Origin of the sequence: Streptococcus huangxiaojuni, assembly GCF_040930515.1 — a bacterium.
In the GTDB taxonomy this organism is placed as follows: domain Bacteria; phylum Bacillota; class Bacilli; order Lactobacillales; family Streptococcaceae; genus Streptococcus; species Streptococcus huangxiaojuni.
In genome coordinates this window covers 1-55263 of the sequence record NZ_JBFQEG010000013.1, presented here as the reverse complement: position 1 = coordinate 55263, position 55263 = coordinate 1, and the positions used below count along the sequence as shown (strand labels likewise).

The window sequence follows — 55263 nt, the reverse complement described above, 5'->3', positions numbered from 1 at the left end:
ACATCTTTTTTATTTACTGTAATTTTACCAGTTCCTGGGACTAAACGAACGCGAGCCACTGCATTTTTACGGCGTCCGGTACCTGTATATTGTGCTTGTGCCATTTATTGATGCTCCTTTCTCTCTTAGATAAGTCCTGTGATATCGAGCACTTCTGGCTGTTGAGCCGCATGGGTGTGCTCTGAGCCGACAAATACTTTCAGCTTCATGCCTTGTGCACGACCAAGAGTATTGTGCGGAAGCATACCCTTAACTGATTTTTCGATCAAGCGCACAGCATTTTTGGAGCGCAATTCTCCTGCAGATATTTGTTTTAGACCGCCAGGGTGCATTGAGTGCGTATAATAAATTTTGTCGCTTGCTTTTTTACCAGTCAATTTTACTTTTTCAGCATTGACAACAATAACAAAATCACCGGTATCAGTGTGGGGGGTATAAGTAGGCTTATTTTTTCCTCGAAGAACACTGGCAACAACAGCTGACAGACGTCCAAGCGGCACATCGGTCGCATCAACAAGGTACCATTTGCGTTCAACTTCACCTGGCTTAGCCATGTATGTTGTTTTATTCATGATTTCTCCTATACAAATCTTTATGTTTACTAGCAGTGGATGTTCCGGTCCACAAGGTATTTGAAGGGTTCCGGGGCCTTTCAAATGGGGTAAACAATACCATTCATAATCATACCAAAAAACTAAGACCAAAGTCAAGACTTTTTTCTTATATTTTCAAAGAGCTGTCCCAAAACCAATAACGATGTCTGACCGGCAGAGTTCTGTCCTCTTCTTCAAGCTTATCTTGATTTTATCGGAATCATGAAGTCAATTGATTTTGTCCTTGGTAAATAGCAATGGTTTGAGCATCATAGGCATATCCCACATCCAAATGCCAGCATCTTTCGGGTCTGCAGCGATGCTGAGGTTATCCGGATATCTCAAATCTGATAAGCCTGCTCCAATCCTTTAAACTTAAATATAGGCTTATCCGGCAAAATACTTTCCACCATCATCACTTACTGCCATCTTATGCCGCTAAATAGACACTCAAATCGGGCTGCTGCTTTTAAACTTCAGAACCATATTTGGCCGTTCAGCTATTCTTTGCTTTTTTAACAAGATAAGAGCCCGAGAACATTTACAGTCTTGCGGTTTCTTCCATCAATTAGCGAAACCCTACAAAATAAAGGTTTTAGAGTTTGTTCTTCCAATTTTTTAACGCATTTTTTCGGAGCTTTTCGTAAATTCTGCCCCTTTTTTGCCCCTTCAAAAAAACTCTAGCAAAAGTAGCTAGAGGAATAATTATGAGTATTCTTCTACAGGACAAAATTTATACTTTTTATAATCTTTTTGATTATATTTTTTAGAACTATATCCTAAATGATGGTAGTCAATTAATAACGGAAAAATTCTATTACTAGAAAAATTACAAATTAATCTTATAGAGCCATTCAAACCAAATTGCCAAAGAGATAATTGTTCAGCATCAATACGATGTAAGTCTTGAATTGCAATCTTATATTTTTGAAATGCTTCATCATTAGTAGGAATTTCGTGACAATGTTGAAATTGGCTATTCTTTTGTGGCGACCATTCTTTAGTTATTGTCGGAATCAGTTTGTTTAAGATTTTCGTTATATACTCAGCGTACATGCTATCATCTTTTAAGTAACTCGTAAAATCCTTACTTTTATTAGAATAAGATTTTATCCAGTTAGAATATGAGAAATCAAAGATAATTTCATTTTCAGGGCTTTTCTGTTGTGGTATTCTATTCGCCTTTGGAGATGAAGAAGGAATTTTACTTTTCTTTCTTTTAGACACAATTATACCAACCTTTCAGCATAAAAACGAAAAATTGTTTTAGTTGAAATGGTCTTATGACTGCTTTCTAATGGTTTTAACCCTTTTCTGGCTTCTTGCCACGGATACTCATTATGAGATAAAGTCTCTAATTGGTTGCCATCAAAATTACCATAAATTTCGATAACTTCATCAATTGAAGAAAGTTCATCCTTGTTCAAGATTTTTTCATAATTAATTTCGAAACCGCTATGGTCAATGTTTGTTCCACGATAATCTTTAAAATATGTATACACTTCTGGAATAACAGGACCATGAACCCAAGCTTCAAAATCAGCTGGGAACATCAAAGAAGAGGTTAACTCATCCTCATTGTCATTTTCAGCTGTTAGTGCTAAGTGCCATGATTGAACGTAGTAAAGCAACTTTTGTAATTTTTTTGGTGTAACATCTGTTACCCGTTTAACATCAATAATATATTTTATAACTGCTTCTAACTTTTTATGCATAGCTAAAACCTCCTTTATCATTTGAGAGGCAAAGTGATATTAGGCTTTAATCTCCCTTTGGCAAATCCACTAATAAAAAATAACACAAGCGCCACATCTGTCACCTGTGCAAATAGTATAGCCTATATCTTACATTATTTTATTATATATTAATTTTACAACATTACATCCGTTTTCTCAATAGAAAAGGGGGATTTTTTATAAAAAAAGTATAAAAAACAAAAAACCGCTCATTTGATGAGCGGTAGTTTTTATTATAATTATTAGAAAAAACTATATTAACACACAAGCAGACTGCGCTTTTTACGTCTAACGCTAAGACGGTAAGGAGATACCTGCTTTCTTTTTTTATATTGTCGCCTGCTTGTGCTTAAGCTTATTTTTGATAAGCTACTCTGATGTAGCAGACCATGTCTGACAAATCCCTGTGCACAATCTGAGCCGGCGTACCGTAGTACAGATTGCTGTAATCACCTATGTTTTGCTCAACAGTCCAGATAGTGCCATCTGGGTCAACCTGCCAAATGTAGCCAGTATGACCGAAGTCATGGCCGGCCTCTGTTTTAACAAAAAGGTCCCCAACCCGTGGACTTTTGTCAGCCGGAACAATCTCATAGCCTAATGACTGTGCTGAAGCTGGTAAGTCAATAGCATTACCATGCAACAGCAAAGACACATCCACAAAATGACCGGACCACATATAGGCGACATCTACGCATTGCATACCGTAAGCGCCATCATAATCAATACCGCTTCCTTCTGCAGCTAAGCGGGTGAAATACTCATTAGTCTCATGCACTGTGAATTTTGCTGTGTGGGCTTTAATAACAGCAGGCGCTGCTATCAAAGCAATTAGGCCTGCTACAAGCAGCAATCTATTTCTTAAGGAGTTTTTCCAGCAATTCATTGGTCTTTGAAATTTTAGCATTAACTGCCTGTGCTTGCAGTACATCGAATGTTTCTGTTGATACTGTGATGTGTTTCACTCCTTGGTCCCAATATTTAACGGGGTCTGTTGCTTTTTGCAATCCAAAAAAGGCACCGCCGTCAACTACGCCAATGCCTCTATCTTTAGCTCCTACTGTATACATATGATTTCCTCCTGTTGTTGCATTTAAAATTTCTTCTGCTGTTTCTGCAGCTGATGCTGCGCTGTCACTGTCAATCAAAACAATATTTTTGTCAAGGCCGCCGGCAATCCCAGTGCTTGTAAACTGCCACCATCGGATACCGTCCATTGATGGAAACACAGACCATACCGGATTTGGTGTTACATTATAATTTGGATAGGCAGCAATCCATAAGCTGTTAGGATACTTAGCTAGGATTTGCTGATAATCCACATATTGCAAAGTATAAGGCCTGTAGCTGTAATAGATAGGCTTATAACCTGCCTGTGCTACTCTGTCCATAAAGGCTAAAATAGCCGTTGTATTTGCTGCTTTCGAAGCACTGGCGCTGTCCTCATAGTCACAAACGAGATAACTAACTTTCTTGCTTGGCAAATAAGTCAGCAGCATGTTTGCTTCTGCCACAGCCTGAGCTGTAGACCCGCCGAAACGTGCAAAGTGGTAATAGCCAACCGGATTACTCGTATTAGCTTGCGTCTGACGATAAGCAGACACATAGTTTGTTCCTTCGGATACTTTGATGATGGTGTTTTGAGTGCCCGCAGCTTGACAAATCGCTGTTAAATCAGCCGGTTGCCAACCGGACACATCAATAAAGTAATCGTTCTTCTTCATCTACTCACCTTCTCCGGCTAAGTATTTTTCAAATTCTGCTACTGCAGCTGCTTGTTCATCATCTGATAAAGTGACAGCACCAATTTCTAAATCATCGTTAAAGATAGTTTCCTGCTCAACTTTGACACCTGGCGTTGAACTGTCTTTAAGTTTATTGACCGCTGCTTCTATCAAATCGTCCAGCTGATTGGCCGATACCTTAAATTTAAGCGGGCTTTCCGCTATGTATTCTGATAGTTTCTGCAGGGCCAGCTTTTTCTTATCACTTCCTGCAAAATTGGCATACTGTTCTAAGGCTTGTACAACGCGCATAGCATAATCTTCCAAAACCTTGATGCGTGCATTTGCAGTTCTCGCTTTGAGCCAGAGCAAGAACTGATAAAAAAGAGGGGACAGCGCCCCTAAAATAACAATAACAAGTGTGATGTTTTCGATAAGTTCTTCAATCATTTTCATGATGTTTATAATCATTCATTTCCTCTTTCTTTAATCATGGCTTTGAGTTCTTTTACGTCTTCTGTCAAGTTTTTGATTTGTTCTGCAAAAGCAACTAAAGCTTGGTTCTGCTTGTCGTGGTCATCAAGTCGTCTTGTATGTGTTTCTAAGTTCTTTTCTAAAAGCTCTACCTTGAGCTCAATAGTATTAATTCTTGTTGCTTGCTCAATGCTTTTAGCTCTTAAGACATTGTAAAAGCTATAAACGGTGATAGCAAAACCTATAAAGGTAATTAGTACTTGATACTCAGGCTTCATCAATTAGCTTTCTCCTTTCCATACCCTAATCCTCTTTAGTAAGCTCTGCTAATAAATCTGCGTCTTCAACCGCTAATTCAAGCTGTGCATATACTTTTGGCTTAAGTGGAGCCGGTACACGCCTGTAAGGCCAACGGCCTGCTAAAATATTAATCACGTAAAGTTTAACCATCATGTCAATCCCTTCTTCCTTAGTTTCCTTAATTTTCTGCGTCGCTGCTTTCAGCTTCGCTATCCAATAGCTCAATGTCGTCATCTGCAATCACTCCTTTTGCATATAGCTGCTCAATAATATCAAGCAGCACCATTTGAGAGGTTTCAGACGTTTCAGCGATTTCCGCCATTTGCATTCTGCTGGCTTCCAGTGCTTGGTCTAGCTCTGCCAGTTTAGCGTTAGCCGTATCAATGATGGTGGACATTTCGTCCACCCGCTGAATAGCTTCTGGCATAGCGTAGTCCACGTACTGCTTTTTAAAGTAATTATCTAAAGCAGCTTGTATCAGCTCTTGTTCCGATGCTTTGGTAAAATCACCTGACAAATCAGCGCTGATGACAATATACGGCTTATCGCTGATGATTGTGACATTAGTCTTAGTTATCTTCCCTTCGCTGTCCAGTGAGGGGTACAGCGTTGAGACCCTGTAGTTAATCTTAGTCATCTGTCACCTCTGTATAGTTTTCGGTTTGCTGTTGAGCATTCAACTGCTCCTGCAACTGCTCAATCTGCGCTTGTAGCGTCGCTTTGTCCAATGTCAGCTGAGCAACTTCGAACGCTAGTTTGCTTTGTATATTTTGATTAATGTCCATGTAACCTCCTTTACGGTAATTTAGATGGGAATGAAACTGAGTAACTGTATTTTGGTTCAGATGCATTAAAAATGGCTGTTACAGTATTAATTAAAGTATTCCACATATCGTTAAAATCGTAGACTGTCCCTCTGCTTTTTAAAATAAAACGGCCATCGTCCCGAAAGTATATTCCGGCTCCGTTATTAACAGTGCTTTCTATTCCAGTGCCCCAGACATTATAAGTTTGTCCTCTGATAAGTCGCAAGCCGTTCGACTCGTTAGTCCCGTAATATGCTGAATAAAGATAATTAGCACGTACTTTGTTCATGTAAACAGACCCATCATCACCGCTAAATTCAAAGCCTCCGCCCTGATAATTACCGAAAGTAAGTGCGTATTTATAGCCTTTTGCAACATTCAACAGTGTCCCTATAGGTTTTTTACTGCTGTTAATATAACCACCCCAAGACACCATACGAGTGCTTCCACCGTAAAAAGATATTCCAGCTGCATCATAAGCTGTCCCCCAACCTTCACCATTATTGTCCATATCAAGACGGCCATTGTTGAGGTTAAAAGTAGTCCGGCCATTGTTTGCTGTTAATATCCCGCCATTAATACGATTGGCGGTCATCGTCCCTGTGGTAATGTTTGAGGCATTTAGATTGATAACATTAACGTTTCCAGCATTTAGCGTTCCGGTGGTTATTTTATCAGCAGACACATTAATCAGCTTTGATGACGCTATAGTTGCGTCGTCAATAACTGTCTTACCAGTAATCCTAACTAATGACCCATCGATTAAAACGGAGCCGTCTTTGTTAAGGTTAATCTGATTGAGCACATCGCCGGATGAGTTGAGATTTCGCACTGCCCAAGAGCCTGCTAGTTGGCTAACCTCGGAAATGCTTGCTGTACTATCTTCTGTGCGTATAAATGTTGTAGGGACAGTTGTACCTTTTACTAGTGTAATCTCTTGTACAGCAATCTGACCATCACCTTTTAGATAGACCCTAAAAGGATAGGTGTCAAAAGTCATATCTTTATCAAGAGTGAAGCTTCCAATCACTACCCGACTTCCCGTTGTTGTAAATATCCACCTGTTTATAGATATAGGACTATCATCAGTTTGCATACCAGTTCCAAGTGCTATTGATATCAAGTCAGTTAGCTTATCAACAACAATGCGTATACGATACGAGTAAGTTCCAGCTTTTAAAACATTTTTAGTTAGTGGTATCTTAAAGCCAACATTGGCTGTGCCATCTGTAACAGCTATTTTTAGTCCTTTATACGATCCCCAGTTAACTTTTGAGATTTTTAAACTATCTTTTGGATTGATTGCTGCGTAATTTGTAAATTCAACTGGATCTGCAATCAAATTGCCAGTCTCACCAAAAGTTAAATCGCCAACACGAGTAACAAATGCGCTATCAGTCATCACTAGCTGGCTAATTTTAGCTCCAATTTCACCTTCAGTTGAGCCGATAGTACGCACGTACGTATCAACAGTTTCTTTCACTGCGTTTAGTTTGCTGTTGTTTTCAGATGCCGTTTTCTTTGCTTCTTCTGCTAAGTTATTTGCCACCTCAGCCTGCGCGTATGCATCGTTTAACTTTTGGTTATGTTCAACAGCATTATTTGCAGCTTCTTCTAGCTTTGGCTGCATTTCGTCAAGGGCTTTTTGAACAGTATCAGTATCCGATGTACGAAGTATTTCAATCCAGTTTTCACCGTCCCAATAATACATAATCCGTTCAGTTTCGTTTTCTGGGTCTAGCCTATACCAGATATCGCCACTTTTTACTTTTTCAGCTGGTGGAGTTCCATCGCTGTACCAATTGGTATTAAGGCCATTTGCGCTGATTAAAGCTGTTACATGATTGTTAGTGCTACGAATAACTGTATCAGATAACTGTCTAGCTAATTGTTGGGCTCTGAGAGCTTCAGAAACGTTTAACCTATCTCCTAATTTAATATCAGATGCTAAATTTGTCAGACGATCTATTGTGACTTCAAAGACTCGTGTTGTATAATCTAAATTTCTATCACGTCTAACCACCCTTACTCTATCTCCAATTCCAGCATTTAGATATGCAGCTGTGGTTTTAAACGTAACTTGTGGGTGCGACTTTTCTAACAAATACTGATAAGTCCTTTGCAATAAGTCTGCTTTATCATCTGTATCAAACTCAACCATTCCGACTTTCGGCATCATGCCTTTAGGTGTTTTAATGCCGTAAATGGCTGTAGCACTAGGTAATTCAACATACTCTTGTCCAAGTGGCTTATCAACCGGATTTTTCGGCTTCGTCCAAACGACATCAGCAAATGTAATTTTACGGCCGTAACCATCTGCTTCATTACCTGTCTCTTCTGCTGAAGATACTTGCTCGCCGCGTCCGCGGCCAATAACAGCAGTCACAAGGTCTGTTTTCTCTGCACGATGGATAATTTTTAAGGCATTATGTCCCCAGACAACACGTTTCCCTGCGTTAGCACCGATTTGTTTTCTGAAGTCAATATACTTAGCGGTAATCTCGTTGCCTGATATTTCAACGAAAAACTGCATTTCTAATGACCAGACTTCACAAACTTTTTGCAGCGCCTCAAAAATTGACAAATAATAAAATGTCGTAGAAGCTCTAATGCTTTCAAACACATTTCTTGCCTGCCAGTTGGTGCCTGTCAATAACCTATCAATGACGGGCCGTGGGAAGCTGTTGTTTGGCCTGATATCTTTAATCGTAGTTTTTCTTAATTCCTCTATCCCAACCTGAGTTCCTTCAAGTGTTGTTACTCCGGCGTCTGTTTCGTGCGCTGCCAAAAAGTAAAAATGATATTGATTTTTACTATTCTGCGTAGGTATCGCAATATACTCAGCTTCTTCAAGCAAGTTATCTGGCAACACCTTAACTTCTGCTGTCATTCTATCTGATACATATTTAGTATCAGTCAAAGTTTGAGTTTGAGACAGAGACTTAATAGCTGTACGGCGTATAAGCTTGATAAGCCGTTCTTGGTTGTCAAAAAGATAAATCATAGCCTTTTGTCCCTCCACTCAACTGTTTGAATTGTTAAATTTGTCCCCCTGATTAAGTCTTTATCCCTGATATAAAAATCTTCTGGTATAGATAAATTTGTCATTTCGTACAAAATGTTTTTACCATCAAAAGTAGCTGTAACCTCATCTGATTTCCAGATAATCTCTAACTCTCTCCCTAGCAAATACTGACCTTTAAAAGCTATTGTTGTTCTGCCATTAGTCACAGAAATAGTTGTGGTGTTACTTTCCGCATAAGCCACTATTCTTTCTGGTAAAACTTCATAAGCTTCCGTTAGCGCTATATTGCCAGAAGACATTTGCTTGTCTTTTTGCCTTTTATAAGGGTCAGGAACTAGCAGAGTGAAACTTGATTTTAGTGATAAGGACTGTTCCGGTATACTCTCGACTTCTTTTAAATAAGCAGTCGTGTCATACTCTATCTCATCAGCAAATGAGATGGTCAGGGCAGGGCTGCCTGCACCTGATACAGCGCCCCGCAAAATTTTATTAAGTAATGTAAATTTATTGCGCAATTCCGATGATGTTTTAGCAGTCAATTGATAATAGATTTTTATTTCAATCTCTTCCGTTCGTGTTTCGTCAACCCAAACGCCTGCTCGGCGCGGAATGGTTACCGTATTGATTTCTTGTCCAACTAATCCACGACCACTTACATATAATTGTCTATAGCCATCGACTAAATCACTAACGTATCTACTATTAATCATCAAGTCATCAGAGGGACGAGCATTATCTTTTCCTGTAGCGCTCTTATGCATTGTTTGATAATCGTACATTTTACCCCTCCTTAATAATTAGCCCTCAATCGTGCATTTGTCTCTTGCTTGTCTGTGATATCATCTACGAACAAGCTGTAATCTCTGCCGCCTAACGTCAGATTGAGCAGCAAAGGTTGCTGCTTACGTCCTATTTGCATATCCAAATTACTTGATAAACTTTGATTAACTGTGTTTGATAAATCTGTTTCAAATCCATCAGCAAAGTCGAAAGCGTTAATAATATGTTTAGTAACATCAGCAACTGTGCTTTTAACATCTTTGAATTTGCTAATCAAACTTTGATTAAAACCACTCATAATCGCTTTACCGGCTGGAATTAACAGTTTGCGGTCCTGCTGGATAGGTCCTTTATGTTCTGCAATCCAGCTTGCGATGCCGCTAACAAAACTTTTAACACCTTCAAATGCTGATTTTAAGCCGTTTAAAAAACTGTTAATTATTGCTCGACCTGCAGCAGCAAGGTCAATATTTGCTAGTCCGCGCAGAACACTGCCAATGTTGCTAACAATATTTGAAACACTGTTTTTCAAACTGTTGAAAACATTAACCGCAGCATTAACCATTCCTTGGATAATGCTAGTTACAGCAGAACGAATAGAGTTCCAAACACTGCTCATCATTGAACTGATTGCATTCATTACAGATGTGAGTGTGTTTTTAAGGACATTAATTGTTGTTGTCACAACGCTTTTAATTTGATTCCATATTGTTGTCGCAATATTCTTGATAGCATCCCAAACACCTTGCCAATCACCTTTAATAGCTGCTGTCACTGCTTTTATGATATTAGAAACAATGTTAATACTATCGCTAACAAAAGTTGTGATAACATTCCAGACAGTCTGAACAACACTGCCTATTGCATTCCAAACAGCGTCCCACGCTGCGGAAATGATAGACATTCCAGTTTGAATTATGTTTGAGATAAAATCCATAGCTGCACTAATTAAAGCTTTTATCCCTTCCCAAATTACACTGATATAAGGTTGCAAAACTTGCCACTGTGTCTGTATCGCTTCTATAATAGGAGCAAAGATTTCTGTTAAACCTTGCCAAATCATCTGAGCAGTCTCAACTATGCCAGTCCATAATGTGGAAAAGAACTCGCTTAAAGCTCCCCAAAGATTTTGGATAGCCTCAACGATAGGTGTTATCCCTTCTACAAAGCTATTCCAAACACCCGTCGCAGTTTCTACAATTCCAGACCACAAACCACCGAAGAATTCACTTAAAGCCCCCCAAATGGTTTTCACAGTTTCAACAATAGCTGTCCAGACAGCAACTACTCCGTCCCAAAGTGCCATTGCGGGTTCTTTAATAGCCTCCCAAATACCTTTAAAAAAATCAGCTGCAACACCCCAGGCAGCTTTAATAGCTTCCCATGCAATAATAAAACTAGTTTTGATGGCTTCCCATATTGCCTTAACAGCGTTTCTGAAATCTTCGTTTGTATTCCAGAGATATATAATCAAAGCGACTAAAGCCGTTAATGCAACGATGACTAGCCCGATAGGACTTGTTAAAAAACTAATAACACCGCCTAATTTGTTAAAAACGCTTATCAGAGTATCTATACTGCTGACTATTTTCTCTATTATTATCAAAAAAGGTCCAACAACTGCCACAATAGCTGCAAACAAAACAATGCCATCTTGTACTGACGGCGGTAAATCATTAAACTTTTTAACCAAATTTGAAATAAATTTGGCCAGTTTTTCAACATACGGCGCCAAACGCTCACCTATCACCGTTCTGGCCTCAAAAAGTGCGTTTTTTAGCTTTTTCATTTTACTGGCAAAAGAGCTTGCGGCACTATCAGCTTCTTTTTGCAATGCTGTGCCCTTTTCCCAAGCGTCATTAGCTAATCCAAATGCTTCAGATACTAAATCACCAGCACCTGCTAAACGTGCCATTGTGTCAATTTCTTGTATTGAATTAATACCTAATTCTTTTAATGTGGCCGTAACATCTCCGCCACTATCTTTTACCTTTCCTAAGCCTTTAATAAAGCTTGTGATGGCCTCTTGCGGATTTGTTTTCCATGTTTGTGCAAATTGTTCTGCGCTTTGACCAGCTACTTTTGCAAAGTTATTTAACTTCTTACCGCCTTGAGCGACAGCAGTATTCATTTTTTGCATAACCCGGCTAAAACTAGAACCACCCGCCTCAGCATTAATACCGACCGAACTCATAGCAGCTGCAAGTCCCATAATTTGCGCTTCTGTCAAACCAATCTGAGAGCCTGTACCTGCTAAACGAAGCCCCATTTCAGTAATCTCGGACTCTGTCGTTGCCATATTATTTCCAAGTGCAACGATAGTCGAACCTAATTTGGCAAAGTTTTTTTGTGGCATCTGCGTAATATTAGCAATTCGAGCCATGGCATTTGCTGCTTGTTCTGAACTCATATTAGTTGCAGTACCCATTTGCGCAGCTATTTTTGCAAAGTTTAGTAATCCCTGTCCGCTCTTTCCGGCTTTTATACCGAGCTGGCCAGCTACTTCTGCCAGGTTTGCAATTTCAGTCGCGCTGTTTGGCATTGTCCGACTCATTTTTAGTATGTCACCGCCGAACTCTTTTAATGCAGCACCGGAAAGTCCTGTCGTCTTCTTTACTCCAACTAATGCCGTATCAAAATCAGAAAAAGCCTTGACACTTGCAGCACCTACAGCTGCTAAAGGAACAGTCAACCCTGCAGTCATTGCGCGACCTACACTTCCTATAGTGCTTCCAATCGCTTGCATTTTATCCCCGGTACTCTGTTTGAGCTGATCTAATCCAGTTTTTGCACTCGCTATCCCCGCTTTAAATCCTGTTGTATCAGCCTTTAAAACAGCGGTCAAGCTAAAATCTGCCATTTATTCCTCCTTTCCGTTGTTTGTTTAAAAGTCTGTTCTTATCCGCTAAACTTAAACGCTTCGATGTTTGTTCTTTGTCAAAAATTGCAGCGAATTTAGTCTTTTCATCATAAAAATCGCTGAATTTCTGATAAGCCGGCCTAACGTTCTTACCGTTACCTTTCGTGGCTTGAACCGTTTGGCTAAACCACGCTGACAAAGCACATCTAAACTCATCTTCTTGTCTTTCAATCTTAAAGGCCTTTGAGTAGATAGCAAATTGTGCTGGTGTTACTCTTGATGCTTCTTGCAATGTCAAATTGTGTCTAGCCATGCACAAAGCAATTAAGTCATCATAATCATTGATTATGCCTTGCTCACTTTCGCCACTACCTGATTGCCGGCTGCTGCTTGCATCAAGACCGGTTGCTTTTTTATTTCACTATAAATTTCATCGTAAACAGGTAAAAATTTATCATCAACAATAAGCTGTTCGATATACGCTTCAATGTCACGATCACTTGGTTTATTACTATCGGTTTCTGTCGCACCTTTAATAATATCTTTTAACATTTCTGGGTCCCTCATCTCAGCGCCTGCTGTCAATGCAAGCATTCCTCCTGTACCAATCGAAACGCCTTCGCTCGTCAGACCGCGTTTGCTATTGATATATTTCAAAAAAGCCCAGCCAAAGTGCAACGGATATTTTGCGTCGTTAATTTTAATTTCCATTTTTTCCTCAATTCCAAAAGAAAAGCACAAGAGATATAGGGTTATCTCTTGTGCCCTAAAAATTATTCACCAGTTTTAGCCATCTTAGCATACTCATATTGAACTGCAGCAACAGCTTGTTTTTGTTCATCGGTCAAAACATCAGTGCCTTCGGCACCGTTGCCGTTTATAGCAAATTCAAACGATAATTCTACTTTGTCATCAGCTGGCGCTGAAAGTTCGAATGAACTGAAATAACCTTGATAGTATTCCGCATCGTATTGATCGCCAGTCGCACTGGCCGTATCAATCTGCCATACCTCAACTAAAGCTTTTTGCTTAAAATATTTTCGAAGCTCACGCCATGTTTCAATCGTTTCCGTATCATCAATATAAGCTAGAGATGTAATGGAAATTGTGTTTTCTCCATCGGAAATAGTATTAATATTCCCATCTTTGGTAATCGTTCCTTCGGTCTCATTTTCCAGTGAAATAGAGTGTTCGGTTTGAAAGCGCAATTTCGATGCGTCTTCTGTCGCTCTATTATCATATTTCCGGAAAAACAAAATTAAATTTTTGCCAGAAATAACTTCTGCCATTATTCTTCCTCCTTTGTGAATGTATAAGTTAGGTCAATAACACAGTGCAGCAACGGCTGCACATCGCTATTATCTACAATAAGATTTTCGGTATATCCAGTTAAGTCAAGATGATACCCATACCCCTTACGAAGTTTCAGTGCTTCATTGTGTATTTTCGATACAAGTTCATCTAACTGACTGCGTTGCGTCCTTTTGGCATACACGTGTATAGTCTGCCTAGCCGATCCATAGAAATCAAGAACAGGGGTAAGGGTGTTTGATGAAGAGCCTAAAAAAATGAATGGGTATTTTGTTTGAGCGTCAGGTAAATAATCAAACACACTGGCAAGTCCTGAAAGAACCAAAAATAAGCTCCTAAAAATAGCGTTATTTGGTGTCATTTAAAAGCTCCTTTCATTGCTTTCAGTAAGTCACTTTTGTACTCCTCCACTGCTTCTTCTAGAGCCGGTTTCATGAACGGCTGATCCGACATATATCTAGTCCCATACTCAACAAAACCTGAATAGCCAGCTTCAGACCGGACTTCACCCGTTTTTTGTGCAGGGTAAGATGTCTTAATATGAGCTTTCATAAATCCTGTGTCAACAGGTGCTTTTTCTTTAGCGTTTGCTTTTGTCTTTTCTGTCGCATTTTTTACAACATTGTGTACGGATTTGTCAGTCATTGTTTGAGCAGTAGCAAGCTTGGTTAAAGCTTCAGACATGCCCCGCCAAGTCACAGAAGCACTCATACAATTCCTCCTGTCCATTTGAGACGAACAGACTTTTTAGGGGTATCAATCGTTTCTACTGGCACATACTCTTCGCCCGCATAAATAGCTTTTTGAAAGGGGGCCTGTCTGTTATTAAACCTGCAAATCATAACTTTATCAGTTCTGTTACCGTATTCCTCAAAGTTTTTTGCTTGATTGATAAAATTAACAAGACAAGGCACAGTTTTTTTCAAGCCTATTACCTCATCATAGTCACCTGTTTTAGGGTTGTACACAGCTTCTTGATAACTCTCTAACAAAGTTATGCGATGTGGAGTTTTAATAAAGCACCACCACCTTTCCTGCTTTTCGCCCTGAGCTGTCTTCACCTCCAAAATCTCGATCTAAGATGGGTTTGTACGGCTCAAAAAAATCGGCCCAGCCTGTGTAAGTCACAGAGTAGCCGTCAACTGTTTCTTTTTCAACCGCTTCACTGCCTTTTCGCTGATACATTTTATAAACAACATTATCAATGATATATGCATATTTATCAGCAACACTTTCGGCACCGGTCAAACCTTTGAAATGCGCCTCGGCGTCATCAATCAAATCAGTAATTAGCAGGTCTTCTGTTTTGTCGTCTGGCTCTATACCTAAACGACGTTTAATTTTCTCCAATCGTCTAGTATCAGCCATTTATTTAACCTTCTTTCTTTTTATGTTTGTCTTCAGTGATAAACCCTTTTGACACTAAAAAGTCAATGCGTTCCTGTGTAGGATTGAATCCCTTGCGTGGGTAAACTGCTTTTATTTTGTAGAGATGGAGTTCATCTTCACCATCTCTAAAAGCCTTAGCTACTTTAAAACTCATAAGAGCCTCCAACTAGACGATAGGAGCACCGTCAGCGGACAGCTTAGCAAATGCAGTGTCTTTTGTCACCATCACAGCAATATCCATAGTCGCACGCAAAGCAATCATTTCTTGTTCGAAGAGATTGACAGGTGTGCCATCTTCATTCGTCACTGTCGAAATCTGACCTTCCTCTGAAATTTTGTAGCTGATATTGTATGGCACACCGTAAATAAGATGGTCAAAGTCGCCAGCAAACAGAGTACCTTTAGGCAGCTTAGCTGATTTGATATCCACAACCTGAATTCCATCAACAGTATTTGCTGAGCGGTCGTAAATAGAAATTTTATTTCCATCACGCGCTTCGCGTAATGCTGAACGATTTTGAACTTTAGAGATAATACCATTAGCTTCCACATCTGCATCGTAAAGCTTATCTTGAAGCGCTAATACATTATCAAAGTTAACAGCCCCAGTAATAACATTAGATGTGGCATTAACTGCTTTTTCAACTGAATTAGCAAATGGATTGTTTACTCCTAAAATCCCTGCTTCATCAATCTTAGTTCGGAATGCTTCAACAATTTGCGGTTTCATATCTTCGAAAAATTGTGCCCAAGTGTACTGCAGAGCTTCACGAGAAGCAAGTAAAATAACACCCAGTTTGTGTGCACGCAGCTTAACAGGCACAACTTCAGGCTTGTTAGTACGGATTTTCTCAGTTTCATTTACCCAATAAGCAGAAATCCCATCTGTTTGAATAGATGTAGTAACTTCCTGCTTACCACTCATTTCAACGTATTTACCTAGCTGCATGACTGCTGATGTTTCAGCAACTTCTTTTAAAATTAAGTTAGTATAAGGCGTGATTAGTGTCCCATCTTTTTGCTGAGAAACTAAAACATGCTCTGGATTAAATGTTTGTACAGTCATTGTTTAAACTCCTTTTTTAATGTTTATTTCTGATATTAGCCTTGCGGAAAATATCACCTCTATTTTCAGTAGGCGCAGATGCAGAGTTACTTGTTTTTGGTGGCTCAGTCTGTGCAAACTGGCTTTTAACGTCTGATATAATAGCTTCTAAATCATCAATAGCCTGCAATGTTTCATCTGCAGTTTCCTTTACAACAAAACCTAAGATTTTTTCATTTACCGGCAGTGAGCGTGTCCCTAAAGTTTTAATAGCTTCATCGGTCAGCTCTTTATGCGTCTTATCTTTTTCTAGGCTTTCAATTTTTGCTAGTAGCTCTTGTTTCTCACGCTCAGCTTCTTTTTTGCGGTACTCTTCAAGCTCTTTACCACTCAATTCTGCTTCCGCTTTATACTTTTCCAAAGCTTCAGCAATCCGCTTATCAGTCTCGCTATTTACGCTTTCCAATTCCTTCTGATACTGCTTTTCCACCTTCGCAATTCTGCGCTGCATTTCTGCTACAGTAACCTGTTTTTCCTGAGTGCTAGCTCCTTCAGTTTGGGTTTCTGCATCAATAGTGATGTTCTCTTCTGCCATTTTTAGGCTCCTTTCTTTACGCTTTTTACGGGCAACCTCCCCGAACTCATGCAAGGTTTTATGCCACTAGCACGGTTTGGGCAAAATAAAAAACCTTGATTTCAAGGCATATTTTTTTAATTTGCGGATACAAAAAAGCACTTAGATTTCTCTAGGTGCTTGATTAATTTAGATCGTTTCAAGTTTTAGCTTCTGGAAAATCGTTAGAGTCCCAAACACCATTGACTGCCTCACGGTCTAATGAGCTTCCGCCTGATTTGTAATCCATTTTGATATGACCGTAAGCGCTGCATACACAGTTTGGGTGCATGGGGTACATATTAACACCAGGACTAACATCTTCAATAGGGATTGCTTTTGCGTCTAAGGGTGCGCAAATTCTACATGCTCCGGACTCAGCGACGTAAATCATATGAGTAAATCCATTATCTTTTAGCATCTTGAGTTCTGTATCCGCCCGGATACGTGACATCTCTGTCTTTAACAATCTCTGCGCATTAGATAGACTAACATTGTAACGTTGCGATAAGTACGCTCGTTCTTTCTTGTAACCTGCCATGTCAGTATATATCCTGTTTAGAGACCCGAATAAATCACGTTGTAAATTACTATATACACCTTGAGGCCCCCAAACACGCTCTGAGAATTTTGCCCCATAAAAATCTGCATTAAGAATTGCTTTAATGTTATTCGGTACGCTAGTTTTAGATATACCAAGCACTCCTGCTTGTCGTTTAAATTCTCTGATGAGAGTATCTTGCCTAGCCTTGTCAAACAAACTATTTGCATCTGCAGTTAAGCTCCTAGCCTCCAAATCAATTTCAGCTTTTAGCAATTCTAATCTGCTGGTTTTAAGTTTTAAGTTATATAAGCGCAAAAAGCTATTAGTATCTTTGCTAAAATCTTTTGTTCTAACAGCTTCACGCGCTCTATCATTGAATTTAGTGACATCCATTTCGCTAGCAAGTTTGCGGGCTTCAGCTACGCTTAAACCGTTATTGCTCGCATACTTAAAATAAAAATTGTCTATCTGTTGCTGCACCCGCTTACGTGACTCTTCATACAGCGATTTCAAAACCTCATCTTGCTCTAAGTTTCGCTTGGCTATCTCAGATTGATATTTTCGCTCTGCGTTATAACGCTTATTATCAATTGTCTTCACCATCATCGCCACCAATTAAACTATTTACTTCTAAATCACTTGCACCGTTTTCCTTTGCTATTCTTTTGACTTCTTCGGTGTAATCTGTAAAAGTTGCATTATCTAGTAAGGTCTGCTGCGAGATGTACCCGCCCGCCTCGATAACCGCCTTAATTTCAGCCCAAACATCTTGAGGAATGTTAGCGTGAAAAGTAAATATTAGGTCTTGCGCATTCAGCCTTGGCTGATTAACCTGTTTGCGTAAGTTATCTATTAGTTCATATCGACGGCGTAAAGCGCGAGTAAAGAAAGATACTTTGAATGCTCTGTTCTGCTCCAACCCTATCATTTTGTACATTAATGCAATGCCTGATGATGTCGTGTTAAAACTATCATCTGTCAAATTCGGCACTTTAGCTAATTTGTAAATATCATTCAGCAAGCGCTCTTTATAAGCCTCAGTTCCTGTTACATCGTATTGCTTATAAATATAATCCGCTGAAACGTCTGTCTGCTTACCATCAATTTCACCGGATTGAAGAAGTAGAATATTGGCATCTTCCATCTTGACAATCGCTTCACCATTTAATCCTGCGCCTTCTAAATCTCCTCTTAAAACAAGTGTCGCGTCATTAAGGTCACTCATATAGTTAGCTGTATCAGACTGTGCCGCATCATATGCGTCTATTAATGGCAAAACTGCTTCAAAATCTCCTTGACGGAAACGATTGTTCCACCACTCTACAACTGGCACGTCTTTATATAGATGTGGTACCCTTTTTTCTTCAACCAGCCTAATTGAATTGTTAGAAAACGGCTTGTAAGTTATGCAATCATCTTTTGTATACACAGACATTCTGATTTTCCCATCAATGACTGGTAGATGCACTGCTGCAATAATATTACGCTCAACAGTGTCATCGCGTATGACAAAAATTTCAAGAGGACTAATAATTACCGCTCTATCAATATTTGAACTATCTCTAAACAATAGTTCGAAGGCTCGGCCAAATCGGCTGGCATCATAGCCTAATTCATAATTGAGTGTAACAATGTCATTTTCCCAGTCTATCACTTCAATCTCATCTGTTGTATCAGTTTGATTTTTGATGCTGATAGATACAGGCTGACTAATCGCATATGAAGTTACAAAATCTGAAATGTAACCCGCCAAATTGTGCCGTACTCGATAATCAGACTTACGTTCATCTACCCTGCGGGCCCCCGATAAGATGGTTTCGTTGTTACCTCGCGAATACGCGTCTAAAGTCTCTAAGCGCGGTTTTTGATATGTCAAAAAAACCTCAATCATATCACGCAAACTTTTACGCCCTTTATTACTCTTTAATAGTTCGTCTATATCATGATAAACAAAATGTTGATTTGCTTTGTCATCAAATATCAAATTATCCCTTCTTGCTGAAGCCGGCGTATCAAATCCTTGTTCAAACTCATTAACTTTTAACATTTTTACTCCCATTTAAAAAAGACCTTTAACATTTGCCAAGGTCTTGTCTATATCTATTTTCTTGTTTTGGATATGGTACTTTTCAAGCGCATATCTTATCGCGTCTATGATGTGGTTGTTTGCATCTACCGGTTCATTTAGCCACTCCCCATCTTCATTTCGCTTGTACACATAAGTATCAAATTCTTCAATAGTCTTTGTACAAGATGGGTGTATAATTATTTTAAATTGTTTCATAAAATCAATACCAGCATTAATACTTCCCCGTCCTTTAATAGAAGCAGTTATGCCTCTAACGCCTTTAGCTCTTAGTTCTGATATCAAGCGTTGTTCAGCGCTATCGGCTGAAATATAAGACTTAAGCATATTTTCACGTTCAACCATATCAAAAATATCTTGCGTAGTCATAGCATGCTCATAGTGTTCGGCGTAAATCCATAATTCTTTATTTTCTAAATCCACAGCTAGTCTTGGAAAAGTTGTTGGGTCATTGGTAAATCCAAAATCTAACCCCGCCGTTGTCTCACCAACACGTTTTATTGTTTCTGTAATATTAAAGTCACGCACTTCATAGTTATCAAAAACCAATCCTTCAGCAACACCCCAGTCACCATTAGCGACAATCGCAGCACGCCTAGGATTAGTCCGCCATAAATCTTCGTAACGCTCGATATCCTGTTCGTCCAGCCACTCATTAGTTTTATAGGTGGTTGTTAACGCAAAAACATCTTTCTTACGTGTTTCTTTGTCAAAAAATGCCGATTTTAGCCAATGTCTTTCCGACCAAGGGTTAAATGTGATGGTGACTTGTTTGTAAAACGTTGGATCATCTACACTGCCGCGTATAGACTCAATCAGTGTTTCAAACTTTTCTTGCGTTTCAATCTGATACGCTTCTTCTACCCAAAGCCAAGAAAGAATACCTACATCAACAGTGATTGAAGTTATTTTCAGTGGATCATCAAGTCCTCTGAAAAGTATCTTTTGTCCTGTTGCTTTAACAGTGATTTCTGGTAGACTTTCGTTAAATTGAAACAAATCACTAACGCCTAACTGATTAGTAGCCCACTTTAAATCTGTGTAAGTTGACTGTTTATTTGTATTTGAGTACCTGCGTACCACCAGCAAATTAGCCCATTTGAATTTTAAGATATCATGGATATGACAAAGTGCTGCTGTCTTTGATTTTTTTGAGGCACGTCCGCCTTTAACCACCCTATAAAAATTACGACAATGAAAAAAGCGGTTATAGCCGCTCCCTAAAACTTTAGTCATCGAAACACGTTTAACAAGTTGTTCAGTCATTTTCGGGTACGTCCTCTATAAATGCAATAGCACCAGAAAGCTCAGCTTTAAGATTGATATTTTGTTCTCCAATCGTAAAATTAAGCCTATCCAATAAATCCTTTGTCGCGCTAAAACGCACCATCTCAGACCTAGCTGCTAATGCCAGCTTAAACTGATTTTTTAGAAGCGGTGAAATCATTGTTGTCTGCGCATAGTTCATACTTTTTTCTCTGAGTGCCTCGACAAACTCAGGCTTCTTTTTCCAGGATACAAGCGTTTGAGGTGTCACTTTAACTTCAGCTGCTACTTCATAGTCTTTGAGCTTTCCTTCAAACAGCAAATCAATAGCCTTTCGCTGTTTGTTCGTTATCATTATCACCGCCTCCTTTATTAAAGAATATTAAGCTTAAATCAAACCTTATTTCTATTTTTATTCAGTAAAAAAGCCGCATTAAGCGACTTCATCTAGCATATTCTGAAAGCACGCGCAAAACAAGAGCTATTAGAGATCCCCCCCGAAGGGCGTCAGGCCTTCGGGGGGTTATGCTTTCCGCCCTATTTACTATTGCTATTTTTTAGCAAAAATAGTAAAATGAGAACAAGGATTAGTTGTTCCACGGAATCACCTCCTTTCACTCAGCTAAACCACGCTTGCGTGGTATGCTGTAAGTAAAGGAGTGATTGCTGGAACGTCACAAATCAATGTGGCGGAAAGCGTAAGAATTTTTACTTACGCTTTTTTGTTTTTAAGTTTAGAAAAAATGCGCGTGATATAAAAGAGGGGAGGACTAAGTGCTCCCCTTTTGTTTTTCCTGATAATACTATAATACCTCATTACTCAGTATTTTTGAGTATCATTTAGTATCAAATCAGTATCAATTAGTATCATTTAGTATCAATTAGTATCATTTAGTATCAAAAATGGACTTTTTGAGCAGGTTATCTAAGCTTTTTGTCGCTTTTCGCTTCAGCATGAAATACTTATTGCGGTTGTTTATTTCCAGCTTATCCATAGCTTCTTCATAGCTGTTACAAGAGACATAAGTTGTTAGCAGCACATGCCTATAAACCATGTCTGGCATTTGCATAATAATTTTGATTATTTCTTCTTTTCGATTAACTAGTTTTTTTAGTTCTGCTGAGTTATAATCTGATAGGTCGATAATCGCAATATTTTTGTCTTCTTGCGTCTTTTTAACGCCGCCTAGTACTTTCATATCAGACCACTGCGGAGAAGTTAAGACGGCGCTTCTGGTGGCTTCTAGGTCTTGCTTTAGTACAGTGATCATTTTAGGTATCAGTCTCAGCTCATTAAGCATTTTCTCCGCCGGTGTTAATTCCTTAGCCATACTCCCTCCGAAATTATGATATAATAATCTTAGAGATATTTAGAGGAGTCGGCTAATAGCCGGCTTTTTATTTTACTTTTTAGAAAGTACTATTAACTAAATAAGCAATAAGAAAGTTATTTTAATCATATCTGTCATTATAAATCCTCCGTCTTGATAAATACACCATCAACCATCTCGCCTGTCCGAGCGACTATGACACTGTAAGCAGCGCCTAAGCAACTGTTTAGATTAAGTCTGTTATTTGTTGCAACAATATAGAGTCTATCTAAAATTTTTTGAATGCGCCTATCAAAATCTTTAAACATGCCACCTAGACGCCCAAGCTCCTCTGCTAACCCCATCATAGCTGCTGTGTCATCGATTGGTCTGTAATCAACTTTAAGAGGTAAGCTTGACCCGTTTTGCATTGCGAAAACAATCAAAGTCACAAACAGATCTCCGATACTGTCCTCAATGACTTCAGGTTGCTTTTTGTTCAATCCAGAGCAGAGTTCCCCGAATTCTTCCATGATTTTTAAATATTGCTTCCGGCGGATTGTTCTATCATCTAGCCCTTTGTCAACTGCCCACTGTTTAACCAATCCAATATATTTTGTGTTTAAATGCATTTTTATTTTCCTTCCTTAATTTCGTTTTCTATGTCATCCGCTGTTTGCCTCAATAGCTCCACTAGTTTTTCCGGGGTAATAACTCCTCTTAAAATCATAAACGCCATCTGATACAGTTTATTTTGATGGTCTCCCATTAAATCCAGTTGTATGGTTCTAGTGATTTTAAAAAACTTTTTAAGCTCTTGTTTTGTATATGGTTTTATTGCTTCCATTTCGCCTCTCCTTCTAATTTCTCAATCAGCCAGTCCAAATTTTGGCGGGCTTTTTTTAGGTCTTCAACTCCATTTTTCGAGTGATACCGCAGCATATACTTGATTGCATTTCCCCAATAAAAGCCTTCTTCAAATTCTGGAGAAGCTCCAAAATTCTTGATGACGTCTACTGCCTCTAAACCATAGCGGCCTTGATAGTGTTTTGGCCTGTGGATAATGTCATTTGGTTTTTCTGAGCCTAGATTTCCTGTGTACATAAAAATTATATTTTCCTTTCAATTTTCAATTCAATTCGCGGTTTAATGCTATAAAATTTCGATGCATAAAGCTCTGCGATTTGCCCGTCATCTTGGTATAGTATCCCGTTTGCACTATCAAAGAGAGCTTTAATATAATTATCTAAATCCGGTTTTTTCCCTACCGGGATAGTCTCATCCATAAGTGCCTGCTGGTTTTTCTTTGGTTTTGAGATGTATTGAGGGGGCTTGATATAAAATTTCACCCCCGCCTTCAGCGCTCCCTCAAGGACATGTTGGCCCATGTAGAGATTTGCAATGAGCAGCCTACATTGATTACGCCAGATCTTCATATCCTTATCTTCATAGGTTGTGGTAAAATTCCCACGCCTAGCAAACCTTGGCCGTGATTGTGGCTTCGGTTCGATATTCAAGATTAATTTCATTCAAGCGCCCCCTTAAAAATAGATTTTCATCAGCACCTCCTAGAACGGCAAATCATCATCAGAAATATTTAAGGGGGATGAATTTCCGAAAGACTCCTGATCATTGTCTTGTGGTGAACCATTGGCAAACTCATTCTGGGGTGAACCTCCTGGATAGAAATAGCCGCCCTGTGAGCTGTTCTGAGCATTATTTGGTTGCCCTTGCTGATTGCTACGGCTTTCCAATATTTGAAAGTTATCAGCAACAACTTCCGTCACATAAACACGCTGACCCTGCTGATTTTCATAATTACGGGTCTGAATACGGCCTGTAATTCCAAGCAAAGTCCCCTTTTTAGCCCAATTAGCTAAATTTTCTGCGGCCTGCCGCCAAATAACAATGTTAATGAAATCAGCTTCACGTTCTCCGGCCTGATTTTTAAAATTGCGATTGACTGCCAAAGTAAAAGTTGCTACAGCCTGATTGCTTGGAGTATAGCGCAATTCTGCATCGCGCACCATGCGGCCAACTAACGTTGTACTATTAATCATGTTCTGCCTCTTTCTTTTGATTTTATCATTCCTTATCTCCTAAAATGGTAATAGCTCAACACAAATCCAATCATTAGTAACTTTCCGGACCTTGTCAACATAGGCATCAAGTAAATCATTTTTTGAATGATAGTTAGTTCTATTTCTAACATCGTCATTCCAGCCAATAAAATCAAAGTTTTTAGCTTCAGACTGCTTAGGCATGTGAAAGAGTGCTATACACTCGTCCTTGTTTTGATGTATAGCTACTGTTATTCCGTGATTGAGCGGGTCCAGCTCATCAAATATTTGTCTTACTTGTTTACTCTTACTCATAACTACCACCCACATTGTTCATTTAGTTCAGTCTGAGTTAATGGCTCTATACGCTGATAACCGCTGACCTTGTAATTTTTCTTATGCTCAAAGCCTGCTTGTTCAAGAGTGGCTTTAAAAAGGTCTTTTTGGGCTGTATCTGTAAAATACACTTCTAGGGTCATTTTTTGCGTGTATCGTTTTTGCCCTCTCTCGTCCTCTGTAAGCTCGTTTTCGTTATTTTGGATTTCCCCACCTTCCAGAATTTCGCCCGTTTCTGGGTTAATTTGGGGCGTTTCTGACGATTTCTGAGCCTGTTCTTGTTCCTTGGTTTGCTTGGCTGCTAAAAGTCGTTCTCGTGCTTCCTCAACTTTTCGCATTTTTTGCTTTTCTTTTTCGAAGAGATAGTCAGACTTAATCTGCTCCAGCACCTCAACAAGTGTCAAATCTTTCAGCATACGTATATAAGGCTGGTCCGTCATGCCATACTCTGCACATTGTCCTGAAATGGCTGCTTTTGCCTTTTCGTGCTCTTGTTGCTTTTGGTATTCGAAAGTTACTAGATCTTCAAGAGATTTCATAGTGACTTTCTTGAGGGTTACGCCGTCCGCCATGAAATCAGATGCTTTGATATATTCAAGAGCCTTTTCATCAAAGAGCCTAGGGTCTAGCATATATTCAGATGCTTTATTAGCCAGGTAACTTTTAACTGTGTCCAGTTTAAGAGCTTTCTGATGTTCCTCAAATTCTTTTACGTCTTTTGCGATTTTAAAAATGATGGCATTCATTGGCTCACTAGTATCTTTGATGTACTTATCAAACTCATCAGCAGACTGTGATAGCTCACGCTTAATCTTGATACGCTCATCAGAAATCTGTTTCTTGAGTTTGCGTAGATCAGCAAGCACCTTTTTATCTTCTTTGATGGTTGAGGCCGTGACCGTATAATTTTCGTACTTGACTACAACCTCATTAATACCTTGCTCAAACTTCTCGCGGTCAATAATTTCAACTTGAGCCTGTGTTACTTTAGCTTGTAATTCCTGCATATTATTCTCGCTTTCTTTTTGTTTCTTTCGCAAAGCTTAGCTTACTTTTAGTACTCTAGTTCTTTATCAAACAACTCTCCCTGTTCCTCGACATAGTCAGGGACTTCATCAGCTGGTTGACTAGGGCTAGTGTCTGCTTGCCCAGTTTGTTTCTGAGCTTGCTCTTGTTTCATCTGTTCGATCTGTGCCATCTTACGTGCTATGACTTCTTCACGGCTCTCTTGCGGTGTTACATCACGGATACGGTCAAAAGTTTCACCGCCATCATCTTCTGTGTACATGTTGCCCAAGTCTTCGGGGAAAGCCTCACGGAGTGCATTTACTAGAGCTGTTTTCCTAATCATTGTAGCTGGCATGGCGTTCCATGTGCTCTGTTTCTTATCATATTCTTCACGGCTGACAAAAATTTCCACTGGAACCTTAAAATTTTTACGATAAACTCTAGCCCAGCCCCCAACTAATGTGTCTCCAGGCAACAAGAGAGCTCCCTTGCGTTCGTGCATTACACCTTCATCATCAACCGCTACTACACCCGCCTCAAATCCCTCATAATTTGGACTTTGTGCTGCACGTCTGAGAAAAGCCTCTTTTGAAACAATCAGGCTGAACTCTGTGCCTCCTGATTTCTTCTTGTAGGCTACAATGTAGACCTCATTGGCTAGAGGGTTCAGGTTCCGACCTTTGATGAGAGATAAGGCTTGTCCTACTTGTTTATCAGATAATAAATTTTGCGGGTCAAAAAATCGCTTAATGTCCTGTGGTGTCCAAACGCTAGTATCAACAGCGATATCACGTTTAGCCTGTGTAGTTAATTGATTGTTAGTCATTTTATTTTTCCTTTCGTTTTCTTTAAGTTCCAGTTCTCACGCTTAAGGCGTTTATTTTCTTGCTGCAGGCTCACTACTTTATTCATTAGCTCCTCATTTGCTTCTGCAAAATCATAGACTAACCTTAAATAACGTTCCCGCCAGTAAGCATTGTCGTCATACCGTTCTCTTTCCATAGGCTAATCTCCTACATAGATCCATTGCCCGCCTCGAAACACCCATTCCTCAGGGTCATGTTCTTCTGTCATCTCATCAGGCCGCAAGTAATCACGGTCATAGTCAAAAGTACCAAATAGTCCTCTATCCATGATTTAACCTCTGTCCTTTAATTCTTCAAGTCGTTGGATTTCAGCATCTGGTTCATCTATCCACATTTTTGCAGCATAGATTAACATTTGAATAAACTCGTTAGAGACCTCAACAGTTTTAGTGCTCTGAATTTTCTCAGCTTCTGCTGCTTTCAGCTGTTGCACTGTTGTGATGCCCCTTGATTTCATCCTTATCAAAATCCCAGCGATATAGTTTGTAAAGTATTTTCCATTTCTAATAGCAATCCTGAGAGCTTCATTGATGAGTTCGATAGTGTAGCCATCTTCGGTTACCCATTTCTGGATATCCTCTATCTCAAAAGGTGACAGCATTCTGCCATAGTTGCTCTCAAAATTATCTATAAGCTCTTTTAAGTCCATGACTGCTCCTATTATCTATATATAATAACTATATAAATATAATATACGCGCGCGCGTTATTTATTCTTCACCACCACCACTTTATTACACTGTTAGTTATTATTATTAAGTTAGTACTTGTTATATAGTTAGTATTTATTAGAGGGCAATTTTTAACATGGCAATTTTTAACATGGCAATTTTTAACATGGCAAAATTTTCCAAGTGTAAAATCATTCCTCTAAAATACCTGTGGATAACTCTTCAATTAACTTATTTTTCAAAGAAATTTTGTAACTATCTGTCATGGGAGTGTCAGAAAAGAACCTTTTAAACTCTGTTCCATTACCTCTACCGTGACTAATTCTTACTGAAAATAAATAGCCACTTCTCTCAAGTATTCTGAAATGTCTATCTACTGTGCGCCTGCTGATGTTCAAGCGTTTTGCAATTTCCTCAGGATACACAACCCAATCAGGCTTGTTAGTCAAGATTACTGCTAAAATACCGATTGTGGCAGGTTCGAGCCTATCGTCTTGAGTAAACGCATTATTCAAAGATGTGTAATTTTTATGGGTGTTCCTGATTATATACTGCATACCTCATGTACTTGCTCCTTTCAGATACTCAATTTGGAAGATATTCCTGATTGAGAAATTTGTTGATGAAATACTGCTGACCTTTGCCAGTTACTAGTGGTGTCTTACTTACCGTGATATGGCCGTCAGAGTGGGTGATGCTTGTTTCCTTGACCCTAATTAGTCCAAGCTCTACGCTCTTTTGAGTAGGCATGTTCCAATCGCGGCCGTTACGCTTGATAAGATAACCGTGAGACCTTAACCAACTGAACAAGCGTGTAGCTCCAATTTCTACCCCGTTTTGCTTGAGTAGCTTAGCCAGCTCCCCAACCAAGATAGATGACTGACTAGCACTCACAGCATCAGCAAACAGCACCTTAGGACGATCGGCCTCAATCTGTGCTTCTAACAACTTTTTAGCCTCACGTTCTTCCTTGAGCCGTTGCAAGGTCGCAATGGCAAAGTCAGGGTTATCTAGCAGCTCATCAGTTGCAAACATTCCATTTCTTCGGATAGTTGGTAAAACCTCTGATGTGACCCACCGTTTAAACTCTTTGGCTTGTGGTAGCTTGCTAGATAGAATAAGAGAGTAAAGGCCGCTTTCGTTGATGATAGTTGTATCTTGCTTTCTTCCTAGCTCGTCTGTGACGCCCCATTTTAGGGCGTCGTCTGAGTCAACGTGAGTAGCTATAGCATTTCTTGCTTTTGCATACCCAAGCACATCAGCTACATCTTTACCGACAAAATAAGGTTCATTGTCAATGGTTACGGTTCGGACTTCCTGACCGTGAAAATTAAAGATTTCATTCATATCTTCTTCCGCCTCCTAATCAATAAAGACTTCTCTTCTAGTCACCGGGTCAACCTCTACATAGCGGCCTGTATCAAAGTCAATAAAGCCTTTGGGATATTCTTTTTTAGGCCGTGAAACTTCTTTCTTGCTGCTAAAAATCCAATTAAAAATTGTCATGTTATACTCCTCTTCATTTTCTTGATTTTTTCCATTTCTTTCTTCCAAGCAGGTGTACCTCTATACTTCAAATAAGCATCAAAACCTTTGATAGTTACCAAAGCACCACCATCACGTAAGACATCACTTTGGCTTGGAAGCTTATTCATTTCTCTGCGCCTGTCACTTGCTTGACGTTCTGTGCATCCAAAGATACGAGATAGTTCTTCATCATTAGCAGCGATTTTTTCGATAATCACATCATGGATCCTTACAACTTCCATTGTTTGCATGACTTGCTCCTTTCGTGTTATAATTTAACTAAATGATTTTGTTGAGCGGGTGATTTTATCACTCGCTTTTTTTTGCTGTTTCTCAAAGTACTGTTTTTCCTAAGTCGGGGTCTTTCTCTTCTGACCCTTGGATAATCGCCGATTTTTTCGGTATGACCTTAAAAGTCAAGTTCTTGATTAGTTCTTTTTCTTCTTCTGTCAACTTCATTTTGGTTCCTTTCTGGATTTGATATAATTTAATAAACTAATTAATTAAGAGGTAAAAAAATGTCTCGATATACTGACCATGAACAAGCTTCTAATGTGCTAAAAGAAATTGAAAGAAGACCTGATAAATATCTCATCATTCACTATTCTTGCGAAAGTTTTTATAATCTCAATGGTAAAAGTCCAAGAATTGCATCTATCTCTGTCCGAAAATACAACGATGGTCAAACTATTAATTTTTCAATGCATCAATATCTTGAAAAAAGACAACACTCAACAACTGACGAAAGTTCTCAGACAATAGAAAAAGAATTACTTGAAGACTTCTTCTCTTACGTCAGTAAAAATGGTGATAAATTCTGGATCCACTGGAATATGAGAGACACAGTATTTGGCTTTCACGCACTTGAACATCGCTTCAAAGTTCTTGGAGGAGATCCGACAGTTATAGATGATGATAAAAAAATAGATTTAGCTCATCTACTAAAGCTGTATTTCGGCGGAGGCTATATCTCTAATCCACATATCGAAAAATTAGCATTAAAGAATGGCCTCAAACCTTATCGTTTTTTAACTGGTGAGAAAGAAGCTGAAGCTTTTAATAATCAAGAGTATAACGAACTTAGCATGTCCACTTCTAGTAAAACAAATCTTTTTTCAACATTTGTAACCATGTTGATAGATGGTACTTTAAAGACGGACATCCCAAAATGGAAAATTCGAGGCGTGAAACTATCGGGCTTACTAGCAACATTTCAAGAAACAACATATGGTAAACTAATATTTTGGATACTCAACCTCGTTATCGGTGGAATAATTGGTGCAATAATCGCAAAATACGTCTAATAGAAGACTTTTGATAAAGTAGTTCAAGTTTCTTTTGAGCGTACTCTACTTCTGCTTTTGCATCTGCTTCTGAAATAAAAACCGGATGATCAAACCAGTCGCTTTCTAGATAAAGACTTTTGCCCTCTATCGCTAAACAATTTGCTATCCATTGGAAATGCTCTATGCGCTTTTTTTGTTCAGCGATAAGTTTTTTTCTTTCTTCCATACCGCTCCTTTCTAAGTTTTTTTATTTGCTATAATTAACTTATCCTGTTAGAAAGGAGGATAAGTTATGAGTGAGTTCGAAAATTTCAAACAGGCTAGTTACAAACTAATCGCTGAGTTCATTGAGGAGAACCCGGCTGATGTTGCAACTACTGCTGTTATTGATGCCATTGAAAAATTGCTAGCTGCTAAAGATTTGCAAATAGATAGACTTGCTACCGAAAAAGCAGCCAAAACACTCAATGACATTGCGAACAAAGCCTCTGAATAACTTCCCTTAACGCTTGTTCATCTTTTAATTGCTGTTTTTGATTATTGTCAACAAAATCTGAATAAGCATTTCCCCAAGCCTCGACTGTTTCAGCGGTTGAGGCTTTAACTTTTCCGCTGTACGGGTAATGTTTTGGTCTCATTCAGTCTCCTTTCAAGCTCCTTCTTTGGTTTAACTCGTTAAACTATTTCTTTTAAAAAAAATCACTTAAAGCGATATTCAATACAACTGCTAATCGTTGTAATGTACGCAGTTTAACAGTCGTCTCTTTGCCGTTTTCTAAAAGAGAGATTGTTGTTCTTGAGACTTGCGACCTCTCGGCAAGTTCTTCTTGTGACAGGCCGCTCTTCTCTCGAGCCTCTTTTAATTTAATTTTCTGCACACTCCCACCCCCTTTCTAAATTCAAAACAATACAACTAAAACTATCTAAATTCATCTAGACTGACATCTAATGCATCAGCAATCTTTACCATGTTATCAAAATAGACACGCTTAGAGCGTCCTGCTTTCAAGTCAATCAACACATTCTGATTAATTCCTGCCTTTTTGCTGACTGCATACATTGTAGTCTTTTTTTCTTGCAATATTTTATTAATTTTCTCCCACATTTCACACTCCTTGGTTTTCGAATAAACACTATATGTTGTGTTCATTTGTTTTTACAGACACAACATATTGACAAAACAATATAATTAAGCTATTATATATTTATGGTTTACAAATTAGAAATAAAATAAAAATGATTGGAGAAGTTCATGAATGATTTGGTCCCTACAATATTAACCTCTTTCGCTACAACTATGGCTACTAAAGGGGCCGAAGGTCCGGCGCAAACTTTTAATAATTTGTGGAAGTATGTCTTTGGGCCTGTTGATACTTTTTTTGTAAATCGTATTGAAAAGCGAAATCAAAACAATACTGCTTATGCTAAATCTATAACAGATAAAGTATCTACAATTCCCAAAGAAGATTTGCAAGAACCACAGATTAGTATATTGGGTCCTGGACTAGAGGCATCTAAATTTTATATAGACGAAGCAATCTTACGTGAAATGTTTTCAAAACTTTTAGCGTCTTCTTTTGATAGACAGCAGAATGATTTTGTTCATCACTCTTTCATTGAAATCATTAAACAACTCAGCCCTATAGATGCCGAAAATTTTAAAATTATATCTGAGTATGAAACTTCATTTCCAATAGTAAATTATTCTATCCGTTTTGAAAATGGAAAGGTTGCGCCTTACAAGGAGTTTATTTTCCTTGGCAATCCTAATGGATTGAATGTAGACTCTCAAGGTGCTTCCATCGTAAATTTACAGCGTTTAGGACTAATTACAGTAGACTTTTCAAAATCACTGTCGGATAAGACTCACTATGCCTTCCTGGAAAATAATAACCTAGTTGATGAACTAAAAGAACAATTAGAGCCATCTAGCGGTAAAACCTTAAAAATAGAACAAGGAATTATAGAAATAACTCCTTTTGGGACTAATTTTCGTCGAGTCTGCCTATAATTTCATCCGTAAACTTTTTTAGATTTGATTCTTCCATATCGAAATATTGTGAATAAATCTTCTCAATATTATTGATATGCCATTTCATTAGAATAAATGAAACACTAAATGATACCAAAACACTAATAATGATTTCCATTCTTTCTCCTCTTAAAACACCAAGCTCCAAAACCAAACCAACAAGGCTGCTGTTCCAGCCACCACTAACAAACCAGGTAATAACCCGCCTTTTAAGCTAAAGCTTACTTCTTTAGACCCGTCAGCCGCCTTATGGCTATAGTTGATGTTACCAAATAACAACTTCTTTAACTTCATAATCGCTCCTTTCTTGTGGCTTTGCAGGAAGTCAGCAAATATGCTATACTTAAACATATCCCCCTCTTAAGGGGAGGGGGCTGCTAACCCCCCTACTCAATCAAGTTACCACTTGATTAAGTATTTGATTTTAAGCTTAAACCAGAGAACCTTTATTTCAAGTTCGAGCTCTCTGTGTTTAGGCTTTTTTGTTTTAGCCATCTGCTGACCTCCTTTTCATTGATTTGTAAGGTCTAACTCAACCTTACGTATATAGTTTAACACGTTAAACATATATTGTCAAGCAGATTAAACAAAAAATTTACATTTTTTTATTTTTATTGTATAATAAATTAAACAATAAAAGTAGAAAGCGAGGTAACATATGCTTTTAGGTGATTTTATAAAACAATACAGAAACGAGCATAGCTTATCTATGGATAAATTTGCGACGCTTTCTGGGTTAACAAAAGGTTATATTTCAATGCTAGAAAAAAACGAGCATCCGAAATCCAAAAAGCCTATCATACCAACTTTTGATACTATAGAAAAAGTTGCTAAAGGAATGAATATATCAGTGGACGAATTGGTAAAAAATTTGGATGACGACCAAAATATACAAATCAACGTTAAGCCAGAACACTGGCTTACATCAGAATACTCCGACATCCAATCAATATACAACGAGCTTCACCCACCGCGACAAGAAAGAGTGCTGAATTACGCTAATAAAGAGCTTAAAGAACAGAAAGCTGAAAGTGTAGTTGAAGAACCCGTTGAATTGTATGAGGTGCTAACCACTACTAAGTTAGCGGCTGGCTTAGGTTATGCATTTAATGATTACGATACCGAAACGGTATACGTTGATAACAAGCCGCCAAAACATGATTTGGCATCGTTTGTCTATGGAGACAGTATGGAGCCGAAATACCACAGCGGGGACATCGTTTATTTGATTGATAAGGGCTTATCTAGTTATTCCGGGGAGGTCTGTGCAGTGACTGTAGGTGATAAGACCTATCTTAAGAAAGTATATACGGAAAAAGGACAGCTAAGATTAGTGTCCATCAATCCGAAATATAAAGATATCATTATTGATTTTCCGCCCGCTGGAGATACGCACATACGCATCTTTAGTGTGGTTGGAACAGACTCAACAGTAGAGATTTAATTTTTGGTATACGTAGGTTCAGCCTATCTATATATTACGTGCAACCGGAACCACGTTAAAAGCTGAGGAAGGAAATATAAAATGAAAAAGATTAGTCTTTGGGGTGTTACTCTTTTGTCTGCAGCAGTGCTTGTCGCTTGCTCAACAGATACGAACTCAAGCACCGCTTCATCAGGTCAAGAGCAAAGCGCTTCCGCTCAATCTCAAAAAACTTATGCCGTAGGTGATACGATTAAGTTTGACGATGAAGCAGAAATCACCATCACATCAGCAGAATACACCGAAGAACGCAATGAGTTCGCGGACGAAGAGCCAGAAAAGGTTCTCACCGTCAAATTTAATGTTAACAATCTGTCAGACGAAGACTATATAATAGGCAATGAAATAGAGTTGTACGTTGGAAGCAATAAGATGGACACTTATCCGCTTGACATGACCCTTGAAACCATCTCACCCGGCCGGTCATACGAAAACGCCACAATTTCATTCGGCGTTAATGGTACCGGGGATAAAGAATTGGAAATCTCACCTAGTTTAAGCTTTACATCATCAAAAGAGATTGTGAAGCTTGATTTAGATTAATCGGATAAGACAAACTGTGGAGTTTTGAGGAGATAAAAAGTGCAAAATCTATTCACCGTTTTAATTTTAGCTAGCGGTTTTGGTGCGTGGTATTTTATCAAAAAACAGCCGAACAAAAAATATCGCAATTACTCAATTGGCTTATTGATTATATCGTTTGTCGCTTTTGGATTAATATCAGATCGCAATAAAGCGCAGCAAGAAACAGCTGTTGAAACCATAGTGCAACAAACGACGGTTGCCAAAACAACAGAAGTTACTCAAACAACAGAGGCGACAACAGAAGCTACTACGACAGAATCAAACGAGAAAAAATATACAGAAGAGGCAAATGCAGAGTTTGCAAATTATTTAGCTCAAAATTTTAGTGAGCAACTAGCAGATACAAATATATCAGGACATGTAGAATATGCTGAAGATCTCTTGATTTATATTTATGTTCCACAAGATTTCAAATATGCCAGCAATGCTATGATACAAAAAACAGCAGATAATGTATTGTCAGTTAAAAATAATCTGTTTAGCCGATGGGCGCAAGAAAACGGGTATAAAGAAAGTGATAATCCTATTTTATATCTTAGATCCGAAGATGGTACTGACTTAGCAGAAGAAAGCGTTTGGAACGGTACAATGAAGCGTAAAATCGATAACTAATAAAAGATGTAATGCTGTGACCCAAAAAATAGTTTAGAGGGTGAAATAATGTTTAATAAAACAAAACAAACAAAAGTTCAAAAATACATAGAAAGTCGTGGAATAACAGAGCTACCAGAAAAAAGCTATGTGCAGGTTGAACGTATTATCAACGACTTAGCTGGGAATGGGCTTTTTAAGGCTGGCATGGCTCTTAGCTTTGCAAAAGCTGAAGAACAGGCAAAAGTAACCTATTTATCAGCGATAGTAGAGCAAAACTGGATTTTGATAAGACAAAACGAAGAAATATTAAACGAACTTAAGAGGGTCAACAAAATAAGGGAATAGAGGTTAGCCGAAATCATGAAAGATTGGGTAGACGAATTGAAGTAATTTTTATTGACTAAAAAATGGTATTTTTTTACTCTTTTGGGTTGACTTTTGCTAAACTATGGTTTAGTATATAGGTATATCACAAGTGAACACAACTCCTGAGAGTAGACGGCCCATCATAAGGGAAGCGCCTAAATCAGGAGTTTTTTTGTATTTTGTTAGGAGAAAAAAATGAAAATAGCGATATTGATTGATGGAGGCTATTACAGGAAGAGATCGGCGAAAGTATTTGGCCATTCGAACGCTAAAGAGGCCGCCGATAATTTATATAGTTATTGCAATAGACATTCAAAAGATAAAGTATTCGGAAAAGAAGTACGACATGATGTCTATAGAATTTTCTACTACGATTGTCCACCTATAGAGAAACAGGTTTTCCATCCAGGGACGCAAAAAACGGTTGACTTCGGAAAAAGTGATACTAAATCGTGGACGGAAGATTTTTTTAAAGAATTAAGCCATAAAAGAAAAGTCGCTTTACGTTTAGGAGAGTTAAGTGAAGGATCTGTCCATTACAACTTAAAAGAAAAAGTCACAAAGAAATTAATGAATAAGACTATTACAATTGATGATATCCAAGAGAGCGATTTTACTTTAAATTTACAACAAAAAGGCGTCGATATGCGCATCGGTTTAGATATTGCTTCTTTGGCTTATAAAAAACAAGTTGATAAAATAGTTCTCATTGCTGGAGATAGCGATTTTGTTCCAGCTGCAAAATTAGCGCGACGAGAAGGATTGGATTTTGTTTTAGACGCTTTAGGCGGGAGTATAAAAGACAGTCTAAGTTTACATATTGACGGATTAAGAACGTGCGATAGCGCTTATTATATTAAGTAAACAAAAAAAGCCCCACACTCCCTGCCGGCAAGCTTGAGTGTAGGACTTCATTCCGTATAGTAATAAAACCTGCTTTGCAGTAGGCCTTTTTACTATACCCATTTTAACAAGAAATGAGGTAGAAAGCAAATGTGGTCAGAAAGAAATAAGAACGGGACACTAAGATTTGTGGAAAGATACAAAGATCCATACACAGGCAAAACAAAGCGTGTCTATGAGGTTGTGGATAAAGACACACCGCAAGTCAGAAATAAAGTAGCTAGAATACTGCAGGAAAAAATCAATGCTAAGCTTCAAAAACAACCAAACGTTACGAATATCACTTTTGGAGAGCTGCTTACCGAATTCATGGACAGCTGGTCTCAAGGTGTTAGAGAGTCAACTGTTTATACTGCAAAAAATATAAATAAGATTATCCAAACAAAAATACCTGAAGATTATCTTGTTCAAAACATTGACCGTCGATTTTTGCAAAGTATCATAAACGACCTTATCAAACAAGGACGGTCTCATAATTTTACTAGCAAAGTAAAAGTTAAACTTAATCAGATTATGAAATACGCTCTCCGTATGGGCTATATTGAAACAAATGAAATGCTTTACGTTGAAATGCCTAGGAAAATCATTACAAAAAGAGATTTAGAGAAGAATAAAACCAAGTATCTTGACCAAACAGAATTCAAGCTGTTAATACAAAATCTAAAAGAAGAAGCTCTGTGTGACCATAGAATAGAAAAATACATCAAAATCGCAAAAGTGTTATTTTTAACCGGAATGAGATATGGCGAATTGGCCGGACTAAATTATAAAGAAGACATTGATTTTACTAATCAAACAATACATATAAAGCATACTTATAATTTCCATCAAAAAGCAAGAACTGAACCAAAAACAGTGAAATCTGACAGAATTATTTCTGTCTCAGAAAGTGTGTTACTCTTAATCCAAGAACAAATAGCTATTAATATCAGAAATGGTTTTGATAATGACTATATTTTTATTAATACCATCGGAAAACCAATCACTCCGGATAGAGTTATAAAAATCCTAAAAAAGTATGGTGAAAAAGCGGGTATTGAGAAAAATATAACCACTCACATTTTTAGACATTCCCACATTTCTTTACTTGTTGAAATAGGAACCCCGCTACCTGTTATTATGGACAGAGTAGGACACTCAGACTCAAAGACCACTCTTGAAATATATTCTCATGTCACTGAACAAATGACCAATGATGTTATTCATAAACTCAACAAAATAACTTTTTAATTTTTCTGCCCCTTTTCTGCCCCTTTTGGGGATTATAAACACAAACGCCCCCTTTAAAACGTTGATTTCAAAGGGGGTTGTTGTATATAGACAATAAGAGCCCGAGACTGTCGTCCCAGACTCTATGTTTTTTTCAGAAGGTCTTAATCGATTGAAATACGATTAGGATTATCGAGCTTTTCAGTAGGTTCTTTCTTAGGAATTGTGAGGGTAAGTACCCCATCCTCAAACTTCCCGTGAACATCATCTGCTGTTACATTATCACCTACATAGAAGCTCCTTGACATCGTGCCGTAATAGCGTTCTTGACGGATAATGTTGTCTTCCTTATCCTTTTCTTCTCGATCATGACTTTTTGAGGCTGTGATGTTTAGATAGCCATTCTGGAGTTCAATGGTTATATTTTCCTTTTTAACCCCCGGCAAGTCAATTTCCACGTCATAATGGTCTTTTTTATCTTTGACATCCATCAACATTTCACGACCGGCATTTTTGCTGATATTACGCCGGATATTCGTAAATTCTTTTGATACATCGTCAAACCAGTTATCTAATAGGCCATCTGAAAATAATTTAGGTGTCAGCATTTTACTTACCTCCTTCACCTACTATTCCTCTCTTTTTAGAGAGATGGTTATCCCTACAAGATAATTATACTGCTCAAATCCTCTATTTTCAAACATTTAGCGAGCCTTTTCTGTTTTCTTAAGTGATAAATCGTTATTTTATCTTTATAAGTCAATTTCATACAAAAAGCACCCCAATCGTTAGATTTTGTGTCTAACTTTTGGGCTGCACTTCAAAACTCATTTGCTGCTTTTTTGCATATTTAGAAAGGAGCATCAGCGATCTCTGTTACAACGACTTTTCCTTCTTTATCCAGCAAAGGGGTTAAACCGCCGGCATTGCCGTTAGAGTGAAAGAAATAGTTGACACCAGTTTCTTGATCTACAAAGATTTCACTGACAGTTATGCCACCTTCAGTATAAACTCTTTTAAAACGTTTATTTTTCATTTTTATTCTCCTGTATAAACATGAAACAGTTTTTGGTTATTTCTGACCTTATTTATCATGCAGAATCCACTGCCTCAAAATACCTTCAAACGCCCAGTCTCTTTACTTCCTTCTATCTTTAACAGATAATTAGAACCTTCAGTCAGCCGGGCTTTTATTCATCTCGCATTTTTAGCAATTGTAAATACGGCTAAGGTATTCGGGCCAACATGTGTTGAAATCACCGGACCCAAGGGCAGAATGATAACCTGCTTGATATCTTCATATTCCAGAAGCTGTTCTTTTAAGCTTTGAGCGGCTTTATCATCATTTGCATAGGCCACTACTGCTGTATCATGACCGAGATCCGCCGTTGCCCGTTTGACCATTTCCCTCATACCTTTTTTGCGACCGCGCAGTTTTGCCAAAGGTACGAGACGGCCGCTGGCATCCAGCCACAGCAAAGGTTTAATGTTAGCTAAACTTCCGACAAGTGCGGAGGTCTTAGACAGCCGACCGCCGCGCATCAGGTGATAGAGGTCGTCCACCAAGAAGAAGGTCCGCAGTCGCGGAGCCACATCAGCAATTAAGGCTTTGATGTCTTGAAGAGACTGCCCCTCTGCTCTGGCTTTGGCCGCCAGCATGACCAAGTAGCCTTCTCCGCCGGCTGCTGCTAAGGTATCAATAATATCAATAACAGCCTCCGGATACTCTTCTCGAACGATATCACGCGCTATCAGAGATGATTGATAAGTACCGGACAAAACGGATGAAAAAGCGATATAAAGAACATCTTCCCCGTTTTCAGCCGCCTGACGAAAGACCGTCTCAAACTGTCCGGCATTGACTTGGCTTGTAGTCGGCTTCCCACCGGCTGCCATTTTTTCCAATAAAAGGTCACTTGTCAGCCGATCAGGTCCGACCGTCTCATAAGTCACATTATCCAGCTGGACAGTCAGCCCCATTATCTGAACATCATTTTCCAAAGCCCAGCTTTCCGGTAAATCAGCAGTGGAATCCGTTATGATTTTTAATCCCATATTAGTCTCTTTTAACTCACCTTTCTTATCAAATCATCTTTGGCTATCTATTTATTTAGCAGATATTATAAAGTATTCTTTCTATTTCAGCTATGTCAAGCGCTGTCTCACAACCTCATACATTAAAATTGCTGCCGCAACACTGGCATTGAGACTCTGCACATGACCGTTCATTGGAACAGTCACCATTTCATCCACCTGTTTTTTAACATTGGGAGAGATGCCTTTTCCTTCACTGCCAATAACCAATGCCAGTTTCCCCGATGTGTTCCACTTATAAAACGGGGTGCCCGTCATATCCGTTCCAAAAATCCAAAAGCCCTGTTCTTTGAGCATAACAAGAGTTTGGCTGATGTTCGTTACACGAGCAATGGGGACATATTCTGCTGCACCTGTTGATGTCTTTGCTACTGTTGGGGTGACCCCGACTGCACGGTGTTTGGGGATAATAATCCCAGATACACCGGCCGCATCAGCTGTTCGCAAAATGGAACCAAGATTATGGGGGTCTGTCAAACCGTCTAAAACAAGTATAAGAGGGTTATCATCCCGCATTGCGGCCTTAAGTAAGCTCTTTAGTTCTGTGTAAGCAAATTCAGTTACCTGCAGGACAAACCCCTGATGGACAGACTGACCGCTCATTTCAGATAGGGCTGTCTTAGGCAGAAAAGAAACAGGAACATTTTTTTCATCTGCTAAATTTTTGATTTTATCTCGGTTTCTTCCCCATAAATCATTCTGAATATAGAGCTTTCGGCCACTGTCAGCCTGCAGGCTTTCGATGACCGTATGGACTCCGTAAACAATAGAGGAAGGGCTTTTAGATTGTTTGTTTTTCATATAAGAAATTATAGCAAGTCCCTCTAGTATTTTCAACTGCCGCCTGAGGGATTACACGCATCTTTGAAGCTAGTCTGAGTGCATTGTCTTCTGCTGTAAAACTAACGGTTTAGATACTGTCTTTTTTCTGCTCTTACAGATAGATGGCAGCTGTCAAGATCGGGGCTTATTTTCTACAGCAGCTATGCACCAAGCAATCAGCTCTTCCAAACGGCTGTGCTGTTCAGTCATATGCAGATAGCCCATAACAGCCTCAAATCCTGTAGACATATGATAAGTGATAATGTCTGTATTTTTAGCTTTTGTGTAACTTTTAGCGTTGCGGCCGCGTCGGTAAATAGACTCTTCTTTATCTGTCAGCCGGCCTTCTTCCAAGAGTTTGCTGACCAGCATCGCCTGAGCTTTGGCTGATACATAGTGAGTGGCCAGACGGTGCAGCTGACTGGCCTTAGTCAGTCCCTGAAAAATCAAATGACGGCGGATGTACATCGAATAAACCGCATCACCTTCAAAAGCCAGAGCAATCCCATTGATAAGCTCAGCATTAAAATGCTCAGTCACGGCTCCACCTCACTCCGTCTTTGGTATCAAGGAGCTTAATGCCTTGTGCCGCCAAGCGGTCACGAATAGCATCTGCTGTCGCAAAATCACGGTCAGCACGAGCCTGCTGGCGTTTTTCAATTAACTGTTCAATATCACTGTCAAGCACTTCTTCCTCAAAAACAATACCAAAGACAGACAGCATTTTCGCAAAAGTCTCTTTGACAGTTTGGTCATAATGACCCGAATTAATCCACTTAGCCAAATCAAAAAGGACAGTTATCCCGTTTGCTGCATTGAAATCATCATCCATAGCAGCCTTAAAATCAGCAGTAAAACGCTCAATTTCTTCCGTATCAGCTTCTTTTGTCAAGGGCTGCTGATAGGTGTTTTTAAGATATTTCAGATTGACAGCAGCATCGTGGACCGCTTTTTCTGTAAAGTTAACCGGTCTGCGATAGTGCTGTGTAGCCAAGAAAAAGCGCAGCACCTGACCATCAACAGTCTTTAGCATCTCATGAACGGTTACGAAATTGCCGAGAGACTTAGACATTTTTTCATTATCAACATTGACAAATCCGTTATGCATCCAGTAATTGGCGAAAGTCTGACCCGTTTTGGCTTCTGACTGGGCGATTTCATTGGTGTGATGAGGAAACTCTAAGTCGGTGCCGCCACCGTGGATATCGATGGTGTCTCCTAAAATAGTTGTAGCCATAACGGAGCATTCAATGTGCCAGCCGGGACGTCCTGCTCCCCAAGGACTCTGCCAAGAAACTTCTCCCGGTTTAGCCGCCTTCCAGAGTGCAAAATCAAGCGGATTTTCCTTGTCATCGCCTTCACCTTCTACTCGGCCGCTGGCTCCGACCTCAAGGTCTGCCAGCGTTTTATTAGCTAATTTAGCATAATTTTCAGACCTTGCCACACGAAAGTAAACATCGCCATTTGTCTCATAGGCATAGCCTTTAGCCACTAAAACCTCTACAAAATCAATAATTTGATCCATGTAGTCAATAACACGCGGATGCTTTGTCGCAGGCTTGACCCCGAGACGCTTAACATCATCCATAAAAGCAGCAATGAATTTGTCGGAAAATGCTTTGGTATCCATACCGGCCTCAGCTGCCCCTTTGATAATCTTATCATCCACATCAGTAAAATTAGAGATATAATTAACCGTATAGCCGCGGTATTCAAAATAACGGCGAATGGTGTCAAAGGCAACAACACTGCGGGCATTACCGATATGGATATAATTGTATACAGTCGGTCCGCAAACATACATATTGACGGTTTTATCGGTAATTGGTATAAAATCACGCAGACTGCGGGTCATTGTGTCATAAATCTTAATCATAGGCACCTACCTTCCCTCAAATTTCTTGCAGGCTTTTTAATATATATATGTCAGTTTACAAGCTCCGGTCACTCTTAGGACAGGACTTTATTTCTTTGTTCGCTGCCATCACTTCCTATTTTTATCTGCCCAGTAAAGGTATAAAATCAAAACAGGAATAAAAATCAGAATCGGATACACAGAGCTGTAATGCCCTGACTGGATTTGCCCTATAACATAGCCAAAACTGCCGATCAGATAAATTGATAGCCATTTATTATTCTTCCAAAATCGCTTCATTTTCAGCCTCTTTCGCAATAGCTAAAGCCAGATCAAATAAAGGCAGCCAAGCAGGCAAACTTTTGCGCCTTGCTTCCCAAGCACCAGCAAGTCGGTTGACGTAATCAGCCGGATAGAAAAACTGACAGACTTCCGCCTGACGAAATCTTGCCCAAGCCATGATAGCCGCCGCTTCCATATCTACGACTGCGGCACCAGAGGACATGCGGCGCTTAACCTTTTCCGGCGTTTCACGGTAAAAGGCATCTGTAGTCCAAGTCTTTGTTTTGATATAGCTGATACTATGTCTGTCAAAAACCTTTTCCATAATAGCCAACGACGCCTCATCATATCTGATTTCCTCGCTGGCAGGAGCATAATGGTAACTTGTCCCCTCATCACGCAGAGCAGAAACCGGCAAAATAATGGTTTGATTTGTTATAGTTTTATCCAGAATACCGCAGGACCCCATAATGATAAACCTGCGGAAGCCCTTAGCTTTTAGTTCTTCTAAAACACCAACTATCGCTGGTGCACCAACAGGAGCCAGACAGACCGCGACCTTTTGGCTGCTTCTTTGGTAGATAAACCAAGACTGCTTGCCATTGAGGTTTTGCAAATAACCGCCAAAATGAACTTGTGGAAGCCCAGCCAGTTCTTCCACCATGTCACCGGCAAAAGAAAGAATAATGGTTTCACAGACCTCTCCGCCGCCTCGAACAGCTTTGTCTGTCGGTTCGATAATAGCAGGACTGTCATCAAATTCATTCAACAGCATACTGCCTCCTATAACTTGCTGCCTCCACTATCAAAGCTTAGAAGAGTGTAAGCTTGCATAACGCGCTTCTTCCAGTTTCGATGTGTAGTATTTTGATTCCCGTTCTTCTTCAAGCTGACTGATAGCAGCCTCATCTTTCTTACCATGGACACGGACGACCTTAGCCGGAACACCTACTACGGTGACATCAGGCGGAACATCCGCAACAACAACCGCAGCAGCACCAACCTTGGCATTCTCTCCAATTTCAATAGGGCCGATGACCTGAGAATGGGCCGAAACAAGAGCACCCTTACGGACAGTGGGGTGACGCTTGCCCACATCCTTTCCGGTTCCCCCTAAGGTTACGCCGTGATAGAGCATAGCCCCTTTTTCTACAACAGCCGTCTCTCCAATCACCAAACCTGAACCATGGTCAATAAAGACCCCTTCAGCAATTTGAGCACCCGGGTGAATTTCAATCTGCGTCCAAAATCGCCAAAACTGGCTATGCATCCTCGCTAACAAGCGAAAACCATGCACCCATAAAAAATGAGACAGCCGATGTGCAGCCAAAGCCTTTATCCCCGGATAAGTCAACAATACTTCAAGTGACGTACGGGCGGCCGGATCATTTTCTTTTACAATAGCAATACTTTCTTTCCACCAGCCCATAACAACTCCTTCCAATAAGATACAAAGGCCGTTAAAAGAGCAAAGCAAAAATAGGAGACTGACCGCTGAGTCACTACAGACTCAAGGGAAGTCTATCTTTTTTGCACAGCTCTTAGGCCGTGTTCAATTCACAAGATACAAAGCCCGTTAAAAACGCAAAAGGAAAATAGGGGACTGACTGACGAATCGCAAGATTCTAAGTCAGGACATCTTTTTCCCGCAGCGTTTAGGGCGTGTTCAGTTCAAATAAGATACAAAGCCCGTTAAAAACGCAAAAGGAAAATAGGGGACTGACTGACGAATCGCCAGATTCTAAGTCAGGACATCTTTTTCCCGCAGCGTTTAGGGCGTGTTCAGTTCAAACAAGATACAAAGCCCGTTAAAAACGCAAAAGGAAAATAGGGGACTGACTGACGAATCGCAAGATTCTAAGTCAGGACATCTTTTTCCCGCAGCGTTTAGGGCGTGTTCAGTTCAAACAAGATACAAAGCCCGTTAAAAGAGCAAAGCAAAAATGACGGTAAGTCCGAAATCTTTGATTTCGCAGACGCAGCTCTGCCAGAACGACTAGAAGGGTGCGGGCGGCCGCTAGGACGACAAAGCCTTCAGACATCTACGGCGGTCAGGATAAACAGTGAAGCAGAATCGCAAATTAGAGGTCTCCCTCACTCTCTAATTTTCAAGTTCGGGCTGAAATCATCTGCTGGATCAATTCACTCCCTCGCATTTAGCCTTATTTTAAACATCAATATCCGACCAATTAATTAAAATTTGCTCTTCATCAAATGGGTTAACAGCGAGACCAAAGGTCTCTTCTGTTTCTGCCTGACCCTCCCTTGGTTTATAAATATCTTCAATTTTCCAAGTCAGAACAAGGCCCTGCGCTTGTCGGAAGGCACCTCCGAATTCTTCCTTATTGTACCATTTGGCAAAACTGACCAGGTTAGAGAAAATGGGGACATAGCGTTCCCCTTCCGGGGTAGCCATAATTGGAAAAAGACGTTCAAAATGATTATCTTCCTGCGGATGAATGTAGACAGGCACCAGATAATATTTATCCATGGTATCGGCCTGTAGATTTTTTTCATTCAGCAAGTGATCCAAAATAGAACTGTAAGTCGCCAAAAACTGGATCATATCCTTGCTTGAAAAAATAGTTGAATTTCCAAAATCTCCTGTTTTTTTCAAGTTGAAAGCCAAACCGGCAGAGCCTTTGGCAATCCCCTCTTCCAGGACAGTCAAAGCAGATCGCTTGGTCCAGTGCTGATTTCTGGCACTGATTTCCTCTTTTTTAAAATTATCTAAATCGGTAAAATCGGTAAAGACTGGAGTCACTTGCTGGCCGCTGATTTCAAGAATATAGGGCTGATCACTGGCCAAAACAGGATAGCTGTGCAGGGCATTGACTAAGGCAATGCTGTCTAAAAAATGGTCAGGGTCTGCAATAAACTTTCGCAGACTGACATCAAGTTCTTCTATTTTGCTCATGTCCTCTATTTTTCTTTTCTATTATGATGATGTTTGTGGTGCGAATGCTCTTTGTGATCTTTTTCTGACCGCTGCGGACGCGGAAGCAGGGCTTTCATTGAAGCATCTACCCGGCCTTTATCGTCAATCTTGATAACTTTAACATCAACTTCATCACCTAGACTCAGCACATCTTCCACTTTGTTCACCCGTCTCCAGGCCAGCTCGGAAATATGCACTAATGCATCTGTTTTTTCAAAAAGATTGACAAAAGCACCAAATTTTTCAATGCGCACAACCTTACCGTGATAAACTTCATCCACCTTAGCTTCGCGGACCAAACCGGCAATAATCTCTTTAGCCCGTTCAATAGCTGACTGATCGCTGGAATAAATAGCAACATGACCTTCTTCATCAATATCAATCTTAACGCCGGTTTCTTCAATAATTTTATCAATAGTCTCCCCGCCTCTGCCGATGACAATTTTGATTTTATCAACATCAATTGTCATCGTATCGATCTTAGGCGCTGTCGGCGCCAGTTCAGGCCGCGGCTGAGGAATTGTAGCTTCGATTAAATCTAAAATTTCAAAGCGGGCTTTCTTGGCCTGAGCCAGAGCCTCTTCTAAAATTTGCGGTGTGATACCGGCAATTTTGATATCCATCTGCAAGGCAGTAATCCCTTGGCGCGTACCCGCTACTTTGAAATCCATGTCGCCAAAGTGGTCTTCCAAACCTTGGATATCTGTCAAAATGGTATACCGTGTCCCGTCTGAAATCAGCCCCATTGCAATACCGGCAACAGGTGCTTTGATAGGGACACCCCCAGCCATTAAAGCTAGAGTTCCGGCACAGATAGAAGCCTGTGAAGAGGACCCATTGGACTCCAGTACCTCTGCCACCAGACGGATAGCATAGGGGAAATCCTCAAAACTAGGCAGCACCTGAGCCAAGGCCCGCTCACCGAGTGCACCGTGTCCGATTTCCCGCCGCCCGGGTGCACCGTAACGTCCGGTTTCCCCGACAGAATACTGAGGAAAATTATAGTGATGGATGAACCGTTTCTTATATTCTGGGTCTAAACCGTCAACAATCTGAGTTTCCCCCATAGGGGCCAGAGTTAATACGGATAAAGCCTGTGTCTGCCCGCGTGTAAAGAGGCCGGAGCCATGAACCTGCGGCAGAAAATCGATCTCAGCGTCCAGCGGACGAATTTCATCAATCCTGCGGCCGTCCGGACGAATCTTATCTTCAGTAATCAGGCGGCGAACCTCTGCATGCTCCATCTGCTCAAGAATTTCAGCCACATCCCGCATGATGGTATCCAAATCTTCGGCATCTGCAAACCGCTCTTCATAGACAGCTTTCACTTCTTCCTTAAGTTTTTCGGTAGCCGCTTCACGAGCCTGCTTTTCCTCAATCTGAACCGCTTTTTGCAGCTCGAGAGAATAGGCTGCAGTAATTTCTTCCTGAAGACTGCTGTCGACTTGCAAGAGTTCAACCTCGGCCTTAGGCTTGCCAACCTGAGCAATGATGTTCTCTTGAAAAGCAATCAGCTCCTTTATCGCCTCATGTCCCTTGAGCAAGGCTTCAAGCATAATCTCTTCAGATAGTTCCTTAGCCCCAGATTCTACCATATTAATGGCATCTTTCGTCCCTGCTACAGTTAAATCTAAAAGCGATTGCTCTTTTTGCTGGGCTGTCGGGTTAATGATAAAGTCCCCGTCAATGTAAGCCACCTGAACACCGGCAATCGGACCCTCAAAAGGAATATCCGAAACAGATAAGGCCAGTGATGAACCCAGCATCGCGGTCATAGGGGCGCTGGCATCTGCATCGTAAGACAGAACCGTATTTATGACCTGCACTTCATTACGAAACCCTTCTGCAAACAGCGGCCGAATCGGGCGGTCAATCAAACGAGCCGTCAGAGTCGCATCTGTTGAAGGGCGGCCTTCCCGTTTATTAAATCCTCCCGGAAATTTCCCGGCTGCGTACATCTTTTCTTCGTAATTCACTTGTAGAGGGAAGAAATCCCCAGCAGACATTTTCTTTGACATGGTAGCAGCTGTCAGTACAGTGCTTTCCCCATAGCGAATCAAGGCGGCACCGTTGGCCTGCTTAGCCAACTGGCCGATTTCAACGATGAGGGGCCGGCCGGCAAAAGTTGTCTGAAAAACCTGTTTTGTCATTGTCATCTCCTTAAGTCATCAAAAACATTTAAAATACTATCTATCCGGATGAAGCTGCTAAAACCCAGAGGTTAGGCCAAGGTCAGCAGGCTGATACCTTAGAAATAGTGACGTTTTTGCTTCTTATAATAATGATAGCATACGTGTTTTCTACAAAAACTAATCTGTAAGGCCTTTACAAACTTGTTTTTGTATAAAACCACGTATTGTTATTATCATACCATAATTTAAGCAAAATAAAAAATCCGGAAAACTGTCTCTTTTTCAAAAAAATGCTGTCTTTAAAATGAGCAGCAGATGATTTTCTCTTCCCTAATTAAGAAAAAGAGGCTGGGACAAAAGTCCCTGCCTCACTTTACTTTTTTAAATATATGCGTTTGACACAGTGGTTGATTGGAAATTCTTGTCCCACTTCCCATTTTTATCAACTCTTAGAACTGGTCAATTAACAATTGTTTCAGCTCAGCAATGTAAGGCTGACGCGGGTTGGCAGGAGTACATTGATCATCGTAAGCCAGACTTGCCAAACGGTCAACAGCTGCATCAAAGGCTTCTTTGGTAACGCCATTAGCAGACAGTTTAGGTTCAACACCAACAGCATGCATAAGTTTATCGATGCGTTGGCAAAGTGCTTCGACTAATTCCGCATCATCTTTGCCCTGCAGACCCAGATAGCGGGCAATATCAGCATAATCGCGCTGTGCACGGTATTCTTCATAGCGTGGGTAGACAGAGCGTTTAACATTGCCGGATACGCCATTGTAGCGGATAACATGCTGCATAGCAATGGCAATAGCAAGACCATGCGGCAGACCGAATTCTCCGCCGGTTTTGTGAGCAAGAGAGTGGTTAATACCTAAGAAGGCATTCCCAAAGGCCATACCGGCAATTGTAGAAGCATAATGCATATTTTCTTTAGCCTGTTCTCCGCGCAAAGTCGGATTTTGAGGATCATAGTTATAAGCATCTTCTAAATTCTCAATAATCAGTTTGATAGCTTCAAGCGACCAAGGTCTTGTGAAGTCAGAAGCCATCACTGAAACATAAGATTCCAGCGCATGTGACAAAGCGTCAAGACCTGACCAGGCAGCAGTCCGTTTTGGCACAGTCATAACAAATTCCGGATCAACAATTGCCACTTGCGGAACCAGCTCATAGTCGGCCAGCGGGTATTTGACATGAGTGAAATCGTCAGTAATAACAGCAAACGGTGTCACTTCAGCCCCTGTCCCTGAAGTTGTCGGGATACAGAAGAGGCGTGTTTCTGTTTGGTGTTTGAATTTGACAATCCGTTTACGGATATCAATGAATTTTTGCTGCAGTTCAAGGAAGAACTCGCTTACATTATCATAACTGTCGAGCCAGCCGGCTTCCTTATCAAGCGATACCTCATAAATCAAGCGAGCAATCTTAGACGCATCAATTGCGGAACCCCCACCGATAGCAATAACGGTGTCCGGTTTGAAATCACGCATTTGTTTGGCAATTTCGATAGTTTGGCCTAAAGTCGGATCTGGTTTGATGGTGCCATAAAGAGATGTCACAACCTTTTCATCGCGTAAAGCGAGCTGCGCATAAACTGTGTCAACAAAACCGAACTGAACCATACCAGGGTCAGCTACGATAAGCGCGCGCTTCATTGGTTCATAGGCATCCTGCAAGTAAGAAATGGCATTCTTTTCGTAGTAAGTTTTTTCCGGCAGACGGACCCATTGCGGACGATTGCGGCGCTTAGCAACAGTTTTTACATTCAAAAGGTCGCCGGTTGATAAATTGTGAGACAATGAATTTTTCCCCCATGATCCTGTTCCAAGAGTTAAGCTGGCTTGCAGCGCATCTGTGTAAACATCTCCGATACCGCCGACTGAGTCTGGCTGGTTAACCAAGATACGAGACGAATTCAGAGCATCACCGAATTCAGTGACAAACGGATCAGACTGTGAGCCGATTTGAATAGCACAGTTGTGGCCTGCCCCTTGATAATCTAGAAGAGCAGCTACGATTTCGATACCGTCCTGACGGTCTTTAGCTTTATAAACAGAAAGGAGAGGAGAAAGCTTTTCAGATGACAGTTTTTCACCGATATTTTTCTTATCCAGTTCAAACAAGAGGACATCTTTGCCTTCCGGCAGCTTCACTCCGGCCTGTTCGCAGATCCATTGCGCCGACATACCGGCAACCGGTCCATTTACCCCGTGACCATCATTGAAAACAAAATCTTCAAGTTTTTTGTAATCTTTCTTAGGAACCAGATAAGCGCCTTTTTCCTGCATTTTTTCCAGCCACTCTTTGTAAACCGGAGCTGCAACAACTGCTGAATTTTCAGTAGCACAGATCATACCGTTATCAAAACGTTTTGACAGGAGAAGATCTTCGACTGCCCGGTCGAGATGGGCTGTCGCATCAACAAAGACCGCACCGTTACCGGCACCGACACCCATAGATGGATTACCTGATTTAAGAGCCGCATTAACCATGCCCGGACCGCCTGTTGCCAAAATAGAAGCAATATTTTTGTTGGAAATCAAAGCGCTGGTATTAGCGATTGATGGAGTGTCAATCCATTGAATAATATTCTCAGGTGCACCGGCTTTAACAGCTGCATCGTATAAAATTTGGGCTGCATGTGCTGAACAGTTTTGAGCCGCTGGATGGAAAGCAAAGACAATAGCATTTCTGGTTTTCAGAGCTACTAAAATCTTAAACATGGTTGTTGAAGTCGGATTGGTTGTCGGCACGATTCCGGCCAGCACACCCAGAGGAGCTGCGATTTTAACGCCGCCTGCAACCTTATCTTCACCGATAATGCCTACAGTTTTTTCATTTTTAATTCTTTCGTAGACATACTCTGTAGCAAAGTGATTTTTCGTATCCTTATCTTCAACAATACCACGGCCGGTTTCTTCATGAGCTTCTTTTGCCAGCTGAAGAGATGCTTCAGAACCCGCCAAGGCCATAGCTGCAACGATTTTATCCACCTGCTCCTGTGTATAAGTCGCATAAACCGCCTCAGCAGCCAAAGCCTTTTCAACTAAGCCGTTCGTATACTGAGCCGCAGCCTCTTCTTGTGAAAGTTCTGCTTTTTTAACGTCTGTTTTTGCTTCTTTAACCATTAAAAACTCCTTTGTAAAATAGCGATGGCTGAATTTCCAAGCTAAGAAAATTCATTTGTGATTTTTTTCACTTGTTATTATATAATTTTCCCTGCATGAAATCAAGTGTTTTTTGTGATTTTTTTCATTTATTTTGCCAGAGGCCGGCTCAAGGCCCAACAGGACAGGGATAAGAAGGATTTGATTTCTTAAAAATAAGACTGATTGAATGAGGCATAATATAAAAGCTGTCAAATAAAATCAAAGAGAAAGGAAGCTCCAATAGTCTGAAGTACTTCTGTACTATTGGCCTGCCGCTGCTTTCCAGTCATCCCGGCCTTCATTGTCTAAAAAAAGAACCTAAAGCCAAAATCGTTTGTTCGGGCTTTAGGTTCTTTAAATAATTATTTTTGCTTAGCGGCGCAGTCCTAAGGACTGAATCAGCTCACGGTAGCGGTTGACATCTGTACGGCGCAGGTAAGCCAGCAAGTTCCGGCGGTGGCCGATTTTCTTCATCAGTCCGCGGTAAGTCGCATGGTCTTTTTTATGCTGCTTGATATGCTCGTTCAAATGGTTAATTTCCCAAGTCAGAACAGCTACTTGTACTTCAACACTGCCCGTATCGCCTTCATGGCGCGCATATTGTGCAATAATTTCATTTTTTTTCTCTTTTGAGATTGCCATAATTTTTCTCCTTTTATTGCTTCATCCGAGTTCTGGGTTTTGGCATATCCCGGAACCAAGAAAAAGTTAGTTAGTCTTTGCGACTGCTCCTATTGTAACAAATTCAAAAAAGCCCGTCAAACATTAATTAAACTAACTGTCGGATCTTTCTTTATATCTCAGCTAAAAAATTCAAAGATAGAAAGGCTTTGGCAGCAGGACAAGAACAGCTTGTCAGTTAGAACTCTCTTCTTTATTTACAGGGCATTTTGTGATATAGTAGATTTGTTTGAATTCAAAAATAATTTAATATCGCATTAATAAAGGAGAACAGCATGTCAGTACAGGACAAATTAATACGGCCGAGCCATGTCATTACAATGGATGATATCATTCGTGAAGGGCACCCTACTCTGCGGGCACGGGCTAATGATGTCAGCCTGCCCTTACAGGACGAGGACATTATTCTGGGGGAAAAAATGCTGCAGTTTCTTAAGAACTCTCAGGATCCTGCGACAGCTGAAAAAATGGGCCTGCGGGGCGGTGTTGGTCTGGCTGCTCCCCAGCTCAATATTTCTAAACGGATTATTGCCGTGCTGATTCCTAATCCAGAGGATGAAGACGGCAACCCACCGGCAGAAAGCTATAGTTTGCAGGAAGTCATGTATAATCCCAAGATTGTTGCTCATTCCGTACAAGAAGCTGCACTGGCTGACGGCGAAGGCTGCCTGTCCGTTGATCGGGAAGTTCCCGGATATGTTATCCGCCATGCTCGTGTAACCGTTGATTACTACAATAAAAACGGGGAAAAACAAAGGGTCAAGCTAAAGGGCTATCGAGCTATTGTCGTTCAGCATGAAATTGACCACACAAATGGTATTATGTTCTATGACCGCATCAATGAAGCCGAGCCTTTTGCTGTTAAAGAGGGCTTGCTGATTATTGAATAAAACATCAAGGAGAGCATTGTGAAAAGAATTGTCAACTGGATTGAAAAGCGGCAGAAATTCCTCATCAGCCTTGTCTGTGCTTTAGCCTTTTTTTCCTATGTCTTTTTGCTGCGCAATGAATTAAAAATAGCTGATAACAGCGGCAATATCAAGATTGTCGCAGCCAAGCAAAAAGACCCTTTAGCAGCTGGCTACCGCGGAAACACACGGCAAATTGCCTTGGAGGGGCAGCCGCTGAATGATGAAGAAATTATTCGCAATGACTGGGGTGTATACAGCGCTGCCGTACCTATTCCCATTAACATAACAGAAGCCACAGATGATCTGGAAAATCCGACTATGGAAATCCAGCATGATGGACCGGTCAGAAACATTTCCTTTGAATACAGCCGTTATTATTTAGGCGGTTACCTGCAGATTTATCTTGATGATGTCCTTTACATGCAGATAAATACTTATCAGGAAGAGGAAAGCTATGAACTGCTAACCATTGATTTCCCTCAGCATTACGGCTTAAGTGCTGCAAATGCTGGCTGGTGGCTGCAAATCATCGTTTTAGCAGCAGTGCTGCCTGTCTTTGTCCGGCTGGAGCTCTACAAAAAAATGCGCATCCAGCAGTTCCTTCTGGCCTTTGGACTGCTGGCTGCAGCTTGTTATGCCTTATCAGCCGGATTAGCTTACACGCTGCCGCAAAGCTTTGTCTTTTCTAATACGCTCTACAGCTTTGACAAGGCTATGCTGGTGTTGAGCCTGTTCACCTTCTTATCATTAATTTTGGGACAGGTCCTGCTTTATTTCGTCAAAAAAAGGTGGCGTTTTTTGGGGCAGATTCTTTATCTGCTTTTGATCGCTCTTGCGCCGCTCTTAACCTTTTACCTGCTGGAGAGTCCTTCGGCTTATGATTCTAATTTAAATGCAGCCGATATTCCGGCCAATCTGGCTATTATTACTATCGTTTGGCTGAGTCTGGCTATGATAACCACTTCCCTGCGCTTGGCGAGCATGCTGGCTGCAGTTGCCGCTCTTACCATGGGGATCGTCAATAAGGTATTGATTGCCCTCAGATCAACACCTCTTTTAGCTTACCATTTTCTGCAGATTCGCGACGGTTTAAATGTGGCGCAAAACACAACTATCATCGTTGAATTGATTATCCCGAGACTCATTTTTCTAAGCGCTCTTTACTGCATAGCGCTGGCTTTGCTGCCATCTTCCAGGAAACTATTTGCAAGACCAAAGCCACTTTCTGTTTGGCAGAAACTGCCCAGCCGGCTGGCCTTTGTGCGTCAAACTGTCTATCAGAAAATAATAACCGCCTTTGTCGGTATACTTGCCGCATTTTTTGTGGCCAGACCCTTGGTTTACCATGTTGCTGACAGCGTGGATATGCGCCTGCTCTTTTTTGCAATGCAGAAAACATATTATGAACATGGATTTGCTCTTTCTTTTGTCAGATTTTATGAAGTATCGCACGTCACAGAACCGGAAGGTTACAGCACTGATGCTGTCAAGGATATTTTGAGTCAATATCCGAGAAAGACGGAGACTGCCAAGCAGAAACCTAATATTGTCATTATCCAAAATGAGTCGCTGACCGATTATGCGCAGCTGACGTCTTTGGAATTTGACCCTGATCCGCTGGCCTTTATCCACTCTATGGATGATAATACAATCAAGGGGTCACTCTACGCTTCTGTACTGGGCGGCGGTACGGCTAATACGGAATATGAAGTGCTGACCAGCAACAGTTTAGCTATCTTACCGCCAAATGCTTTTCCTTATCAGCAGCTGATTACCTCACCAAAAAATAATATCACCAGTGCTTTAAACAGTTATGGTTACCAAAGTGTGGCAGTTCATCCTTACTTGGAAAATTTCTATCGCCGCAATTTAGTCTACAGCTACTTTGATTTTGCTGAGAGCTATTTCAACAATTCGACACCCAGCATCGAAGATCTTGTTGAGGTTCAGAATCTGCGCAGCTATGTCAGTGATGCCAGCCTTTATCAGGCCAGTCAGAAACTGATTGAAGATAAGCAGGAGCCGCTCTTTAATTTTATTGTTACCATGCAGGGACACGAAAGTTACGGTCTTCCGGAAGAAGAAAGCCCACGGACTGTCTCTATTGTCAATGGAGATGATGACAGCAGTGCGACTGATTTCTTATCCAGCGTCAAAGCATCGGACGAGGCTTTCAGCGACTTTATCACTTATCTTAAGACTTCTGATGAACCGACTGTGGTCATCATGTACGGCGATCATCAGCCGGGCCTTTCTAACAGCTATTTTGAACCGGCATTAGATGCCAATGATCCCAGCGCCAAATACCAAACTCCTTTTGTCATGTGGGCTAATTTTGATCTGCCTCAGAAAGAAGAAATTCAGATCAGTCCCAATTATCTTGTTCCTTATCTGTTTGACATTCTGTCACAGACAGACTATCCTTTGCCGGTGTCGTCTTATTATCAGTTTCTGTCAGAACTGCAGCAGCAAATTCCTATCATGACGACTTGGGGCTATTATGATGACGGATATACTTATTCTGAGGAAGCCCCTGCAGACAGCCAGCTTCTCAGCCAGTACCGGCTGTTGGAATATAATAATGTGATGGATAAAAGCGCCCTGACTTTAACACAGTATTATGAATAATAAAATCAAAAAAACTCACAGATGTGAGTTTTTTTGATTGGTCTGCAGATTGTTTGACTAATTATTAATAGCTGCCAAGACAGCATCTGCCTGTTTGCCGAGTTCTTCTAACACTTCTTCACTCAAGGTCAGCTCTCCGCTTGCCCAAGCTTCATCATTAATTCGCGATGCAGTCACTTGATCTACAAAAGTTGTCCGAATGAAAGGAAGCAGGTCACGATAAATAGCAGCTGTTTGCTCATGACCGCCATTAGCCAGAAGAGACACTGTTGTTACTTTGCTGTCAATAGCTGACGGCCCTGTCGGATCAGCCAGATCAACGGCGCGCGATGCCCAGTCCAGTAAGTTTTTCACTGGGCCTGGAATGGAAAAATTGTAAACAGGCGAGAAAATCCAAATAGCATCCGCTTCCTGAATAGCCTTACGAACATCAGCAACTGCCGGCAGAACCGGTGTTTCAAGGTCCTGATTAAAGAGAGGCACTTGACTGTAATCCAAGTAGGCTACCTTAGCTTTACCAGCAAGAATTTTTTCTGCAGCCTGAGCCATTTGCAAATTAAAAGAGCCCTCGCGAAGTGAGCCGACAACAAATAAAATGGTTTTCATTTCCTCTTCTCCTCGTAAAATAAGTTTATGGGGATTTTTCAATCCCAAGTTTTTAATAATTGTTATAACGTTAACTTGACTATTGCAAGGTTTTCCAGAACAATAGAGTCATGGAATGGACTCATGGTTGTTTCTTTCTCTCCTTGTTGCTTAGACTTCATTTTAAAGTCTGTTACCCAAGCCTTGTCCCTACTTCCAACACACTAGCTGTTTCCACTAAGCTCACTTCTGTACCTAGTAGGGTACAGGCGGCAGCTGAGCCAGTGACTAGAATTCTCTTATGCGAGGCTGTTGGTACAAGGTGTTTCTGGGGAACCTTACAGTAGTCAAGAAAACTTCCAAATCCAATTGAAAGGAGACCTTCCAAATGAAATG

General features: G+C 40.3%; 73 protein-coding genes and 1 pseudogene (1 of these 74 only partly in view). 11 read left to right on the top strand and 63 right to left on the bottom strand.

Features of this window, described 5'->3' with window-relative positions:
• From rpsI to AB3329_RS07840, 45 genes and pseudogenes are all read right to left on the bottom strand, one after another.
• On the bottom strand, positions 1–104 hold the beginning of the coding sequence (gene rpsI / locus AB3329_RS08060; RefSeq protein WP_067064006.1) for a 30S ribosomal protein S9. The gene continues 289 nt to the left of window position 1, outside the view; 104 of the gene's 393 nt are visible here — the first part of the coding sequence; it begins with the start codon at positions 102–104; its stop codon lies off the left edge, out of view.
• A gap of 21 nt (positions 105–125) precedes the next feature.
• The gene (gene rplM, locus AB3329_RS08055) at positions 126–572 is read right to left on the bottom strand and encodes a 50S ribosomal protein L13 (RefSeq protein WP_368395389.1); all 447 of its coding nucleotides are present in this window, start codon (positions 570–572) and stop codon (positions 126–128) included.
• Between the two features lie 726 nt (positions 573–1298).
• On the bottom strand, positions 1299–1820 hold the full coding sequence (locus AB3329_RS08050; protein WP_368395387.1) for a UU032 domain-containing protein: 522 nt from the start codon (positions 1818–1820) through the stop codon (positions 1299–1301).
• Between the two features lie 2 nt (positions 1821–1822).
• The gene (locus tag AB3329_RS08045; RefSeq protein ID WP_368395386.1) at positions 1823–2308 is read right to left on the bottom strand and encodes a Panacea domain-containing protein; all 486 of its coding nucleotides are present in this window, start codon (positions 2306–2308) and stop codon (positions 1823–1825) included.
• A 376-nt stretch (positions 2309–2684) separates the two neighbouring features.
• A complete protein-coding gene (locus AB3329_RS08040) occupies positions 2685–3182 on the bottom strand; it encodes a CHAP domain-containing protein (RefSeq protein ID WP_368395385.1) in 498 nt (165 codons plus the stop codon).
• Between the two features lie 274 nt (positions 3183–3456).
• Positions 3457–4053: pseudogene (locus tag AB3329_RS08035) on the bottom strand (GH25 family lysozyme); the annotation flags it as partial.
• Entirely contained in the window at positions 4054–4524 is a 471-nt protein-coding gene (locus AB3329_RS08030; protein ID WP_368395384.1) for a phage holin, LLH family, read from the bottom strand.
• Positions 4521–4805: a DUF7365 family protein gene (locus AB3329_RS08025; protein ID WP_438272901.1), complete on the bottom strand. Its 285-nt coding sequence runs from the start codon at positions 4803–4805 to the stop codon at positions 4521–4523. The genes AB3329_RS08030 and AB3329_RS08025 overlap by 4 nt, the downstream gene beginning before the upstream one ends.
• Before the next feature lie 25 nt (positions 4806–4830).
• Positions 4831–4980: a CD1375 family protein gene (locus tag AB3329_RS08020; RefSeq protein ID WP_368395381.1), complete on the bottom strand. Its 150-nt coding sequence runs from the start codon at positions 4978–4980 to the stop codon at positions 4831–4833.
• 25 nt (positions 4981–5005) lie between these two features.
• Complete coding sequence (locus tag AB3329_RS08015) at positions 5006–5464, bottom strand: hypothetical protein (protein WP_368395379.1); 459 nt, start codon at positions 5462–5464, stop codon at positions 5006–5008.
• Positions 5457–5612 carry a hypothetical protein gene (locus AB3329_RS08010; protein ID WP_368395377.1) on the bottom strand — a complete coding sequence of 52 codons (156 nt, stop codon included), beginning with the start codon at positions 5610–5612 and terminating at the stop codon, positions 5457–5459. The genes AB3329_RS08015 and AB3329_RS08010 overlap by 8 nt, the downstream gene beginning before the upstream one ends.
• Before the next feature lie 10 nt (positions 5613–5622).
• Entirely contained in the window at positions 5623–8637 is a 3015-nt protein-coding gene (locus AB3329_RS08005; RefSeq protein ID WP_368395376.1) for a phage tail spike protein, read from the bottom strand.
• Complete coding sequence (locus AB3329_RS08000) at positions 8634–9437, bottom strand: distal tail protein Dit (RefSeq protein WP_368395375.1); 804 nt, start codon at positions 9435–9437, stop codon at positions 8634–8636. The genes AB3329_RS08005 and AB3329_RS08000 overlap by 4 nt, the downstream gene beginning before the upstream one ends.
• Positions 9438–9448: 11 nt before the next feature.
• Positions 9449–12298, bottom strand: coding sequence for a phage tail tape measure protein (locus tag AB3329_RS07995; RefSeq protein WP_368395373.1), 2850 nt, complete (start codon positions 12296–12298; stop codon positions 9449–9451).
• Complete coding sequence (locus AB3329_RS07990) at positions 12285–12596, bottom strand: hypothetical protein (protein WP_368395371.1); 312 nt, start codon at positions 12594–12596, stop codon at positions 12285–12287. Before AB3329_RS07990 ends, AB3329_RS07995 begins: the two co-directional genes overlap by 14 nt.
• Before the next feature lie 47 nt (positions 12597–12643).
• Positions 12644–13009 carry a tail assembly chaperone gene (locus AB3329_RS07985; RefSeq protein WP_368395370.1) on the bottom strand — a complete coding sequence of 122 codons (366 nt, stop codon included), beginning with the start codon at positions 13007–13009 and terminating at the stop codon, positions 12644–12646.
• Between the two features lie 62 nt (positions 13010–13071).
• On the bottom strand, positions 13072–13587 hold the full coding sequence (locus tag AB3329_RS07980) for a phage major tail protein, TP901-1 family (RefSeq protein WP_368395369.1): 516 nt from the start codon (positions 13585–13587) through the stop codon (positions 13072–13074).
• The gene (locus tag AB3329_RS07975) at positions 13587–13970 is read right to left on the bottom strand and encodes a hypothetical protein (RefSeq protein ID WP_368395368.1); all 384 of its coding nucleotides are present in this window, start codon (positions 13968–13970) and stop codon (positions 13587–13589) included. The genes AB3329_RS07980 and AB3329_RS07975 overlap by 1 nt, the downstream gene beginning before the upstream one ends.
• A complete protein-coding gene (locus AB3329_RS07970) occupies positions 13967–14320 on the bottom strand; it encodes an HK97-gp10 family putative phage morphogenesis protein (RefSeq protein ID WP_368395366.1) in 354 nt (117 codons plus the stop codon). Before AB3329_RS07970 ends, AB3329_RS07975 begins: the two co-directional genes overlap by 4 nt.
• Entirely contained in the window at positions 14317–14676 is a 360-nt protein-coding gene (locus tag AB3329_RS07965) for a hypothetical protein (RefSeq protein ID WP_368395364.1), read from the bottom strand. The genes AB3329_RS07970 and AB3329_RS07965 overlap by 4 nt, the downstream gene beginning before the upstream one ends.
• A complete protein-coding gene (locus tag AB3329_RS07960) occupies positions 14621–14977 on the bottom strand; it encodes a phage head-tail connector protein (protein WP_368395363.1) in 357 nt (118 codons plus the stop codon). Before AB3329_RS07960 ends, AB3329_RS07965 begins: the two co-directional genes overlap by 56 nt.
• A 4-nt stretch (positions 14978–14981) precedes the next feature.
• Positions 14982–15152 (bottom strand): hypothetical protein, encoded by a 171-nt coding sequence (locus AB3329_RS07955; RefSeq protein ID WP_368395361.1) that lies wholly within the window; start codon positions 15150–15152, stop codon positions 14982–14984.
• A gap of 12 nt (positions 15153–15164) precedes the next feature.
• A complete protein-coding gene (locus AB3329_RS07950) occupies positions 15165–16064 on the bottom strand; it encodes a phage major capsid protein (RefSeq protein ID WP_368395359.1) in 900 nt (299 codons plus the stop codon).
• A gap of 16 nt (positions 16065–16080) precedes the next feature.
• Positions 16081–16638 (bottom strand): capsid assembly scaffolding protein Gp46 family protein, encoded by a 558-nt coding sequence (locus tag AB3329_RS07945; RefSeq protein ID WP_368395357.1) that lies wholly within the window; start codon positions 16636–16638, stop codon positions 16081–16083.
• A 178-nt stretch (positions 16639–16816) separates the two neighbouring features.
• Positions 16817–17806: a minor capsid protein gene (locus AB3329_RS07940; RefSeq protein WP_368395356.1), complete on the bottom strand. Its 990-nt coding sequence runs from the start codon at positions 17804–17806 to the stop codon at positions 16817–16819.
• Positions 17787–19247, bottom strand: a complete 1461-nt coding sequence (locus AB3329_RS07935) for a phage portal protein (protein ID WP_368395355.1) — start codon at positions 19245–19247, stop codon at positions 17787–17789. The genes AB3329_RS07940 and AB3329_RS07935 overlap by 20 nt, the downstream gene beginning before the upstream one ends.
• A 12-nt stretch (positions 19248–19259) precedes the next feature.
• Positions 19260–20552, bottom strand: coding sequence for a PBSX family phage terminase large subunit (locus tag AB3329_RS07930; RefSeq protein ID WP_368395354.1), 1293 nt, complete (start codon positions 20550–20552; stop codon positions 19260–19262).
• A complete protein-coding gene (locus tag AB3329_RS07925; RefSeq protein ID WP_368395353.1) occupies positions 20545–20907 on the bottom strand; it encodes a phBC6A51 family helix-turn-helix protein in 363 nt (120 codons plus the stop codon). Before AB3329_RS07925 ends, AB3329_RS07930 begins: the two co-directional genes overlap by 8 nt.
• Positions 20908–21439: 532 nt before the next feature.
• Positions 21440–21883 carry a DUF1492 domain-containing protein gene (locus AB3329_RS07920; protein WP_368395352.1) on the bottom strand — a complete coding sequence of 148 codons (444 nt, stop codon included), beginning with the start codon at positions 21881–21883 and terminating at the stop codon, positions 21440–21442.
• A 137-nt stretch (positions 21884–22020) separates the two neighbouring features.
• The gene (locus tag AB3329_RS07915; protein ID WP_368395350.1) at positions 22021–22494 is read right to left on the bottom strand and encodes a MazG-like family protein; all 474 of its coding nucleotides are present in this window, start codon (positions 22492–22494) and stop codon (positions 22021–22023) included.
• 2 nt (positions 22495–22496) lie between these two features.
• A complete protein-coding gene (locus AB3329_RS07910) occupies positions 22497–22709 on the bottom strand; it encodes a hypothetical protein (protein WP_368395349.1) in 213 nt (70 codons plus the stop codon).
• The gene (locus AB3329_RS07905; protein WP_368395348.1) at positions 22697–22966 is read right to left on the bottom strand and encodes a DUF3310 domain-containing protein; all 270 of its coding nucleotides are present in this window, start codon (positions 22964–22966) and stop codon (positions 22697–22699) included. The genes AB3329_RS07910 and AB3329_RS07905 overlap by 13 nt, the downstream gene beginning before the upstream one ends.
• Before the next feature lie 5 nt (positions 22967–22971).
• Positions 22972–23391 (bottom strand): RusA family crossover junction endodeoxyribonuclease, encoded by a 420-nt coding sequence (locus AB3329_RS07900; protein WP_368395347.1) that lies wholly within the window; start codon positions 23389–23391, stop codon positions 22972–22974.
• A gap of 39 nt (positions 23392–23430) precedes the next feature.
• Complete coding sequence (gene ssb / locus AB3329_RS07895) at positions 23431–23922, bottom strand: single-stranded DNA-binding protein (RefSeq protein ID WP_368395346.1); 492 nt, start codon at positions 23920–23922, stop codon at positions 23431–23433.
• Positions 23923–23961: 39 nt separating this feature from the next.
• Positions 23962–24237 (bottom strand): hypothetical protein, encoded by a 276-nt coding sequence (locus AB3329_RS07890; protein WP_368395345.1) that lies wholly within the window; start codon positions 24235–24237, stop codon positions 23962–23964.
• Between the two features lie 2 nt (positions 24238–24239).
• The gene (locus tag AB3329_RS07885) at positions 24240–25265 is read right to left on the bottom strand and encodes a DUF1351 domain-containing protein (protein ID WP_368395393.1); all 1026 of its coding nucleotides are present in this window, start codon (positions 25263–25265) and stop codon (positions 24240–24242) included.
• Between the two features lie 47 nt (positions 25266–25312).
• A complete protein-coding gene (bet, locus tag AB3329_RS07880) occupies positions 25313–26092 on the bottom strand; it encodes a phage recombination protein Bet (protein ID WP_368395343.1) in 780 nt (259 codons plus the stop codon).
• Entirely contained in the window at positions 26089–26268 is a 180-nt protein-coding gene (locus AB3329_RS07875; protein ID WP_368395341.1) for a hypothetical protein, read from the bottom strand. Before AB3329_RS07875 ends, bet begins: the two co-directional genes overlap by 4 nt.
• Positions 26269–26271: 3 nt before the next feature.
• Entirely contained in the window at positions 26272–26400 is a 129-nt protein-coding gene (locus AB3329_RS07870) for a hypothetical protein (RefSeq protein ID WP_368395339.1), read from the bottom strand.
• A 3-nt stretch (positions 26401–26403) separates the two neighbouring features.
• Positions 26404–26781, bottom strand: coding sequence for a DnaD domain-containing protein (locus tag AB3329_RS07865; protein WP_368395338.1), 378 nt, complete (start codon positions 26779–26781; stop codon positions 26404–26406).
• A gap of 212 nt (positions 26782–26993) precedes the next feature.
• Positions 26994–27359 (bottom strand): HTH domain-containing protein, encoded by a 366-nt coding sequence (locus AB3329_RS07860; RefSeq protein WP_368395337.1) that lies wholly within the window; start codon positions 27357–27359, stop codon positions 26994–26996.
• A gap of 28 nt (positions 27360–27387) precedes the next feature.
• Positions 27388–28149, bottom strand: a complete 762-nt coding sequence (locus AB3329_RS07855) for a phage antirepressor (protein ID WP_368395335.1) — start codon at positions 28147–28149, stop codon at positions 27388–27390.
• 15 nt (positions 28150–28164) lie between these two features.
• Complete coding sequence (locus tag AB3329_RS07850; protein WP_368395334.1) at positions 28165–28308, bottom strand: hypothetical protein; 144 nt, start codon at positions 28306–28308, stop codon at positions 28165–28167.
• Complete coding sequence (locus AB3329_RS07845; protein WP_368395332.1) at positions 28305–28580, bottom strand: hypothetical protein; 276 nt, start codon at positions 28578–28580, stop codon at positions 28305–28307. Before AB3329_RS07845 ends, AB3329_RS07850 begins: the two co-directional genes overlap by 4 nt.
• Positions 28581–28662: 82 nt before the next feature.
• The gene (locus AB3329_RS07840) at positions 28663–28788 is read right to left on the bottom strand and encodes a hypothetical protein (protein ID WP_368395331.1); all 126 of its coding nucleotides are present in this window, start codon (positions 28786–28788) and stop codon (positions 28663–28665) included.
• 59 nt (positions 28789–28847) lie between these two features.
• Here AB3329_RS07840 and AB3329_RS07835 point away from each other — a divergent pair, with 59 nt between their 5' ends.
• Complete coding sequence (locus AB3329_RS07835; protein WP_368395329.1) at positions 28848–29633, top strand: hypothetical protein; 786 nt, start codon at positions 28848–28850, stop codon at positions 29631–29633.
• Here AB3329_RS07835 and AB3329_RS07830 read toward each other — a convergent pair.
• Positions 29590–29841 carry a hypothetical protein gene (locus AB3329_RS07830; RefSeq protein ID WP_368395327.1) on the bottom strand — a complete coding sequence of 84 codons (252 nt, stop codon included), beginning with the start codon at positions 29839–29841 and terminating at the stop codon, positions 29590–29592. The two genes, AB3329_RS07835 and AB3329_RS07830, sit on opposite strands and share 44 nt — an antisense overlap.
• Positions 29842–29907: 66 nt before the next feature.
• Here AB3329_RS07830 and AB3329_RS07825 point away from each other — a divergent pair, with 66 nt between their 5' ends.
• On the top strand, positions 29908–30111 hold the full coding sequence (locus AB3329_RS07825) for a hypothetical protein (RefSeq protein WP_368395326.1): 204 nt from the start codon (positions 29908–29910) through the stop codon (positions 30109–30111).
• Between the two features lie 193 nt (positions 30112–30304).
• Here the strand turns inward: AB3329_RS07825 and AB3329_RS07820 are convergent, their stop codons facing one another.
• Positions 30305–30493 carry a helix-turn-helix transcriptional regulator gene (locus AB3329_RS07820; RefSeq protein ID WP_368395325.1) on the bottom strand — a complete coding sequence of 63 codons (189 nt, stop codon included), beginning with the start codon at positions 30491–30493 and terminating at the stop codon, positions 30305–30307.
• A 41-nt stretch (positions 30494–30534) separates the two neighbouring features.
• Positions 30535–30720, bottom strand: a complete 186-nt coding sequence (locus AB3329_RS07815; protein WP_116878136.1) for a helix-turn-helix domain-containing protein — start codon at positions 30718–30720, stop codon at positions 30535–30537.
• Positions 30721–30867: 147 nt separating this feature from the next.
• Between AB3329_RS07815 and AB3329_RS07810 the strand changes: the two genes are divergently transcribed.
• Complete coding sequence (locus tag AB3329_RS07810) at positions 30868–31626, top strand: DUF4393 domain-containing protein (protein WP_368395324.1); 759 nt, start codon at positions 30868–30870, stop codon at positions 31624–31626.
• A gap of 150 nt (positions 31627–31776) precedes the next feature.
• Here AB3329_RS07810 and AB3329_RS07805 read toward each other — a convergent pair whose 3' ends face one another.
• Complete coding sequence (locus AB3329_RS07805) at positions 31777–31998, bottom strand: hypothetical protein (protein WP_368395323.1); 222 nt, start codon at positions 31996–31998, stop codon at positions 31777–31779.
• A 307-nt stretch (positions 31999–32305) separates the two neighbouring features.
• On the opposite strand from AB3329_RS07805, the gene AB3329_RS07800 reads away from it, so the two are divergent.
• From AB3329_RS07800 to AB3329_RS07775, 6 genes are all read left to right on the top strand, one after another.
• On the top strand, positions 32306–33091 hold the full coding sequence (locus AB3329_RS07800) for an XRE family transcriptional regulator (RefSeq protein ID WP_368395322.1): 786 nt from the start codon (positions 32306–32308) through the stop codon (positions 33089–33091).
• An 81-nt stretch (positions 33092–33172) separates the two neighbouring features.
• A complete protein-coding gene (locus AB3329_RS07795) occupies positions 33173–33673 on the top strand; it encodes a hypothetical protein (RefSeq protein ID WP_368395320.1) in 501 nt (166 codons plus the stop codon).
• 39 nt (positions 33674–33712) lie between these two features.
• Positions 33713–34327, top strand: a complete 615-nt coding sequence (locus tag AB3329_RS07790; protein ID WP_368395318.1) for a hypothetical protein — start codon at positions 33713–33715, stop codon at positions 34325–34327.
• A 48-nt stretch (positions 34328–34375) separates the two neighbouring features.
• On the top strand, positions 34376–34654 hold the full coding sequence (locus tag AB3329_RS07785; protein ID WP_368395317.1) for a hypothetical protein: 279 nt from the start codon (positions 34376–34378) through the stop codon (positions 34652–34654).
• A 216-nt stretch (positions 34655–34870) separates the two neighbouring features.
• Positions 34871–35539, top strand: a complete 669-nt coding sequence (locus AB3329_RS07780; RefSeq protein ID WP_368395315.1) for an NYN domain-containing protein — start codon at positions 34871–34873, stop codon at positions 35537–35539.
• Between the two features lie 129 nt (positions 35540–35668).
• A complete protein-coding gene (locus AB3329_RS07775) occupies positions 35669–36808 on the top strand; it encodes a tyrosine-type recombinase/integrase (RefSeq protein WP_368395313.1) in 1140 nt (379 codons plus the stop codon).
• Positions 36809–36951: 143 nt separating this feature from the next.
• Here AB3329_RS07775 and AB3329_RS07770 read toward each other — a convergent pair whose 3' ends face one another.
• The 12 genes from AB3329_RS07770 to rpsO all read right to left on the bottom strand — a co-directional run bounded on the left by AB3329_RS07770 (position 36952) and on the right by rpsO (position 50704).
• Positions 36952–37413, bottom strand: coding sequence for an Hsp20/alpha crystallin family protein (locus AB3329_RS07770; RefSeq protein WP_368395312.1), 462 nt, complete (start codon positions 37411–37413; stop codon positions 36952–36954).
• Positions 37414–37637: 224 nt separating this feature from the next.
• Positions 37638–37823 (bottom strand): DUF6440 family protein, encoded by a 186-nt coding sequence (locus AB3329_RS07765; RefSeq protein ID WP_368395311.1) that lies wholly within the window; start codon positions 37821–37823, stop codon positions 37638–37640.
• A 158-nt stretch (positions 37824–37981) separates the two neighbouring features.
• On the bottom strand, positions 37982–38842 hold the full coding sequence (locus AB3329_RS07760) for a DegV family protein (protein WP_368395310.1): 861 nt from the start codon (positions 38840–38842) through the stop codon (positions 37982–37984).
• A gap of 90 nt (positions 38843–38932) precedes the next feature.
• Positions 38933–39682, bottom strand: a complete 750-nt coding sequence (gene rlmB / locus AB3329_RS07755) for a 23S rRNA (guanosine(2251)-2'-O)-methyltransferase RlmB (protein WP_368395391.1) — start codon at positions 39680–39682, stop codon at positions 38933–38935.
• A 153-nt stretch (positions 39683–39835) separates the two neighbouring features.
• A complete protein-coding gene (locus AB3329_RS07750) occupies positions 39836–40243 on the bottom strand; it encodes a Mini-ribonuclease 3 (RefSeq protein WP_368395309.1) in 408 nt (135 codons plus the stop codon).
• A complete protein-coding gene (gene cysS / locus AB3329_RS07745) occupies positions 40236–41579 on the bottom strand; it encodes a cysteine--tRNA ligase (RefSeq protein WP_368395308.1) in 1344 nt (447 codons plus the stop codon). Before cysS ends, AB3329_RS07750 begins: the two co-directional genes overlap by 8 nt.
• A gap of 256 nt (positions 41580–41835) precedes the next feature.
• On the bottom strand, positions 41836–42615 hold the full coding sequence (locus AB3329_RS07740; protein ID WP_368395306.1) for a nucleoside phosphorylase: 780 nt from the start codon (positions 42613–42615) through the stop codon (positions 41836–41838).
• 30 nt (positions 42616–42645) lie between these two features.
• Positions 42646–43269: a serine O-acetyltransferase gene (gene cysE / locus AB3329_RS07735; protein WP_368395304.1), complete on the bottom strand. Its 624-nt coding sequence runs from the start codon at positions 43267–43269 to the stop codon at positions 42646–42648.
• 738 nt (positions 43270–44007) lie between these two features.
• Positions 44008–44757: an SseB family protein gene (locus AB3329_RS07730; protein ID WP_368395303.1), complete on the bottom strand. Its 750-nt coding sequence runs from the start codon at positions 44755–44757 to the stop codon at positions 44008–44010.
• Positions 44758–44762: 5 nt separating this feature from the next.
• A complete protein-coding gene (pnp, locus tag AB3329_RS07725; RefSeq protein ID WP_368395301.1) occupies positions 44763–46928 on the bottom strand; it encodes a polyribonucleotide nucleotidyltransferase in 2166 nt (721 codons plus the stop codon).
• A 431-nt stretch (positions 46929–47359) separates the two neighbouring features.
• Positions 47360–50041, bottom strand: coding sequence for a bifunctional acetaldehyde-CoA/alcohol dehydrogenase (adhE, locus tag AB3329_RS07720; RefSeq protein WP_368395300.1), 2682 nt, complete (start codon positions 50039–50041; stop codon positions 47360–47362).
• Between the two features lie 393 nt (positions 50042–50434).
• Positions 50435–50704, bottom strand: a complete 270-nt coding sequence (gene rpsO, locus AB3329_RS07715; RefSeq protein ID WP_067064034.1) for a 30S ribosomal protein S15 — start codon at positions 50702–50704, stop codon at positions 50435–50437.
• 314 nt (positions 50705–51018) lie between these two features.
• Here rpsO and def point away from each other — a divergent pair, with 314 nt between their 5' ends.
• Complete coding sequence (gene def / locus AB3329_RS07710) at positions 51019–51633, top strand: peptide deformylase (RefSeq protein ID WP_368395299.1); 615 nt, start codon at positions 51019–51021, stop codon at positions 51631–51633.
• 18 nt (positions 51634–51651) lie between these two features.
• Complete coding sequence (locus AB3329_RS07705) at positions 51652–54282, top strand: LTA synthase family protein (protein WP_368395298.1); 2631 nt, start codon at positions 51652–51654, stop codon at positions 54280–54282.
• Between the two features lie 57 nt (positions 54283–54339).
• Here AB3329_RS07705 and AB3329_RS07700 read toward each other — a convergent pair whose 3' ends face one another.
• Positions 54340–54888 (bottom strand): NADPH-dependent FMN reductase, encoded by a 549-nt coding sequence (locus AB3329_RS07700; RefSeq protein ID WP_368395297.1) that lies wholly within the window; start codon positions 54886–54888, stop codon positions 54340–54342.
• A gap of 172 nt (positions 54889–55060) precedes the next feature.
• On the bottom strand, positions 55061–55263 hold a 203-nt coding region (locus AB3329_RS07695), incomplete at its 5' end, for a hypothetical protein (protein WP_368395296.1).

Bases quoted from the DNA above. Each gene is read 5' to 3' on its own strand.
- AB3329_RS07760 (WP_368395310.1), bottom strand. From the start codon at position 38,842: ATGGGATTAAAAATCATAACGGATTCCACTGCTGATTTACCGGAAAGC.
- AB3329_RS07980 (WP_368395369.1), bottom strand. From the start codon at position 13,587: ATGGCAGAAGTTATTTCTGGCAAAAATTTAATTTTGTTTTTCCGGAAA.
- AB3329_RS07910 (WP_368395349.1), bottom strand. From the start codon at position 22,709: ATGGAAGCAATAAAACCATATACAAAACAAGAGCTTAAAAAGTTTTTT.
- AB3329_RS07765 (WP_368395311.1), bottom strand. From the start codon at position 37,823: ATGAAAAATAAACGTTTTAAAAGAGTTTATACTGAAGGTGGCATAACT.
- AB3329_RS07875 (WP_368395341.1), bottom strand. From the start codon at position 26,268: ATGGAAAGAGAACGGTATGACGACAATGCTTACTGGCGGGAACGTTAT.
- AB3329_RS07850 (WP_368395334.1), bottom strand. From the start codon at position 28,308: ATGACAATTTTTAATTGGATTTTTAGCAGCAAGAAAGAAGTTTCACGG.
- AB3329_RS07825 (WP_368395326.1), top strand. From the start codon at position 29,908: ATGAGTGAGTTCGAAAATTTCAAACAGGCTAGTTACAAACTAATCGCT.
- AB3329_RS08015 (WP_368395379.1), bottom strand. From the start codon at position 5,464: ATGACTAAGATTAACTACAGGGTCTCAACGCTGTACCCCTCACTGGAC.
- AB3329_RS07795 (WP_368395320.1), top strand. From the start codon at position 33,173: ATGAAAAAGATTAGTCTTTGGGGTGTTACTCTTTTGTCTGCAGCAGTG.
- AB3329_RS07900 (WP_368395347.1), bottom strand. From the start codon at position 23,391: ATGAAATTAATCTTGAATATCGAACCGAAGCCACAATCACGGCCAAGG.
- rlmB (WP_368395391.1), bottom strand. From the start codon at position 39,682: ATGAAAAACAAACAATCTAAAAGCCCTTCCTCTATTGTTTACGGAGTC.
- AB3329_RS07995 (WP_368395373.1), bottom strand. From the start codon at position 12,298: ATGGCAGATTTTAGCTTGACCGCTGTTTTAAAGGCTGATACAACAGGA.
- AB3329_RS07805 (WP_368395323.1), bottom strand. From the start codon at position 31,998: ATGTTTAAGTATAGCATATTTGCTGACTTCCTGCAAAGCCACAAGAAA.
- AB3329_RS07975 (WP_368395368.1), bottom strand. From the start codon at position 13,970: ATGACACCAAATAACGCTATTTTTAGGAGCTTATTTTTGGTTCTTTCA.
- pnp (WP_368395301.1), bottom strand. From the start codon at position 46,928: ATGACAAAACAGGTTTTTCAGACAACTTTTGCCGGCCGGCCCCTCATC.
- AB3329_RS07985 (WP_368395370.1), bottom strand. From the start codon at position 13,009: ATGGAAATTAAAATTAACGACGCAAAATATCCGTTGCACTTTGGCTGG.
- AB3329_RS07810 (WP_368395324.1), top strand. From the start codon at position 30,868: ATGAATGATTTGGTCCCTACAATATTAACCTCTTTCGCTACAACTATG.
- AB3329_RS07915 (WP_368395350.1), bottom strand. From the start codon at position 22,494: ATGCATTTAAACACAAAATATATTGGATTGGTTAAACAGTGGGCAGTT.
- AB3329_RS07840 (WP_368395331.1), bottom strand. From the start codon at position 28,788: ATGAAGTTGACAGAAGAAGAAAAAGAACTAATCAAGAACTTGACTTTT.
- AB3329_RS08000 (WP_368395375.1), bottom strand. From the start codon at position 9,437: ATGTACGATTATCAAACAATGCATAAGAGCGCTACAGGAAAAGATAAT.
- bet (WP_368395343.1), bottom strand. From the start codon at position 26,092: ATGACTAACAATCAATTAACTACACAGGCTAAACGTGATATCGCTGTT.
- AB3329_RS07945 (WP_368395357.1), bottom strand. From the start codon at position 16,638: ATGGCAGAAGAGAACATCACTATTGATGCAGAAACCCAAACTGAAGGA.
- AB3329_RS07920 (WP_368395352.1), bottom strand. From the start codon at position 21,883: ATGGCTAAGGAATTAACACCGGCGGAGAAAATGCTTAATGAGCTGAGA.
- AB3329_RS07700 (WP_368395297.1), bottom strand. From the start codon at position 54,888: ATGAAAACCATTTTATTTGTTGTCGGCTCACTTCGCGAGGGCTCTTTT.
- AB3329_RS07930 (WP_368395354.1), bottom strand. From the start codon at position 20,552: ATGACTGAACAACTTGTTAAACGTGTTTCGATGACTAAAGTTTTAGGG.
- AB3329_RS08020 (WP_368395381.1), bottom strand. From the start codon at position 4,980: ATGATGGTTAAACTTTACGTGATTAATATTTTAGCAGGCCGTTGGCCT.
- AB3329_RS07775 (WP_368395313.1), top strand. From the start codon at position 35,669: ATGTGGTCAGAAAGAAATAAGAACGGGACACTAAGATTTGTGGAAAGA.
- AB3329_RS07835 (WP_368395329.1), top strand. From the start codon at position 28,848: ATGTCTCGATATACTGACCATGAACAAGCTTCTAATGTGCTAAAAGAA.
- cysE (WP_368395304.1), bottom strand. From the start codon at position 43,269: ATGGGCTGGTGGAAAGAAAGTATTGCTATTGTAAAAGAAAATGATCCG.
- AB3329_RS07955 (WP_368395361.1), bottom strand. From the start codon at position 15,152: ATGAGTTTTAAAGTAGCTAAGGCTTTTAGAGATGGTGAAGATGAACTC.
- def (WP_368395299.1), top strand. From the start codon at position 51,019: ATGTCAGTACAGGACAAATTAATACGGCCGAGCCATGTCATTACAATG.
- AB3329_RS07800 (WP_368395322.1), top strand. From the start codon at position 32,306: ATGCTTTTAGGTGATTTTATAAAACAATACAGAAACGAGCATAGCTTA.
- AB3329_RS07860 (WP_368395337.1), bottom strand. From the start codon at position 27,359: ATGCAGTATATAATCAGGAACACCCATAAAAATTACACATCTTTGAAT.
- AB3329_RS07830 (WP_368395327.1), bottom strand. From the start codon at position 29,841: ATGGAAGAAAGAAAAAAACTTATCGCTGAACAAAAAAAGCGCATAGAG.
- AB3329_RS07785 (WP_368395317.1), top strand. From the start codon at position 34,376: ATGTTTAATAAAACAAAACAAACAAAAGTTCAAAAATACATAGAAAGT.
- AB3329_RS07925 (WP_368395353.1), bottom strand. From the start codon at position 20,907: ATGATAACGAACAAACAGCGAAAGGCTATTGATTTGCTGTTTGAAGGA.
- AB3329_RS08030 (WP_368395384.1), bottom strand. From the start codon at position 4,524: ATGATTATAAACATCATGAAAATGATTGAAGAACTTATCGAAAACATC.
- AB3329_RS07905 (WP_368395348.1), bottom strand. From the start codon at position 22,966: ATGTACACAGGAAATCTAGGCTCAGAAAAACCAAATGACATTATCCAC.
- AB3329_RS07815 (WP_116878136.1), bottom strand. From the start codon at position 30,720: ATGTGGGAGAAAATTAATAAAATATTGCAAGAAAAAAAGACTACAATG.
- AB3329_RS07845 (WP_368395332.1), bottom strand. From the start codon at position 28,580: ATGCAAACAATGGAAGTTGTAAGGATCCATGATGTGATTATCGAAAAA.
- AB3329_RS08045 (WP_368395386.1), bottom strand. From the start codon at position 2,308: ATGCATAAAAAGTTAGAAGCAGTTATAAAATATATTATTGATGTTAAA.
- adhE (WP_368395300.1), bottom strand. From the start codon at position 50,041: ATGGTTAAAGAAGCAAAAACAGACGTTAAAAAAGCAGAACTTTCACAA.
- AB3329_RS07865 (WP_368395338.1), bottom strand. From the start codon at position 26,781: ATGGACTTAAAAGAGCTTATAGATAATTTTGAGAGCAACTATGGCAGA.
- rpsO (WP_067064034.1), bottom strand. From the start codon at position 50,704: ATGGCAATCTCAAAAGAGAAAAAAAATGAAATTATTGCACAATATGCG.
- AB3329_RS07950 (WP_368395359.1), bottom strand. From the start codon at position 16,064: ATGACTGTACAAACATTTAATCCAGAGCATGTTTTAGTTTCTCAGCAA.
- ssb (WP_368395346.1), bottom strand. From the start codon at position 23,922: ATGATTAATAGTACAACGTTAGTTGGCCGCATGGTGCGCGATGCAGAA.
- AB3329_RS08010 (WP_368395377.1), bottom strand. From the start codon at position 5,612: ATGGACATTAATCAAAATATACAAAGCAAACTAGCGTTCGAAGTTGCT.
- AB3329_RS07960 (WP_368395363.1), bottom strand. From the start codon at position 14,977: ATGGCTGATACTAGACGATTGGAGAAAATTAAACGTCGTTTAGGTATA.
- AB3329_RS08025 (WP_438272901.1), bottom strand. From the start codon at position 4,805: ATGAAGCCTGAGTATCAAGTACTAATTACCTTTATAGGTTTTGCTATC.
- rplM (WP_368395389.1), bottom strand. From the start codon at position 572: ATGAATAAAACAACATACATGGCTAAGCCAGGTGAAGTTGAACGCAAA.
- AB3329_RS07970 (WP_368395366.1), bottom strand. From the start codon at position 14,320: ATGAGTGCTTCTGTGACTTGGCGGGGCATGTCTGAAGCTTTAACCAAG.
- AB3329_RS07890 (WP_368395345.1), bottom strand. From the start codon at position 24,237: ATGAGTAAGAGTAAACAAGTAAGACAAATATTTGATGAGCTGGACCCG.
- AB3329_RS07870 (WP_368395339.1), bottom strand. From the start codon at position 26,400: ATGGATAGAGGACTATTTGGTACTTTTGACTATGACCGTGATTACTTG.
- AB3329_RS07885 (WP_368395393.1), bottom strand. From the start codon at position 25,265: ATGCAGGAATTACAAGCTAAAGTAACACAGGCTCAAGTTGAAATTATT.
- AB3329_RS07935 (WP_368395355.1), bottom strand. From the start codon at position 19,247: ATGTTAAAAGTTAATGAGTTTGAACAAGGATTTGATACGCCGGCTTCA.
- cysS (WP_368395308.1), bottom strand. From the start codon at position 41,579: ATGATTAAGATTTATGACACAATGACCCGCAGTCTGCGTGATTTTATA.
- AB3329_RS07855 (WP_368395335.1), bottom strand. From the start codon at position 28,149: ATGAATGAAATCTTTAATTTTCACGGTCAGGAAGTCCGAACCGTAACC.
- AB3329_RS07940 (WP_368395356.1), bottom strand. From the start codon at position 17,806: ATGATGGTGAAGACAATTGATAATAAGCGTTATAACGCAGAGCGAAAA.
- AB3329_RS08005 (WP_368395376.1), bottom strand. From the start codon at position 8,637: ATGATTTATCTTTTTGACAACCAAGAACGGCTTATCAAGCTTATACGC.
- AB3329_RS07730 (WP_368395303.1), bottom strand. From the start codon at position 44,757: ATGAGCAAAATAGAAGAACTTGATGTCAGTCTGCGAAAGTTTATTGCA.
- AB3329_RS07780 (WP_368395315.1), top strand. From the start codon at position 34,871: ATGAAAATAGCGATATTGATTGATGGAGGCTATTACAGGAAGAGATCG.
- AB3329_RS07740 (WP_368395306.1), bottom strand. From the start codon at position 42,615: ATGCTGTTGAATGAATTTGATGACAGTCCTGCTATTATCGAACCGACA.